Origin of the sequence: Cardinium endosymbiont of Sogatella furcifera, assembly GCF_003351905.1 — a bacterium.
Taxonomy (GTDB): Bacteria; Bacteroidota; Bacteroidia; order Cytophagales; family Amoebophilaceae; genus Cardinium.
The window spans coordinates 1-57,671 of record NZ_CP022339.1; the positions used below are offsets into that span (position 1 = coordinate 1).

General features: G+C 38.7%; 49 protein-coding genes, 1 tRNA gene and 2 pseudogenes (1 of these 52 running past the window's edge). 25 read left to right on the forward strand and 27 right to left on the reverse strand.

What is annotated here, in order from left to right:
• Nucleotides 1-102: 102 nt before the first annotated feature.
• The 7 genes from ychF to CE557_RS00035 form a co-directional block, all read right to left on the reverse strand.
• Complete coding sequence (gene ychF, locus CE557_RS00010) at nucleotides 103-1,194, reverse strand: redox-regulated ATPase YchF (RefSeq protein WP_114909606.1); 1,092 nt, start codon at nucleotides 1,192-1,194, stop codon at nucleotides 103-105.
• Nucleotides 1,195-1,279: 85 nt separating this feature from the next.
• Entirely contained in the window at nucleotides 1,280-1,585 is a 306-nt protein-coding gene (locus CE557_RS00015) for a DUF3276 family protein (protein WP_114909607.1), read from the reverse strand.
• A 39-nt stretch (nucleotides 1,586-1,624) separates the two neighbouring features.
• Nucleotides 1,625-1,969, reverse strand: a complete 345-nt coding sequence (locus CE557_RS00020) for a 4Fe-4S binding protein (protein WP_114909608.1) — start codon at nucleotides 1,967-1,969, stop codon at nucleotides 1,625-1,627.
• 81 nt (nucleotides 1,970-2,050) lie between these two features.
• On the reverse strand, nucleotides 2,051-2,521 hold the full coding sequence (greA, locus tag CE557_RS00025) for a transcription elongation factor GreA (protein ID WP_114909609.1): 471 nt from the start codon (nucleotides 2,519-2,521) through the stop codon (nucleotides 2,051-2,053).
• A gap of 118 nt (nucleotides 2,522-2,639) precedes the next feature.
• Nucleotides 2,640-2,804: a hypothetical protein gene (locus CE557_RS04965; protein ID WP_162789880.1), complete on the reverse strand. Its 165-nt coding sequence runs from the start codon at nucleotides 2,802-2,804 to the stop codon at nucleotides 2,640-2,642.
• A gap of 267 nt (nucleotides 2,805-3,071) precedes the next feature.
• Complete coding sequence (locus CE557_RS00030; protein ID WP_162789881.1) at nucleotides 3,072-5,096, reverse strand: ComEC/Rec2 family competence protein; 2,025 nt, start codon at nucleotides 5,094-5,096, stop codon at nucleotides 3,072-3,074.
• Between the two features lie 123 nt (nucleotides 5,097-5,219).
• On the reverse strand, nucleotides 5,220-5,819 hold the full coding sequence (locus CE557_RS00035; protein ID WP_114909611.1) for a ribonuclease HII: 600 nt from the start codon (nucleotides 5,817-5,819) through the stop codon (nucleotides 5,220-5,222).
• Between the two features lie 337 nt (nucleotides 5,820-6,156).
• Here CE557_RS00035 and yidC point away from each other — a divergent pair, with 337 nt between their 5' ends.
• The 5 genes from yidC to CE557_RS00055 all read left to right on the forward strand — a co-directional run bounded on the left by yidC (nucleotide 6,157) and on the right by CE557_RS00055 (nucleotide 12,153).
• Nucleotides 6,157-7,929, forward strand: coding sequence for a membrane protein insertase YidC (yidC, locus tag CE557_RS00040; RefSeq protein ID WP_114909612.1), 1,773 nt, complete (start codon nucleotides 6,157-6,159; stop codon nucleotides 7,927-7,929).
• 89 nt (nucleotides 7,930-8,018) lie between these two features.
• The gene (gene ruvA / locus CE557_RS00045) at nucleotides 8,019-8,612 is read left to right on the forward strand and encodes a Holliday junction branch migration protein RuvA (protein WP_114909613.1); all 594 of its coding nucleotides are present in this window, start codon (nucleotides 8,019-8,021) and stop codon (nucleotides 8,610-8,612) included.
• Between the two features lie 12 nt (nucleotides 8,613-8,624).
• Nucleotides 8,625-8,771: a hypothetical protein gene (locus CE557_RS04970; RefSeq protein ID WP_162789882.1), complete on the forward strand. Its 147-nt coding sequence runs from the start codon at nucleotides 8,625-8,627 to the stop codon at nucleotides 8,769-8,771.
• Between the two features lie 577 nt (nucleotides 8,772-9,348).
• Nucleotides 9,349-10,383, forward strand: a complete 1,035-nt coding sequence (locus CE557_RS00050) for an ankyrin repeat domain-containing protein (RefSeq protein WP_114909614.1) — start codon at nucleotides 9,349-9,351, stop codon at nucleotides 10,381-10,383.
• Nucleotides 10,384-10,983: 600 nt separating this feature from the next.
• On the forward strand, nucleotides 10,984-12,153 hold the full coding sequence (locus CE557_RS00055) for an ankyrin repeat domain-containing protein (RefSeq protein WP_114909615.1): 1,170 nt from the start codon (nucleotides 10,984-10,986) through the stop codon (nucleotides 12,151-12,153).
• Nucleotides 12,154-12,530: 377 nt separating this feature from the next.
• Here the strand turns inward: CE557_RS00055 and CE557_RS00060 are convergent, their stop codons facing one another.
• Nucleotides 12,531-13,403, reverse strand: coding sequence for a deoxyribonuclease IV (locus CE557_RS00060; RefSeq protein WP_114909616.1), 873 nt, complete (start codon nucleotides 13,401-13,403; stop codon nucleotides 12,531-12,533).
• Between the two features lie 343 nt (nucleotides 13,404-13,746).
• On the opposite strand from CE557_RS00060, the gene ppa reads away from it, so the two are divergent.
• The 7 genes from ppa (at nucleotide 13,747) to rfbC (ending at nucleotide 20,818) form a co-directional block, all read left to right on the forward strand.
• Nucleotides 13,747-14,268, forward strand: coding sequence for an inorganic diphosphatase (gene ppa, locus CE557_RS00065; protein WP_114909617.1), 522 nt, complete (start codon nucleotides 13,747-13,749; stop codon nucleotides 14,266-14,268).
• A 34-nt stretch (nucleotides 14,269-14,302) separates the two neighbouring features.
• On the forward strand, nucleotides 14,303-16,804 hold the full coding sequence (locus CE557_RS00070) for a DNA gyrase/topoisomerase IV subunit A (protein ID WP_114909618.1): 2,502 nt from the start codon (nucleotides 14,303-14,305) through the stop codon (nucleotides 16,802-16,804).
• Between the two features lie 157 nt (nucleotides 16,805-16,961).
• Nucleotides 16,962-17,828, forward strand: coding sequence for a hypothetical protein (locus CE557_RS00075; RefSeq protein WP_114909619.1), 867 nt, complete (start codon nucleotides 16,962-16,964; stop codon nucleotides 17,826-17,828).
• Nucleotides 17,829-18,144: 316 nt separating this feature from the next.
• Nucleotides 18,145-18,294: a helix-turn-helix domain-containing protein gene (locus CE557_RS05130; RefSeq protein WP_114910450.1), complete on the forward strand. Its 150-nt coding sequence runs from the start codon at nucleotides 18,145-18,147 to the stop codon at nucleotides 18,292-18,294.
• Between the two features lie 210 nt (nucleotides 18,295-18,504).
• Nucleotides 18,505-18,666 carry a hypothetical protein gene (locus CE557_RS04975; RefSeq protein ID WP_162789883.1) on the forward strand — a complete coding sequence of 54 codons (162 nt, stop codon included), beginning with the start codon at nucleotides 18,505-18,507 and terminating at the stop codon, nucleotides 18,664-18,666.
• Between the two features lie 70 nt (nucleotides 18,667-18,736).
• On the forward strand, nucleotides 18,737-19,720 hold the full coding sequence (locus CE557_RS00090; protein ID WP_114909621.1) for an Rpn family recombination-promoting nuclease/putative transposase: 984 nt from the start codon (nucleotides 18,737-18,739) through the stop codon (nucleotides 19,718-19,720).
• A gap of 549 nt (nucleotides 19,721-20,269) precedes the next feature.
• Nucleotides 20,270-20,818 carry a dTDP-4-dehydrorhamnose 3,5-epimerase gene (rfbC, locus tag CE557_RS00095; RefSeq protein WP_114909622.1) on the forward strand — a complete coding sequence of 183 codons (549 nt, stop codon included), beginning with the start codon at nucleotides 20,270-20,272 and terminating at the stop codon, nucleotides 20,816-20,818.
• Between the two features lie 29 nt (nucleotides 20,819-20,847).
• Here rfbC and CE557_RS00100 read toward each other — a convergent pair whose 3' ends face one another.
• The 11 genes and pseudogenes from CE557_RS00100 to dapF form a co-directional block, all read right to left on the reverse strand.
• On the reverse strand, nucleotides 20,848-21,702 hold the full coding sequence (locus CE557_RS00100; protein WP_114909623.1) for a hypothetical protein: 855 nt from the start codon (nucleotides 21,700-21,702) through the stop codon (nucleotides 20,848-20,850).
• A gap of 206 nt (nucleotides 21,703-21,908) precedes the next feature.
• The gene (locus CE557_RS00105; RefSeq protein WP_114909624.1) at nucleotides 21,909-23,288 is read right to left on the reverse strand and encodes an AAA family ATPase; all 1,380 of its coding nucleotides are present in this window, start codon (nucleotides 23,286-23,288) and stop codon (nucleotides 21,909-21,911) included.
• A 214-nt stretch (nucleotides 23,289-23,502) separates the two neighbouring features.
• Complete coding sequence (locus tag CE557_RS04980; RefSeq protein WP_162789884.1) at nucleotides 23,503-23,709, reverse strand: hypothetical protein; 207 nt, start codon at nucleotides 23,707-23,709, stop codon at nucleotides 23,503-23,505.
• A gap of 148 nt (nucleotides 23,710-23,857) precedes the next feature.
• The gene (locus CE557_RS00110; RefSeq protein WP_114909625.1) at nucleotides 23,858-24,697 is read right to left on the reverse strand and encodes a DMT family transporter; all 840 of its coding nucleotides are present in this window, start codon (nucleotides 24,695-24,697) and stop codon (nucleotides 23,858-23,860) included.
• Nucleotides 24,698-24,703: 6 nt separating this feature from the next.
• Nucleotides 24,704-25,651 (reverse strand): thioredoxin-disulfide reductase, encoded by a 948-nt coding sequence (gene trxB / locus CE557_RS00115; protein ID WP_114910451.1) that lies wholly within the window; start codon nucleotides 25,649-25,651, stop codon nucleotides 24,704-24,706.
• A gap of 11 nt (nucleotides 25,652-25,662) precedes the next feature.
• Entirely contained in the window at nucleotides 25,663-26,526 is an 864-nt protein-coding gene (locus CE557_RS00120; protein ID WP_114909626.1) for a sigma-70 family RNA polymerase sigma factor, read from the reverse strand.
• 40 nt (nucleotides 26,527-26,566) lie between these two features.
• Nucleotides 26,567-28,702 (reverse strand): polyribonucleotide nucleotidyltransferase, encoded by a 2,136-nt coding sequence (locus CE557_RS00125; protein ID WP_114909627.1) that lies wholly within the window; start codon nucleotides 28,700-28,702, stop codon nucleotides 26,567-26,569.
• 161 nt (nucleotides 28,703-28,863) lie between these two features.
• Nucleotides 28,864-29,138: pseudogene (rpsO, locus tag CE557_RS00130) on the reverse strand (30S ribosomal protein S15).
• Nucleotides 29,139-29,328: 190 nt separating this feature from the next.
• Nucleotides 29,329-30,663: a signal recognition particle protein gene (ffh, locus tag CE557_RS00135; protein WP_114909628.1), complete on the reverse strand. Its 1,335-nt coding sequence runs from the start codon at nucleotides 30,661-30,663 to the stop codon at nucleotides 29,329-29,331.
• Nucleotides 30,664-30,692: 29 nt separating this feature from the next.
• Nucleotides 30,693-31,925, reverse strand: a complete 1,233-nt coding sequence (locus CE557_RS00140) for a M16 family metallopeptidase (RefSeq protein ID WP_114909629.1) — start codon at nucleotides 31,923-31,925, stop codon at nucleotides 30,693-30,695.
• A gap of 31 nt (nucleotides 31,926-31,956) precedes the next feature.
• The gene (gene dapF, locus CE557_RS00145; RefSeq protein WP_114909630.1) at nucleotides 31,957-32,778 is read right to left on the reverse strand and encodes a diaminopimelate epimerase; all 822 of its coding nucleotides are present in this window, start codon (nucleotides 32,776-32,778) and stop codon (nucleotides 31,957-31,959) included.
• Nucleotides 32,779-33,262: 484 nt separating this feature from the next.
• Between dapF and CE557_RS00150 the strand changes: the two genes are divergently transcribed.
• The gene (locus CE557_RS00150; protein ID WP_114909631.1) at nucleotides 33,263-35,320 is read left to right on the forward strand and encodes an HD domain-containing protein; all 2,058 of its coding nucleotides are present in this window, start codon (nucleotides 33,263-33,265) and stop codon (nucleotides 35,318-35,320) included.
• Between the two features lie 220 nt (nucleotides 35,321-35,540).
• On the opposite strand, the gene ybeY is transcribed toward CE557_RS00150, so the two are convergent.
• Complete coding sequence (gene ybeY, locus CE557_RS00155) at nucleotides 35,541-35,975, reverse strand: rRNA maturation RNase YbeY (protein ID WP_114909632.1); 435 nt, start codon at nucleotides 35,973-35,975, stop codon at nucleotides 35,541-35,543.
• A 102-nt stretch (nucleotides 35,976-36,077) separates the two neighbouring features.
• On the opposite strand from ybeY, the gene CE557_RS00160 reads away from it, so the two are divergent.
• The 4 genes from CE557_RS00160 to CE557_RS00175 all read left to right on the forward strand — a co-directional run bounded on the left by CE557_RS00160 (nucleotide 36,078) and on the right by CE557_RS00175 (nucleotide 40,259).
• The gene (locus CE557_RS00160; RefSeq protein ID WP_114909633.1) at nucleotides 36,078-37,700 is read left to right on the forward strand and encodes a 1-acyl-sn-glycerol-3-phosphate acyltransferase; all 1,623 of its coding nucleotides are present in this window, start codon (nucleotides 36,078-36,080) and stop codon (nucleotides 37,698-37,700) included.
• The gene (locus CE557_RS00165; protein WP_114909634.1) at nucleotides 37,678-38,682 is read left to right on the forward strand and encodes an NAD(P)H-dependent glycerol-3-phosphate dehydrogenase; all 1,005 of its coding nucleotides are present in this window, start codon (nucleotides 37,678-37,680) and stop codon (nucleotides 38,680-38,682) included. The genes CE557_RS00160 and CE557_RS00165 overlap by 23 nt, the downstream gene beginning before the upstream one ends.
• A gap of 105 nt (nucleotides 38,683-38,787) precedes the next feature.
• Nucleotides 38,788-38,869 (forward strand) — tRNA-Leu (locus CE557_RS00170).
• Nucleotides 38,870-38,921: 52 nt separating this feature from the next.
• A complete protein-coding gene (locus CE557_RS00175) occupies nucleotides 38,922-40,259 on the forward strand; it encodes a trigger factor (RefSeq protein ID WP_162789886.1) in 1,338 nt (445 codons plus the stop codon).
• Between the two features lie 688 nt (nucleotides 40,260-40,947).
• Here CE557_RS00175 and CE557_RS00180 read toward each other — a convergent pair.
• Entirely contained in the window at nucleotides 40,948-41,157 is a 210-nt protein-coding gene (locus CE557_RS00180) for a hypothetical protein (protein WP_162789887.1), read from the reverse strand.
• Nucleotides 41,158-41,345: 188 nt separating this feature from the next.
• Nucleotides 41,346-43,742 (reverse strand): alpha-ketoacid dehydrogenase subunit alpha/beta, encoded by a 2,397-nt coding sequence (locus CE557_RS00185; RefSeq protein WP_114909637.1) that lies wholly within the window; start codon nucleotides 43,740-43,742, stop codon nucleotides 41,346-41,348.
• Nucleotides 43,743-44,111: 369 nt separating this feature from the next.
• On the opposite strand from CE557_RS00185, the gene CE557_RS00190 reads away from it, so the two are divergent.
• Both CE557_RS00190 and groL read left to right on the forward strand, forming a co-directional pair.
• Nucleotides 44,112-44,390, forward strand: a complete 279-nt coding sequence (locus tag CE557_RS00190) for a co-chaperone GroES (RefSeq protein ID WP_114909638.1) — start codon at nucleotides 44,112-44,114, stop codon at nucleotides 44,388-44,390.
• Between the two features lie 48 nt (nucleotides 44,391-44,438).
• Nucleotides 44,439-46,076: a chaperonin GroEL gene (gene groL, locus CE557_RS00195; protein WP_114909639.1), complete on the forward strand. Its 1,638-nt coding sequence runs from the start codon at nucleotides 44,439-44,441 to the stop codon at nucleotides 46,074-46,076.
• Nucleotides 46,077-46,124: 48 nt separating this feature from the next.
• Here the strand turns inward: groL and CE557_RS00200 are convergent, their stop codons facing one another.
• Together CE557_RS00200 and CE557_RS00205 are read right to left on the reverse strand one after the other, a co-directional pair.
• On the reverse strand, nucleotides 46,125-47,243 hold the full coding sequence (locus CE557_RS00200) for a Ulp1 family isopeptidase (RefSeq protein WP_114909640.1): 1,119 nt from the start codon (nucleotides 47,241-47,243) through the stop codon (nucleotides 46,125-46,127).
• Nucleotides 47,244-47,250: 7 nt separating this feature from the next.
• Nucleotides 47,251-48,534, reverse strand: coding sequence for a hypothetical protein (locus CE557_RS00205; protein ID WP_114909641.1), 1,284 nt, complete (start codon nucleotides 48,532-48,534; stop codon nucleotides 47,251-47,253).
• A 219-nt stretch (nucleotides 48,535-48,753) separates the two neighbouring features.
• Here CE557_RS00205 and tyrS point away from each other — a divergent pair, with 219 nt between their 5' ends.
• From tyrS to CE557_RS00225, 4 genes and pseudogenes are all read left to right on the forward strand, one after another.
• Entirely contained in the window at nucleotides 48,754-50,043 is a 1,290-nt protein-coding gene (gene tyrS / locus CE557_RS00210) for a tyrosine--tRNA ligase (RefSeq protein ID WP_114909642.1), read from the forward strand.
• 11 nt (nucleotides 50,044-50,054) lie between these two features.
• A pseudogene (locus tag CE557_RS00215) lies at nucleotides 50,055-51,275 on the forward strand (YifB family Mg chelatase-like AAA ATPase); the annotation flags it as partial.
• 83 nt (nucleotides 51,276-51,358) lie between these two features.
• Nucleotides 51,359-52,585: an IS256 family transposase gene (locus CE557_RS00220; protein WP_162790027.1), complete on the forward strand. Its 1,227-nt coding sequence runs from the start codon at nucleotides 51,359-51,361 to the stop codon at nucleotides 52,583-52,585.
• A gap of 110 nt (nucleotides 52,586-52,695) precedes the next feature.
• The gene (locus tag CE557_RS00225; RefSeq protein ID WP_114909644.1) at nucleotides 52,696-53,334 is read left to right on the forward strand and encodes an HD domain-containing protein; all 639 of its coding nucleotides are present in this window, start codon (nucleotides 52,696-52,698) and stop codon (nucleotides 53,332-53,334) included.
• Nucleotides 53,335-53,482: 148 nt separating this feature from the next.
• Here CE557_RS00225 and CE557_RS00230 read toward each other — a convergent pair whose 3' ends face one another.
• The 3 genes from CE557_RS00230 to CE557_RS00240 all read right to left on the reverse strand — a co-directional run bounded on the left by CE557_RS00230 (nucleotide 53,483) and on the right by CE557_RS00240 (nucleotide 55,975).
• A complete protein-coding gene (locus tag CE557_RS00230) occupies nucleotides 53,483-54,010 on the reverse strand; it encodes an HAD family hydrolase (RefSeq protein ID WP_114909645.1) in 528 nt (175 codons plus the stop codon).
• A 379-nt stretch (nucleotides 54,011-54,389) separates the two neighbouring features.
• Nucleotides 54,390-55,142, reverse strand: coding sequence for an SMI1/KNR4 family protein (locus tag CE557_RS00235; RefSeq protein WP_114909646.1), 753 nt, complete (start codon nucleotides 55,140-55,142; stop codon nucleotides 54,390-54,392).
• A 65-nt stretch (nucleotides 55,143-55,207) separates the two neighbouring features.
• Nucleotides 55,208-55,975 carry a hypothetical protein gene (locus tag CE557_RS00240; protein WP_162789888.1) on the reverse strand — a complete coding sequence of 256 codons (768 nt, stop codon included), beginning with the start codon at nucleotides 55,973-55,975 and terminating at the stop codon, nucleotides 55,208-55,210.
• A 1,030-nt stretch (nucleotides 55,976-57,005) separates the two neighbouring features.
• Between CE557_RS00240 and CE557_RS00255 the strand changes: the two genes are divergently transcribed.
• On the forward strand, nucleotides 57,006-57,584 hold the full coding sequence (locus CE557_RS00255) for a recombinase family protein (protein WP_114909648.1): 579 nt from the start codon (nucleotides 57,006-57,008) through the stop codon (nucleotides 57,582-57,584).
• Between the two features lie 56 nt (nucleotides 57,585-57,640).
• Nucleotides 57,641-57,671, forward strand: partial view of a Tn3 family transposase gene (locus CE557_RS00260; protein ID WP_114909649.1) — the 5' portion only. The gene runs 776 nt beyond the window's last position; only the first 31 of its 807 coding nucleotides appear in the window; the start codon lies at nucleotides 57,641-57,643; the stop codon falls past the right edge of the window.

Consider the following 57,671-nt stretch of genomic DNA (forward strand, 5'->3'; position numbering starts at 1 on the left):
GGGATAAAATGCATTATTAACCAATGGCAAGAATAGATACTTTTATTTGAAAATCAATAAAAAATCCTTAAGTTGACACCATTGGGTGAACAGGTTAATAACCTACACATTAAAACGAAACAGCATGACATCTCCATCCTGGACGATGTAATCTTTACCTTCTATACGTAGCTTTCCTGCTTCACGGCAGCCATGCTCACTTTTATACGTTTTATAGTCCTCGAAAGCAATTACTTCTGCTTTAATAAACCCACGTTGAAAGTCTGTATGAATCACCCCTGCTGCTTGGGGGGCTTTTGTGCCTTTTGGAATTGTCCATGCGCGCACTTCTTGTGGTCCTACTGTAAAATAGGTAATGAGATTTAGTAAGGTGTAGGCGGATTGAATCAGCTTATCTAATGCAGACTCCATCAGGTTGTATTCTTTTAAGAAGAAATCCTTGTCATCACCATTTAATGCATTCAGCTGTGTTTCTAACGCAGTAGAACCCATAATCATTTGGCTGTTTTCTTGCGCAATAGCTTCCTGAAAAGCAGCTAAGTGCCGATTGGCCCTGCCCAGTATGGTGGCTTCATCTACATTAGCAAAGTAAATAATTGGTTTTGAGGTTAATAGCTGCCAGTCATCTACCATGGATTGGTCTGCTGCGCTTACTTCAATGGTGCGTGCATCACGGCCTTGCTTTAGTTCTGTTAAAAATAAGTGCAACAATTCGTGTTGTTGTGTTTTAGGTCCATGCTTGGCAAGCTTCTCTATTTTATCCAATCGTTTGGTTAAGGTATCGATATCCTTACACCGTAGCTCATGGTCAATCACTTGTTTGTCAAAAATAGGGTCTACACTGCCTGCTACGTGTAATACATCCTCATCTTCAAAACATCGAACGACATGTACAATGGCATCCACTTCCCGAATATGGCTAAGGAATTTATTACCCAACCCCTCTCCTTGATGGGCATCCTTGACCAACCCAGCTATATCTACAAACTCGATAACAGTAGGGATGATATTTTTAGCGTGCGCTAATGCAGCCAGTAGTTCCATACGCGGATCTGGTACAGCTACTACACCTATATTAGGCTCTATAGTACAAAAAGGCAAATTGGCAGAAGCCGCATTTCCATTTGATAAGCCATTAAATAACATAGATTTGCCCACATTAGGCAAACCAATAAGGCCACACTTTAAAGCCATGCATCGAATGTATAAAATGAAAAACTGCCATGTGGCGCTTTACTACCCCCCCTCTTACCTATACCCGGGTTAAGCATGGGTAGTTTTATTGACTTGGATGGCCCTCTGCATTGCGATCAAATTGATCAAACGCATAGTCAGCCATTAGCGTAGTTTTAAGATGGTCAACCACTTCATTAAGGGCACGAATGAATTTATTCACATCTTCTTTGTATAAGAAAATTTTATGTTTTTCGTACGCCATTCCGTCCGTTTCTGTTCTTTTCTTACTTTCTGTAATGGTTAGGTAGTAGTCTTTCCCTTTGGTTGACTTTATATCAAAGAAATAAACTCTTTTGCCTGCATTTACTCTTTTGGAATAAACTTCATCTAATCCTCTATGTAATTCCACTGTATATTTGATTTTATATTATATATATTGGTAACGCCTTTAACACCCATGTAAAAATTGCTTTTTTTCTAGCAAGGCTTCTTTCGTTTCTGGGTGATCTAGGTCTAACACACAACAATCTACCGGACAAACTGCTGCGCATTGTGGTTCCTCATGAAAACCTACACATTCTGTACATTTATCTGTAACAATATAAAACGTATCATCTGTGTAGGGAGCTTGTGGTTGGGTTGCTTCTACTATTTCCCCTTGCACTTCTACTGTTTTGAGTTGTGTACCTTCAGCCCACTGCCACTCTGTTCCGCCCTCATATATTGCGGTGTTCGGGCATTCAACTGCGCATGCACCACAATTAATACATGCTTCTGTTATTCGTAAAGCCATAATGCTACAATTATTTTATCTGCTAACTAAATTAATAGAAATAAAAGATTACAGCAAATCCTTGGTTTGGGTAGCGTATGGTTAAAGATCTAACCCGATGGCTAAAATTTCCAATTCAATGATACCAGATGGAGTATCAACCTGCGCGATGTCTCCTACCTTTTTACCTAATAATCCTTTGCCCATAGGGGATTCAACCGATATTTTACCCTGCTTTAGGTCAGCCTCACCCTGCGAAACCAGCATAAAAACTGATTCCACTCCTGTTTTTTTATTGCTCACACGTGCTTTAGAGAGAATAGAGACCCGAGATAAATCAATTTCACTTTCTTTTAATACTCTAGCATTGGCCACTAAGGTTTCTAAGGCAGCAATCTTTGCCTCTAGTAAGCCTTGTGCATCTCTAGCTGCATCATATTCCGCATTTTCACTTAAATCTCCCTTTTTATGCGCTTCTGCCAGATCATTGGCTACGCGCATGCGACCCTCGCTTTTTAACCAACTGAGTTCTTGCTTCATGCGCTCCAGGCCTGCTTCTGTGTAATAAGTCATTGACATTTTATGTTTTATGGTTCTAATTATTTTTTACAATGTGTGCCGTTTTATTGCTTCAAAGGTTGTACATGCTTACCTAGCTATTGAATAAACAGATGTTAGGTTTGCTTAGTTATTAAAGCAGTATGGATACAAATAGGAGTAAGAAGGCAATAAATAGCATGCTAAACTTATACCCGGCCAGTATGGGTATGACTACAACGCCTCCATGCATACCTATAGAGAGCAGGGCAAGCAGCACTGCTAAAAATTTTGCCATTGCTTTCATATTACCTTTCATATTGATTGTATTTACAAAAACTATGCTTTTAGGCTTTATCTAAGCTTTTGAGTTTTGCTGTATGCAAACTTAACAAAAAAATAAGGATGTTTTTGGTTGTTTTAGTGAGACCAGCTGCATTAACTTGGCTTTTAAACTGAAGTAAACAAACAAAATGCACTGTATTAGAACGACCAAAGTTCTAATATAAATAAAATAACGCTAATCTTTCCATAGACGCTGGCATAAATAGAAGTAGCTAAAAATAATCTAAATCCAGGGAGTGGGTTATAGGTTTTTGGACCAGGTTAAGGTTTTTTTCGATCCTGGCTTCAGCCAGATGGGTAGGATGTTTAGCTGTTTAATGTTTGAATGGTAACGGAATGCGTGGTCCTGCTGCGTATAGATCACTAATGTTTTGATATGCAATACTTTGCAAATAACTGCTATATTCTTCAGCAGGTGTGCATCGATCAGCAGGTAGTCGGCATCTAGTTTGGGCCCGCTCCACCCATACCAATCAACTGGAATTTGATGTAGGGTAAGGATAACTTTTTTATGCCAGGTGGCTATTATGCCTCCAGCATAATGGCTACTACGTTTGCATGGTGGGTCATTAGCATGTTTTTGTAACGCGATGGTTAATGGCCATTTTATTCTCTCAGTTTGTCTATACGTTTCAAATGGAGCTGAATATGCTGTCGATTGCATGGATCCTAAACGTTGCGCATCACAAATAGGTTCCGAGAGTGCTCTATCACAGTGTAGGGTCTCTATCCCATCTTTTAAAGTAAAAGATAGTTGATCGCTATTATAACAGATGAGCTTGCATTTTTTTTGTTTGGCTATCCTAATTTGTATCTGCTCTACACTATACAATAGGGTGCATAAACTGATGATAACTGGATAAATCAGATGCTTGTGGTGCAAGAAAAGGCAAATCGAAAAGAGTATAACATAGAGTAGACAGGCCGCATACCCATTTACAGCACCAGTTTCCAGGGTATGCATGGGCCATTTTGCTAGCCAACAGACCCATGCATTGGTAGCAGCAATCAGTTTTTCAAGCGTAAAATTTAGTATGGTGTGGACGATAGGCAAGTGGCTCCCTACTAGTAATGCTAAGCTGAGTATTAAAATCGCAAAAATAGCGGGCACGACCAACCAATTGGCGAGGATAAAATAGAGTGGGAACTGTTTAAAGTAATATAAAATAAGTGGTAAGGTACCTACCTGTGCAGCAATGGATAGGGTAGTAGCCGTCCATATTTTCTGTAGCCCATAATTTTTTGGCGTAAGAAGGCGATGGATATAGGGTTGTAGATAGAGTATGCCTAGGGTTGCCATATAGGAAAGTTGAAAACCGCAGTTCCATAATAATAATGGGTTCCATAGCAATAACGCAAAAGCAGAGGCGATCCATCCATTGTAACGGTTGGATCCTCTACCCATTAGAAAGCCTATTCTGGCTATAGTGATCATCATCGTTGCACGCAGTATGGGTGGTGCAAAGTGGCAGAGCCAAGCGTATATCCAAAGCCAAAGCAGCGTAAAAAGGTCTGATAAGATCAGCCCTCCTATATGGCTAAATAGAAACCTAAAAATAGCCTGCATAAGTAAGTAAAACATGCCTACGTGCAATCCAGAAATGGCTAATACATGGATGGTGCCTGTATGGGCATAAGCTTTTTGTAGTGCCGGGTTTAAGTGTTCTTTTTCCCCCCATAGGAGGGTGGTGACCAATGCTATGGCTTGCCTGTCTTTTAGCTGTTGGTGGAGTATGTGGCTACACCATTGCGTAATCATAGTAGCCCATTGCCTATTTTGATCAAATGATTGGAGGACCATGAAATCTTGATTGATGTGTTTTAAAATACGACGATGCATCGAGGGATGAGTTAGGGAGGTCAGAGACACTGCTTGTTGCATGGGTTGAGCTGGTAAGGCGCCAATGGGTGTGCCACGCACCAACAGGATATCTCCTTTTTTAGGCTTGTAAGCCGATGGCTTAGAAAAGTATAGTTGTATGGGTGTATTACACTTGTGCCAACCTGAGTCGTTTTTTATATGGGTGATTGCTGCTTGGCAGCTATGTGTGTGATAGACTTTTTGAATGCAAGTCGTATAACCCTTTAGATGTTGATGGCCCCATGTAGATCGTTCCCCTTGTTGTGCGACTTGCAACAATAGGTTACTGTACCCTACTAAAAAAATGAGTAGCAAGCCTATTGGGTTAAGCCATGTAAAAGAAATGGTACGAGCGGCTATACACAAGTATAGCGCACTCAGCGCAACCAAAAGGATTAAGGTCATGAAAAGGTCTGTCGGGTAGCAGATGGCTAGGAGCATGCCGCTTATATAAAACCATATTAAGCGAAATAGAGGTAGAGCAGTAACGCGTGACATATGTTATAATTGGCTAAAAACCATATGTATTTACTTTTCCCTATCATCAAAGTTTTTGCGATGGTATAAAGTACCTCCAAACTGTTTAATCACTCGCTTGTGTGCTGGTGTTGCGTATCCTTTATTTTTTTTCCAGCCATATGCAGGAAAGTCTTTGTCTAATGTTTCCATATAACGGTCTCTATAGACCTTAGCGAGTATATTCGCTGCACTAATGGCGGTATAGATCTTGTCTCCTTGTGGAATGCATTGGTGTGGAATGGTTTTGTAGCCATCGAACGATCGTCCGGATACCAATAATAGGTTTGGTAATGTTTTTAATTGGTCCAATGCATTATGTATAGCAAGCTGGGCGGCATTTGGAATGCCCATGCTGTGAATGGCTACATGGTCTACCATGGCGATGCTCCACGCAACTGCGTGTTGTTGAATGATGCCATACAAATGAATGGGTGTGATTAGCGTCTGGGTATTACATAATACTTCATTATAAAACGCATGTGGCAAGATTACAGCTGCGCCAACGATAGGACCTGCTATTGCGCCTGCCCCTGCGTGATCGCAGCCAGCTATATGGGATACATGATAGTATTGGTATTCAGATAGTAGTGGTTTATGTAGCCGCACCATATTCAAAATACTTTAATTGGGTTACCCATTATCGACTAAATAGTATTTTTGATTTCCAAGATCTATTCAATCTTGAAAATCGGGAAAAAAGGATCATATAAAATAAAAAATTTTATTTTAAAATAATAGCCCTGCTAAACTTGTTTTTTTCTATGATGGATGGTCATCTGTTAAGCACGCTTCAGCCACGCCCATCTATGTAATGATAAATGGGTAACTACCATATTCTTGTAAAGAATACCTATATTTGTTCATCTATATCTTTTAAGTAGCGTTATAGTGTCAACTATAGCTATAATGGTTACATTTTTTAGCTTAAAATTTTCTTTTGTTTTATATGGCTTTAGATAAAAATAAACTTGTGCGGTTATGCTTAATATCAGCAGGTTTTATGGTTTATTTCTATGTTTTTAAACCTAAATTAGTTCCTCAACCTGCACTACCTTCTGTTGCGGCTACTGGCCAGGCCGCAGTGGGTGGCATGCATGCACCTAGTCCAGTAGTGGCTACCCCTTTTGCGCCTGTGTTGCAGGGAGAGGAAAAATATATAACAGTTGAGAATGAGTTACTTAAAGTAGTTCTTGGTACAAAGGGTGGTACTATAAAAAAGGTTGTACTGAAAAAGTTCAAAGATAAGCATGGTGCAGCATTGGTCTTATTGGATGAGCAGAGTAGTCATATGGGGCTTGTTTTTCCTTATCAAAATAGCCTTATAGAGACCAAGGCTTTATATTTCCAAACCGAAGCTAGTTCGGTTTATCAACTCAAAGGAGCTGAAGAGATTAAAATAGTTTTTCGACTGGAGCTAACCCCATCGCAATATTTGGAGCAGGTCTTTACTTTTTCTGGCAATAGTTATCAAATCAACTATGATTGGGATGCGGTTGGGATGCTTAGCACCACTGCGCATCCTTCTTTTTGCTGGAATATAGATATGAAAAGTTTAGAGGCTGATGATAGAGCAGATGCTTCCAGAAGCACGGTGCATTATTATTTATTAGACCAGACTTTTGATAAGCTCAAGGAATCTTCAACTGAGTGTGAAAAAAAGAAAATCGAAGTGCCTATCAAATGGGTTAGTGTCAAGCAACGTTTTTTCTCTTCTGCGATTATTGCTGGCGATGCTTTTGCTACAGGGGAACTTTGTATGGAACCAGTAACCGCACCTGATGTCACCAAGTCGGTTCATCTATCTCTTCCACTATCTTCAGGTAGTAATGGAAACGCAAAATGTAGGGGTGCATTCATTTTTTTCTTTGGACCTAATGATTATACAATTCTTAAGCAGGTTACAAAGGGGTTTGAGCAAAACCTACCTTTGGGGTGGCCAGTTGTAAAGTGGGTGAATCAGGGTGTGATTATTCCCCTTTTTAGTTTTTTGGAAAAGCATATTGCTAATGTTGGGTTGGTCATCTTTTTATTGGTTATTATCATCAAGTTGCTTTTAGTACCCCTTTCCTATAAGTCTTTTATTGCTATGGCTAAGATGCAGTTCCTAAAGCCAGAATTGGATAAGATTAAGGAGAAATATAAAAATGATATACAAAAGGCTCAGATTGAGCAGGTAGCTTTTTATAGAGAATTCGGTATTAATCCTTTGAGTGGTTGTATGCCTATTCTGCTCCAAATGCCTATTTTAATGGCTATGTTTCATTTCTTTCCTCATGCCATTGCACTACGGCAAGCCTCTTTTTTATGGGCAAAGGATTTATCAACCTATGATAGCGTGATGCGGCTACCTTTTACTATACCGATCTATGGCAATCATATCAGTTTGTTTACCTTATTAATGGTGTTATCAACCATTTTGTATACCCGGTCTAGTAATCAAAGTGGTCCAAAAGATGGCCCTATGAAGGGGTTATCTTATATTATGCCCTTTGCTTTTATGTTTGTTCTAAATACATTTCCTGCTGGGTTGAGTTTTTACTATTGTGTCTCTAATGTGATGACTTTCGTTCAACAGAAGCTTATCAATTATTGGGTGAATGTAGATAGCATTAAGGAAAAGTTGATGGCTAGGCAACAAAAGGTAAAGCAGCATAGTAAGCTTTCTTTTCAATCTAGGGTTGCTGCTGCTATTGAATCCAACAATAAGAAAAAAGAATAGATCCTACGGTGGTATGACCATCATGGGATCAAATGGGTCTACGGTCTGTTTGTAGTGATCAGGCAACAAGGAGGTGATTTACTCAATCTATGATTGCGCAACTTATAGGAAAATTACTGTATAAAGAACCCACTTACGTTATTTTAGATGTAGGTGGGGTGGGTTATGGCTTACATATTTCTTTATATACTTTTGATCAAATAAAGGACTTAGCGCATTGTACCTTGTTAACGGTTATGCAGGTAAAAAGCGAGGCATCTACCCTATATGGTTTTTATACGTTAGAGGAAAAGGCTTGGTGGTTGCACCTTGTTTCGGTTAGCAGCATTGGTCCCAAAACTGCTTTGACGGTTTTATCCTCTTTGACGCCAGCAGCCTTACATAAGGCTATCCTAGGTAAGGATACACGGTTGCTTACTTCCATTAAAGGTGTTGGGGCAAAAGCGGCACAACGATTGATACTGGAGTTGTCTGATAAGGCCCAAAAGTTGGCGTATATCCAAGATACGGTTTGTCCACAACCTACCGATAACAAGGTAGATCAAGATGCCATAATGGCTTTAACCAAGTTGGGACTTACCCAAAAAGTTGCAGAAAAGGCCATTGCAACGGTACGAGAACAGGTGAGTACCCCCCTTACGTTGGAAGTGCTGATTAAAAAGGCATTGCAGCCCCATCCGTAATACACCAATAGCATGAAAATTAGTCATATAGCAAATTTTTTATCCATTGTATCTATAGCTATGTTGCTGACAGGGTTTAGGGAGTCTGCTCCCAGTACAACTCTTCCGCAAGCATTACATAAAGGTATATGGTCTATACCGATTCTTGCTATTGGTTAGTAATGAATTTTATTCCACTTTTTTCTTGATAAAAAAGTGGACAAAAAATCAAGCCCTCGGTAAAAAGCCGCTGAAAGTGTCATCTTACAGATGGAAAAACAGAAAGCGCCCCCTTTGGGGGCTTCAAAGGAAACTGTTTTTCCTAATCATCTGTAAAATGCCACTTTCTACACCGCGCCTTTTTACAGGGGCGTTCTTCTTTTCACATAAAAACCAGTGCGTTGAATAGATATATTTACTGTGTGCCAAGTTTTTATTGGCGGACATGAGCAGCGCCGTATACGCATGAGCCATTTCTATCTCTGTGTTAGAATAGATATTCCTTAAGTTGATGCCATTGTGTGAACAAATACGATATTTGTATATCTATTGATTATTAAGTAAATTCTTATAAGCCATTCCTACTGATAATTTGTACTGCATTGTATACATTATGGGGTGGTTATAGACTTATACAGCGGCATCCTGCATCTTTCACATGTTGTATGTAAACAATAGGTCATTGCTTATATCTATATACTGATAGGTAGCTATACATATACGTCTATTGTGTTTTACATCACCTAAACCTTTTTATATGAAAATTATATATAATATACAATATGCTATTTTGCGATCTATCTTTTATTTTAGTATCGTCTTTTCCGGGTGTACGTCCTTTAGACATCATATGGAACCAGGTCATGAAGCCAGATCAGTTAGCCCATGTCGTGATTTGTGCGGCAGAAAAATCGTTGAGCTAGTTCTGGATAGAATCTCTGAAAATTCCATCTATCTACGCTTTTGCAAATCGTTTAAGCATCTTATTCAAAAATCTGAAAGTAGGCAGATGAAATATCCTCTACATATGCTTGTGAAATATTTTAAACAGGTGCAAAAATATTTTGATAGTTTGGCACTGCCTCCGTACTTCAAGGACAAATGTATCTCCTCTTTTATTGCTGCGTATGCTGCAGACATTAACGTATTAAAGCCTCCTGGTAATTTGTTTAGTTCTGATATGTATTTGTTTCCTTGTTCGCCTTTGTGTCTGGAAATAAAAAAAGAGGAGCCTAGTCCACGACTAGTTCACTTGTTGCTTCAACATGGCGCTGATCCTAATCTACGTGATGATATTCAATTTACTCCTTTTCATAACGTAGTCGAAAATGGTAGGATAGGTCTAATACAGTTGTTGCTTGATGCTGGCGCTGATCCTAATCTACGTGATGGTTATGACTGGCTACCTTTGTTTGTAGCAATAGAGAAGAAAAATCTAAAATCAATGCAGTTGTTGCTTGATGCTGGCGCTGATCCTAACCTACCTGATAGTAAAGGCAATACTCCTTTGCATCTAGCAACAAAAAATCATTACCTAGCAGGGATACAGTTATTAATTTCACATGGGGCTAACGTTAATCAACCCAATTATAAGGGCTCTACTTCTTTACATATAGCAGCATTGTCTTGCAGGAAGGGTATATGGGATTTTTTATGCACGCAAGGTTCTGACATGTATAGGGTAAACCATGCGGGGCATACACCTCTTTACCTACAAGCTACGAGACAAGTTGATATAGGTTTACGTATAGTAATGATTGGTTTGTTCCCCTTGACACTCTTCGTCTTATGATTTAAATTTTATAATGAGGTTAACTTAAGAATTATATTTTATTGATTATCAAATAAAAGTGTATATTCGCGCCATTGGTTAGTAATGAATTTTATCCCACTTTCTTCTTGATAAAAAAGTGGACAAAAAATCAAGCCCTCGGTAAAAAGCCGCTGAAAGTGCCATCTGACAGATGGGAAAACAGTTCCCTTTGGGGGCTTCAAAGGGAACTGTTTTCCCACATCATCTGTAAAATGCTACTTTCTACACCGCTACTTTTTACAGGGGCGTTTTTTTTAACGCAAAAAACCGATGACTTGAACAGATACGATTTCCTTTAAGCCCCCCGCCATTGGCTCTACTTCTTTGCGTCAAACTATACCTACGAAATGATAAGATATTTGTATATCTATTGATTATTAAATAAGTTTTTATAGGCCATTCCTAATGATAATTTGTGCTGCATTGTATACATTATGGGGTGGTTATAGACTTATACAGCGGCATTCTTCATCTTTCACATATTGTATGTAAACAATAGGTCATTGCTTATATCTATATACTGATAGGTAGCTATACATATACGTCTATTGTGTTTTACATCACCTAAACATTTTTATTATGAAAATTATATATAATATACAATATGCTATTTTGCGATCTATCTTTTATTTTAGTATCGTCTTTTCCGGGTGTACATCCTTTAGACATCATGTGGAGACACGTCATCCAGCCGGATCGGTTAGCCGATGCTTTGATTTGTGCAGCAAAACAATCATTGAGATAGGTCTGGATAAAATCTCTGAAAATTCCACCTATCGACTTTTTGGCAAATGGTTTAAGCCTCTTATTCAAAAATCTGAAAGTAGGCAGATGAAGTATCCTCTACATACGTTTGTGAAATATTTTAAACAGGTGCAAAAATATTTTGACAGTTTGCCACTGATTCCGTCCTTGAAGGACAAATGTATTGCCTCTTTTATTGATTCGTATGTTGCAGATATTAACGTATTAAAGCCTACTGGTAATTTTTTTTCCAATCTTGATGCGTTTTTAGATCCTGATGAGACTTTGCCTACTGCTTCTCCGTTGCATCTGGCAGTAAAACCGGAGAATCTTAACATACCCCTAGTTCGCTGTTTGCTTCAACCTGGCGTTGATGTTAATTTGCGTAATAGTAAGGGAGATACTTCTTTTCATCAAGTAATCAAAAATGGTAGTATGGATGATCTAGGAAAGTTGTTGCTTGATGCTGGCGCTAATCCTAATCTACGTGATGGTTATGGCTGTCTACCTTTGTCTATAGTAATAGAGAGTAAGTGCAGAGAAAAAGGGATAAAATTAATGCAGTTGTTGCTTGATGCTGGCGCTGATCCTAATCTACGTGATGGTTATGACTGGCTACCTTTGTCTGTAGCAATAGAGAAGAAAAATCTAAAATCAATGCAGTTGTTGCTTGATGCTGGCGCTGATCCTAACCTACCTGATAGTAAAGGCAATACTCCTTTGCATCTAGCAACAAAAAATCATTATCTAGCAGGGATACAGTTATTAATTTCACATGGGGCTAACGTTAATCAACCCAATTATAAGGGCTCTATTCCTTTACATATAGCAGCATTGTCTTGCAGGAAGGGTATATGGGATTTTTTATGCACGCAAGGTTCTGACATGTATAGGGTAAACCATGCGGGGCATACACCTCTTTACCTACAAGCTACGAGACAAGGCCGCATGTGTTCCTGTATACTAACGGGTGCTTCGTTACCCTTTCTATGCTTGATCTTATGATGTAAATTTTATAATGATATTAACTTAATTAGTATATTTTATTGATTTTCAAATAAAAGTGTCTATTAATGCCATTGTTTAGTAAGGTATTTGATTAGTAAGGCAATTTTGTTTTTACTTTTTTCTTGATAAAAAAGTGGGCAAAAAATCAAGCCCTCGGCAAAAAGTGGCTAAAAGTGGCATTTTACAGGGGCGTTGTTGTTTTCACATAAAAACCAGTAAATTGAATAGATATATTTGCTGCTACTTCGTCAAGTTAAGGCGTTCATGTCCGCCGATAAAAAAGTTGACGGACATGGGCAACGATATACGCATGAGCCATCTCTAGCTCTGTGCTAGAATAGATTGCCTTTAAGTGGGCGTTATGCATTGTTCAGCTAATGGTCCCCATATAAACTTTTCAATAGTTGTATTTCTTTTGTCCACATGATTTCCCCATTGGGTGTTTCTAGATATTTAGGCATCATCCGAAGGGCTGGGTGTTGCATCATAGCTTGAAAACCATCCATGCCTATGGTCCCATCACCTAGATTTGCATGTCGGTCCTTTCTTGAGCCAAGTGGGGTCATGGAGTCATTTACATGTAGGGCATAGAGATGGTGGAGGCCAATGATTGCGTCAAATTGGTTCAATGTATCCTCCCATCCAGCCAATGTACGAATATCGTATCCTGCCGCAAAGATATGACACGTATCTATACAAATCCCAATGGGTACTTGCTCTTTGACCCGATTGATGATATAGGCCAACTGTTCAAAGGAATGGCCGACCGTGGAACCTTGGCCTGCAGTAGTTTCTATCAGCAAGCGTAAAGTAGTTTCTTGTTGGAAAAGTGGCTCAAGGGACCATAAACTTTGCACAATGCGGTCTAAACAAGCGCCCATATTATCACCCGTTGCAGCGCCTGGATGAAAGTTTAAATAACTGATTTTTAAAGCTAAACAACGTGTTATTTCTTCTACAAAAGCCGCACGACTTTTGGCTAATAACGCTTCTTGGTTAGAGCCCAGGTTGATGAGATAACTCGCATGACTCATCACTGCGCGCATAGCGGTCTTCTCTAATGTATCGTGCCATCTATCTAGTGCTAATTTGTGCATGGGTCTGCCTGTCCATTGGCGTTGGTTGCTGGTAAAAAGTTGGATAGTAGTAGCACCTATTGTTGTACCATGTAGTAACGCGTTGTGGAGCCCCCCCTGCGTAGAGGTGTGGGCACCAATCAGTGGTATATCCATTTTTTGCTCTGCCATATAGGTTGTGGGTTTTATGCTATCTAGCACAAACTTCTTTTTCTACGCGTTTATTCCTGAAAAATAACGCATAAAACCGAAACGAACTAGATGTGCGTTAGGAATGGAAGCATGGGATCGATGTACAAATAACCAGTAATGTTCCGCAAGAAGTCTAATAAGCAATAAAGATACACTATATTATACAACCTATCTAATCTGTAGGGGCAGTAAAAATCTAAGTATAGGCTGCAATATGTTACTGAATTGATAACAAATTTGTAATTTGTAGGGATATGCCACGCATGAGACCATTCGTTTGCATCATGCTTGTAACGCGTTATTTATTTAAATCTAAAAGGGAATGAATATAGAAAAAATATCCTTAGGAGATGATTTTCCCAATGAGCTACCTGTCATCATTGAAATTCCGATGCATCATGATCCTGTAAAGTATGAAATGGATAAGTACTCTGGTACTTTATTTGTAGATAGATTCATGCCAACAGCTATGTACTATCCTTGTAACTATGGCTTTGTACCGCATACATCTTCTGCAGATGGAGATCCTACGGATGTGTTGGTGGTAACCACCTATCCTATTATACCTGGTGCGGTTATTAAAGCTAGGCCTATTGGCGTATTATTGATGGAGGATGAAGCTGGTTTTGATGAAAAAATTATTGCATTGCCTATACAAAAAGTAGCACCTGAGTTTGCACATATTGACCATATTGAGCAATTAAGTACCCTCTTAAAGGGGCGTATCCTACATTTTTTTAGTCACTATAAAGATTTAGATACGGCAAAATGGGTTAAAGTGAAGGGCTTTGAAGGGAAAGAGAAAGCTATGGAGCTTTTAACCGAAGCTGCGCAAAGGCACTAGTCAATCGATTCCTAGGTTTACTTTCTTGAACGCTATGAACCAAACATACGACGCAACAAATGGCTCTAATGGTCCAAGTCATGACGCTTCTGCTGGGGCTCCTATGGAGGAAATGTATGAGCAGTGGTTTTTAGAATATGCCTCTTATGTCATCTTGGAGCGTGCCATACCGGCTATAGAAGATGGTCTGAAGCCTGTACAGCGTCGGATTCTTCATGCGATGCACCTAATTGATGATGGCCGTTACAATAAAGTCGCCAATATTGTAGGGCAAACCATGCAATACCATCCGCATGGGGATGCCTCTATTACAGAGGCTATTGTAGCTATAGGCCAAAAAGAATTATTGATAGATACCCAGGGGAATTGGGGCGATTTGCGCACAGGGGATAGTGCGGCTGCTGCGCGCTATATAGAAGCGCGTCTTGCGCCATTCGGAAAGGACATTTTATATAGTCCATCGATTACCAGTTGGCAACTCTCTTATGATGGCAGAAAAAAAGAGCCCCGTACCTTACCGGTTAAATTTCCTTTATTGCTTGCCCAAGGTGTAGAAGGCATTGCCGTAGGATTGGCCACTAAAATTTTACCCCATAATTTTATAGAATTGGTAGAAGCCTCTATAGACCTGCTTCAGGGGAAATCTGTTCGTTTATTCCCAGATTTTGCCACAGGTGGGTTGGCAGATTGTACCCAGTACAATGCGGGCAAAAGAGGAGGAAAGGTACGGGTACGTGCCCGTATCGTCGTACGGGATCAACAAACATTGGTTATCACCGAAATACCTTATGGTACTACCACTACTAGCTTAATTGACTCTATTCTAAAAGCATATGAAAAGGGTAAGATAAAAATTAAAAATGTAGTTGACAACACTGCAGAAAATATTGAAATCCTCATGCATTTACTGCCTGGTCAATTGGCAGAGACCGTTATAGATGCACTTTATCTGTTCACAGATTGTGAAGTAAGCTATGCACCCAATGCTTGTGTGATTCAAGATGAAAAACCTGTTTTTATAACGGTTCCTGAGCTCTTGGCCTATACCGTAGCCCGTACGACTGATTTATTGGAGCGAGAGTTGCTTTTAGAGCAGCAGGCATTAAAAGAGAAGGTGTTTTTTGCCAGTTTGGAGAAAATATTTATTGAAAACCGTATCTATAGGGAAATAGAGGGGTGTAAGACTTGGGAGGATCTATTGACGACTATAGCAGATCACCTTAAGCCCTATGATTTTTATCGTCCCATTGTAGAAGCAGATTTGGTCCGTTTAACAGAGATTAAGATCAAACGTATCTCACAATATGATAGCCTTCGTGCAGAGGAAACATTAGCCCAGCTGCAAGCCCATTTAGCGCGTACCCTACACCATTTAAAGAACCTAAAGGATTACACCATAGCTTGGTATAGTGGTTTACTTCAAAAGTATCGCAAAGGTCGGGAAAGAAAAACGATGTTAACCAGTTTTGATCCTATTGAGCGCCATGATGTGGTGATGAAGCATTGTAAGCTTTATGTAAATCGTAAGCAAGGTTTTATAGGTTATGGGCTGAAAGGAGAAGAATTTGTCGAGGCTTGTTCAGATATAGATGATGTGATTGTAATAGGTAAAGATGGGAAATATGTGGTCACTAAAATAGCAGATAAGCTTTTTATAGGCAAAGATATTATACATGTTGCTGTTTATGAGAAAAAAGACAGTAGGCGCTGTTATCATCTTATTTATGTAGATGGTGCCACTGGTATTGCCTTTGCCAAACGTTTTCAAGTATTGGGTGTGACCCGTGATAAAACCTATGATTTAACTTTAGGCACACCGGGTTCTAGAGTGGTTTATTTCAGTGTGCATCCCAATGGGGCGTCAGAAACCGTTACTATTTTACTTTCTCCTATCAGTAGAACAGCCAAAAAAAAATTTGCATTTAATTTTGCTGATTTGTCTATAAAAGGACGTAGTGCCAAAGGCAATATCTTAACCAAACATGCCATTTATAAGGTGCAACGGAAAGGGCAGGGGCCTTCTACGTTGGCTGAAGTGAAGCTCTGGTATGATGCGGCTACAGGTCGCATAGGACCTAACGAGAAAGGCCAATTATTGGGCGTTTTTGGTCCAACGGATCCCATATTTTTGGTCTTTAAGGAGGGGTATTATCTAGTCACTATCTATCCTGTTCCTTTTCAGCTCATGCCTGATCGCATTGCCCTTATAGAGCAATTAAGCGCTACCCATTTGTTGTCAGTGGTTTATTATAATCGTGTACAGCAAAACTTTTTTGTAAAACGTTTTGTGGTTGATAAGCGGGTTTTAGATAAGCGGTATAACCTATTCCTTTCAGAGTTCGATGATTGTGTGTTAACATTGGTTACTTCTTCTGCAACACCCAAGTTGCAATTGCACTATTTAGTAGATTCTACTGGTAAGGACAAACGGTCCATTATATATGATTTGGAAAAAGTTGCCGTTAAGACGATTAAAGCAAAGGGAACTTTATTGTCTAAGTATAGGATTACAGATGTAGCGTTATGGAATGAATAGGGGATATTTAAGTCAGAAGGGTGTGTTAAAACGGTAATGATAAGGATAACGGTAGCCGTCCTACCACCTTCCTGTATTTAACTTTTGCATATATGGTAAAGCAGGCTATAAAGAATTATTTGGTGCATGGTGTGCTCAATATTACATTTCGATAGACGTGGTAAAGAAAAGAGAAGCGGTTGCCTTGTTGTTTGGGTTATGGATAGGGGTAGTCAGTCATCATCCAGCTGTTGCGTTAGAGCCTTGCACGGATCTCGTGCAACCAGACGGTTTTTTTGATAAAAAAACGGAATCAATTTTACATATTGGTATAAAAAGCTGGGTTAAAGGGACTAAAAAGATTATTGAAAAGCATTGGGCTATTGGTGGTGAAGTAGCCATTGGGCCCGTTGTAGAATGGCATCCTTTACATGGCGTAGGGTTGCAAACTGGGTTGTGTTATAGCTATAGCTGTTTTTTTACGATAGCGTTTTCTGTTGACCGTAGAAAGTTGCTGGATACAAGTTTATTTTCTTTTGGGCCTCGTGTGATCAATGAAATTAATGCTTTATCTACTAAAGATGAGGGGTATATAGCACATGCTGGTTTGGACCATATACAATTTCATGCCATTAGTTTGCCGCTTTTTTTGCGGCTGTATCCGGAAAAAAGTCGCAAGTTAGTATGCTATGTAGGCCCTCGTTTCCTATTGATACTCCCTGGTTTAGCAAAAAGACAATGTTGTCCTGTCCATGTTGATACGGCTATCCTCAAAGGTATATTATACGATACTGTAAAGCAAGGTAAATATATTAGTGACCAACGTAGTGTAACGATTCAGGATATACAAAATATAGCTGAGCAAGGGTTATTGGAGATGTATCACTCTATTTTTGGTATTAGACCTGATAGGAGTCCCAACCCACCCATGACTTGTTATTGGGATTGGTCTTGGGATTTTGGTTTTGAGTTTAGGGGAAGTTCTGGGTTTGTAATAGGTATCAATGGGTTAGGTTTTGTATTGGGTTATGATTTTGTCAAGTAACAGCCATCTGCTCCATCATTTTGTGCTGCAGGTCGTTATACGGATCTGTTCACATTATTGGTTAATCATGAACTTTATTCCACTTTTTTCTTGATAAAAAAGTGGGCAAAAAATCAAGCCCTCGGCAAAAAGCTATGATCTTACCATGCAAGTTCTACCTTCTTTTTTTGGTTGTTAATAAATATACTGGCCTAAAACAATAGGCCAAAAAGTTTTTAGTTTATTTTTCGTATGGTTTAGTTTTACAATCATAAAATAAATTAATCAGATGGGAAGGAAAAAGATTAGGCAATTTAGTTCCGCATAGAAGACTAAAATAGTATTAGCTTTACTAAAAGAAGATTTAACCTTAGCCCAGCTGTCGTCCAAATATGGCGTCACGAGCCAAACGCTTCAAAATTGGAAACGTCAGTTTTTAGAGCATGCCTCCACAGCCTTTGATCCATCCAAGGTTGTTATGGAGTAAAAAACTAGTGTATATAAGGAGGAAATTAGCGTACTTAAGCATCAAAGTGATGAACTTGCTAAGGCCTTAGGCAAGTCTACCGTTGAGCGAGATTAGGCAGTGGGAAAGCTAAAGAGCTTGGATTTACTAAGTAAGAAAAGTCTTGTCAGATCCAAGCTTTCCCACTTATCCAAGGCAAGACAATGTGCGTTATTATGGATAAATCGCTCTTTGATATATTACAAATCTAAGGACAAGAAAAGGGGTATTCAAATAGGGAAGCTAGAAGAGAAACAAGAAATCGAGAAGGCAATGATCCAAGCATGTGCGCCTATAGACAAGATTATCCGTTTTATCGGTTTATCTGAATCTGACATAAAACAACTTTCTTAGCTTAAATATATTATTTATTAAAAAGATTTATAGCTTTAATACCACTAATTTATTGTAGTGTATTGATCAGATGTCTAAGCAAAAAACCAAGGGAAAGCATAAGAAAAATGCGGTGCATCAGCCGCATGACATGGCTTTTAAAAACACCTTTTGTAATAAAGAAGCGATGCTAGATTTTTTAGCTGCGAATTTACCATCAGAGCTATTTGTCAAAATAGATCAAGAAAATTTAGAATTAACCAATAAAAGCTTTGTGGATCCAGTTGGTAGAAGAGGAGAGTCTGATTTAGTATTCAGAACCAATATAAATGGACAAAAAGGATACTTGTATTGTTTATGCGAACACCAATCTACTGAGGATCCTTATATGGCTTTGAGGTTTCTAGAGTATAACATTAGATTAATACGCCAGCATTTAAAAGAAAATGGCAATGTCCCTTTACCGATCATATTAAATATTTGCATTTATAATGGTAGTAAACCCTATAAAGGTTCCAATAGTTTATTGTCGATGTTTTCAGACCCTGAACTAGCTAAGTCTTATATGTTTGACAGCTTTCATTTGGTTGATTTATATAGTGCGTCTGAAGATGAGCTGATTAGGTATAAGAAGGCTGCTTTTGCAGCGATGGTACTTAAACAAGGGATTTATCGTTCATTTAATCAATGGTTTATTGATCATATAGGTTTAATTGTGGATTTTTTAGAAAAAGATTATATTAGCTATGCTGATGCAGCTTTTTTGTATATGTTAAAGGTCGATGATGACCCACATTTACTAGAAACCATCAAACAATCTAATCCAAAATTAAAACAGATCGTCATGTCAGTAGCTGAAAAATTAAAACAAGAGGGGAGACTAGAGGGAGAAGAGAAGGGAAAAATGATGGGCATCCAAATAGGAGAGGAGAAGGGAAAAATGATGGGTATCCAAATAGGAGAGGAAAAAGGCAAGCTAGAGGTTGCCAAATCTATGCTTCTCAAGGGTTACCCATTAGAGGATATTATCCTCCTTACTGGTTTATCTGAGTCTCATATCCAGGATCTTGTATAGACCTTTGTGCCTGTCTATAGGTTCTAAGTTTAAGTAGGACTATCTTCTACCATACATACCATATATTTCGGTTGAAACACTCCGTTATTAAACAGGTCTTTATTGATCCAAAGTCCATCTGCCTCTTTCGTTTTTTTGCTAATAAAGTTTTAGCGCAAAGTTCCGCTAGCCCACCAGACGGATCAGGCATATTGATATATCTCATAAATCTATTAAATTCATATACACTACAGGAGAATTTTTCTTCTGTATCCACACAAGGTTAACAAGTGTCAGATTAAATCTTAACTACTACACTCTTATCATCACTATGATCAATATAGTCAACTTACGATAATAGTAAATTTACTTATCATCATTTATGCGCATAAGGATTAGCAGTTGGATAAACACTTTTCTCTTTTACTTTTATGGCGTCACTATTTCTTTTTGTACTACTAGTACAATAATTTACCGCGTAAGCTACTAGCTTACTTACCAAGAAACAAGTGCAATATAGATGCTTTTTTTACCACTGTTCTCGAACAGATATATATTGACCCATATGTTATGCAATTAGAGCAACCACCTCTTTTAGGCCTTGTACTCTTTAGACCGACGATACATTACGACAGCAGAGGTTATTTTTTTGAAACGTACCATCAAGAAAAATATCAAGCCATGGGTTTGGATGTTTCTTTTATACAAGAGAATCAATCTTTGTCTAAAAAGGGCACGGTTCGTGGGCTGCATTATCAATTGGCGCCCTATGCACAAGCCAAATTGGTTCGTGTGGTACAAGGTGTTATATGGGATGTAGCAGTAGACTTGCGTAAAGAAATGGGTAGCTTTGGACAGTGGCGGGGATTTGTACTTTCTTCAGAAAATAGCCATCAGCTTTTTGTGCCTAGGGGCTTTGCGCATGGCTTTATAGCGTTAAGTAGCGAGGCAATCGTAGCGTATAAGTGTGACACTTATCATTGCCCAGATGCAGAACAAGGCATTCATTTTCAAGACCCCACTTTACATATTCCTTGGGAAGACTATGCAAAACCCCAGATTATTTCGGCCAAAGATGCAGCGCTGCCTTTATTGCAAGAGGCAGTCTATAATTTTTAGTCTTATGGAATCACTTTATTTATAGGATCTCAAGAATAGCCGTCTAGAGATGGGTATAATTTTTTTATATTTTCATGTTCATATTTATGTTCATATGGAGGGGGTATAGGATTTGTTGTACCATTTGAGCTATAAACGGGTACTGGCACATATTGTTGCTTTGGATATGACCTATTTTTTAGTGCCTGCTGTACATCTTGGAATTTATACCTAGCGAATTGCTTCTTTCTATTGATAGACCTTATCCACCTTTTTTTATGGCGGTTACATAACGATGGAAGCTCAGCTATTTCCTTTTTTTGTTGCTGTAGCTTGTCTACTTCTTTTTCATATTGTGCTGCCTGCGTTTCAAGTTGACTTTTATCAAGCTTTTCGCTGAAAAGTTTTTTTTGCTTGTATGTCATAATCGCCTTATTCAGTAGAAATGTATGCTTTTTTGATGGCTTGGCTAGTAGCTTATTAATAGTTAGTGTACCCCATGCATCGTTATGGTCCTGGCTACAATGGATACAATTTTTTATAGCAGAGCGTAGAGATTTGGGTACATTTAGTTGGTGCTTAGTGATCGGGTGATAAGGGTTATTTTCCTCCTCCTCATCATCATCATCATTTTCTTCTTCATTATTATTATCGTTTTTTTCTAGGTGCACTATGCCTTTTTGATCATCTTTATCTTTATACGCAGCATGTACGGGTGCAAGATTTTGATCATTTGTTCCTTGTGGCTCTTTTTTTTGTGTTAATTTATACGTTTCTGTATAATGTTTTATGTTTTTTAGTTTATGTTTCGCTTGTTTGCAACCCCAACAACCATTTAGCATATACCCTATAGCCAGATGTACAATGGTGTATATAATAGCTCTTTGGAGTGAACTATTTTGCATGATGTTTATTTGTATAATGTTAAATTGCTATATCGGTAGCCCCCATTTGCACCAGGTTTGATTTTTGGTCCATTTTTTAATTAAGCCAAAAAAGGTATATATAATAAATTTTATAATCAGCCATATATATTATTTATACGGCACTATTGGCTGAATAGATAGCCTGTATAAGGCAATCATGGATCATGGACTGGCTCTGTTTTCGCTTACAGTTTGTTTAGTTTGTTGCGTGTTGTCTCCATCTTTTCGTCTAATTCTTTGATCTTTGACTCGATTTTTGCATCAGGTTCGGATTTGTAATCTTCAAATAGTTTTTTCCATTTTTCAATATTTTCTTCAAGATACTCCTCAGTTATGTGTTCGCAACTGGCAATGATCTTGCGTTCCCTTGAATGAAATAAAGCACTTGAATAGGACCCATACATCTTTCTGACGTTTTGTAGATCTTGGTAAGTTTTTCTTTTCTTTTCTAATGCCTCTAATGTTTCTTTATACTTAGATACTTTCTTTTCCTTTTTTTTATTTCTTTGCTGCTTTTTTTTAATCACTGTTTTCACAATTCCTATATGCAATCTTAGCTTTTGGACCTTTAGATTACAGTGTGCATCACTTGTGTGTTGGTACAACGCAAGTAACTCTTGTTCTTGTTCATTAAGTAGCTCTGGATGATCTTTCTGTTTCTTGCGTACTTCTAGTAATTGCTGGTACTTATCCCTTTTATCTTCTAATTTCTTACAGTTTTTTGTAAGTTCATCTATAGGTTTTGTAAAGGATTTTATGTTAACCTTGAACTTCTGGATCTTATCGCGTAGAATAGGTCTATCTTTTGCTACTATTTCTTTGCACCATTTAATCAATGACTTCCATGTACTGCTATCTTTTTTATCTGGAGCAGATGGAATAGGGTTAGGAGCGTTGTTTAGAGACGTATAGTCTGGATCATATCTATCGTTTTCTGGATTTAGCGTATATGGAGGAGGAGGGGTACGATGATAGTCGTCTTGAGCCCAAGCTTCGTCATATGGAGGCGCAGAAGGTAAATGCGTACCATTGAATGTCTCTTGTGGTAAACTATTTTTATTTGGCCCTATGTCTTCTTGTAGCACACTTTCTAGGTGGTTAAGCATTGCTTCTAGATCTTTTTCTTCGTCCTCTTCTTCATCGTCTTCCTCCTCTTCATCGTTATTATCGTTATTATCTTTTTCTTGTGCTTCACTATCTTTTTCTTTCCTCTTTTTATTTTCGTCAGTTTGGTTTTTGGATGCAACTACATCAGAATCAGTATCTTTTATATCTATTGTTGTGTTGTTTTGTGGTGTTTTTGTAGACTCTGGTGCTATGGTTATGTTCGTCGATTTATCGACTGTTCCTTTACACCGATCACAACCAGTCACTATAGCATAGCATAATGTAAAATTTAAAATGAGGTATAGAAGCGATCTTTTAAATAAAATGTGTTGCATGGTGATCATTTTTATAAGATAATGATACGAAAAATAAATAATATTTCTTGGCTTTTTCCTATTTCCTATATTTTTAAATAGTGTGATGTGACCATTGACTAAAATGATACATTTTGTATACATATTATAATTAATATACTAGTAATATGCGCATGTAAACTATCATTTTAATGGGTATTTGTTGTATCTGTTAATAATGAACTTTATTCCACTTTTTTCTTGATAAAAAAGTGGACAAAAAATCAAGCCCTTGGCAAAAAGTCGCTGAAAGTGCCATCTTACAGGGACGTTGTTCTTTTTAAATGAAAACCAGTGAATTGAATAGATATATGTGCTGCTATTTCGTCAAGTTAAGGCGCATATGTCCGCCGATAAAAAAACTTGGCGCTTCAGTAAACTTGTAATCTTTAGACGAACGGTTGTGCAGCGGATTAGAAAAACAGTTTCCTTTAAAGCCCACGCAGTGCGCGCTTTCTGTTTTTCCCGTTGCACAACCGTTCGTTTCATTACTTTTACTATGTGCCAACTTTTTATTGGCGGACATATGCAGCGCTGTACGAATTAGCCATTTCTATCTCTGTGTTAGAATAGATATTCCTTAAGTTGACGCCATTGCTTGAACAGATACGATTTTCCTTAAATTGATACCATTGGTTGAATGGATATGATTTTTGTAGGTTCCAACCTTCTGATTATCGATTCTGGTAATAAACAATAAAACAGGTGCTAGAAATAATAATAGCAGCTCCCAAACAAGTACTAAGAGTTGGCCATTCTTGAAAGAAAAGATAACCCAATAGGATAGAAAGTAGCCATTCGGTATATTTCATAGGTGCTAAAGAGGCTACAGTTGATTGCTGCAAAGCTTTTAATAGAAAGTAAAGAATAAGGTTGCTCCCAATGCCCAATAGGGTTGCAAAACATAACTCAAATAGGGTAGGGGTTTGCCAATAGTAGTAGGCTACTGGTAACGTGCAACAGGAGGCGACTAAGTTGGAAAAGAAAAGCATGGAAAGCATCGGCTCACATGTAACATACTTTTTATTAATAACGTCTAGTGAGGCAAAAACAAGGGTTGCGAATATACAGGATAAGGATGAACTATTGTACATAGTAGGACGCAATATTAAAGCCATACCTATACAAGTCAATAGTGTGGCCATCCATATCGGGAAGGCTACTTTTTCTTTAAGAAAAATTCTTGCTAGGATCAGTACAAAAATAGGATTGGTAAATCCGATTACCGTTGCGCTACTCATGGTCATTTGGGTGAGGCTATAGGCATACAAACCCATGGCAACGGATAAAAATAGCCCCCGCCATAGATGGAGCAGTGGACGTTGTGTTTTAAAAGACCCCCTATGGTAGATAAAGGGTACTAAAACCAAACTGCCAAATGCAAAACGCAAGAAACAGATTTGACAAGCGCTTAGTTCCGTGATTAAGTATTTGGTTACCAAATCATTCAAGCAACTTGAAAGTATACTGAGCAATAACCAAAACAATGATTGCAAGTAGGTGTGTGGGTGCATTGCTGGTTAATGATTGTGCGCACTTTGCAAATGGCTATAGGGTTGTTGCAAAAAGCGTTCTGCATCTAGTGCAGCCATACAACCTGTGCCAGCAGCGGTTACGGCTTGTCTATAGTGGGGATCTTGAATATCTCCAGCCGCAAAGACCCCAGGAATGTTGGTTTCTGTAGTGCCTGGCTTGGTTTGAATGTACCCTTGGTGGTCTACGGTTATATAGGGTAGAAAGGGCAAGGTATTGGGTTGATGGCCTATTGCAACAAATAAACCAGCTGCTTCTATATGGGTAATGGCCGTTGCATGGATGACCTCTATGGCTTCTACAGCCTCCTGGCCTATAATATCTTTCACTTCTGTTTGAAACCAGACTTGAATGTTTGCTTTTTTAAATACCCGTTCTTGCATAATTTTACTGGCACGCATCTGGCCCTTACGTACTAATAGATGGACTTTGTGGCAAAGTTTGGCTAAATACAACGCTTCCTCTGCAGCAGTATCTCCTCCCCCTACTACGACAACGTTTTTGTCTTTAAAAAAGAAGCCATCACAAATGGCACAAGCAGAAACCCCTTTCCCATATAGCTTTTTTTCTGCTGGTAAACCTAGCCATTTCGCAGAAGCGCCAGCTGCAATGATAACGGCTTGAGCCAGTATACTGACGCCGTTGTCTAGCGTTAACCGTCGTGGATAGGCGTCAAAATCTACCTTGGTGATGGTGCCCGCTTTGATTATAGCGCCAAACCGTTCTGCTTGCGCTTGAAAATCTTCCATCATAGCAGGGCCTGTTATGCCATTTTTATAGCCAGGATAATTCTCCACCTCCCCTGTAATGGTTAATTGACCACCTGGGTTGGGACCTTGGTACAAAACGGGATGCAGGCCTGCTCGGGCAGCGTAAATCGCAGCAGTATAACCAGCTGGACCGCCTCCAATGATAATGAGTGGTATAGAAGACATAGGTTGATCCATTACCCTAAGTAGCATTTGAGGGTCTCGCTGCTGACGGCTGCTTTTAGTTTTTTAATGCCTTTTTCTTTTACTTGGCGCACGCGTTCCCGCGTCAGACCAAATCGGGCAGCTATCTCTTCTAGCGTCAGTATTTCTGTATTGTTCAGGCCAAAGTAATAGCAGAGTACATCACGCTCTCTAGGGGTCAGTACAGCCAATGCACGTTGGATTTCTTTACATAAAGAATCATTCATTAACTCACTATCTGGCTTTTTTTCTACATCACTTTCCAATACATCCAATAGGCTGTTTTCTTCACCTTGCAAAAAGGGTGCATCTACAGAGATATGACGTCCTGCCACTTTTAACGCACCACGTACCTCTTCCGGATCAACCTCTAAAAACTGTGCCAACTCTTCTACAGTGGGTTCTCTTTCATATTTTTGCTCTAAACGAGAAAACGTTCTGGAAATTTTACTGAGTGAGCTAATGCGATTCAAGGGCAAGCGTACAATTCTAGCCTGCTCGGCTAGGGCTTGCAATATGGATTGTCTAATCCACCAAACAGCATAAGAGATAAACTTAAACCCTCTCTTTTCATCAAACCGTTGCGCAGATTTGATTAGGCCAAGGTTGCCTTCATTAATCAAGTCACTCAAGGAGAGCCCTTGGTTTTGATATTGCTTGGCAACGGATACCACAAATCGAAGATTGGCCTTGGTAAGTCTTTCAAAGGCAGCTCTGTCACCCATTCTAATTTTTTTGGAAAGCTCAACTTCTTCATCCGCACTAAGCAATGGCACTCTACCGATTTCCTGAAGATATTTATCTAAGGACTGACTTTCACGATTGGTGATCTGTTTGCTTATCTTTAGCTGTCTCATAGTTTGCTACGTTAAATATAAATATGAAAAATACGATCCTTTATCCTCCAGCTGCTCCCACATCCAGTAGTACCTTACGTGATAACCTATATTTACCTGTTTTAGGATCTACTCCAATCAGCTTTACTTGTAATTCTTCTCCAATTTCTAATACCTTTTCTAAATTTTCAATGCGCTCTAAGCGCACTTCTGAAACATGTAAAAACCCATCTTTACCAGGCATAAACTCTACAAATGCGCCATAGTTTAGCACAGACTTAACCTTTCCCATATATATTTCACCAATGGTTGGCTTAGCGGTAATCGTCTTTATGCTGTTAACTGCTTTTTGCAACATTTCTTGATTCCCAGCAAATATGGTCACAATACCTTTATAGCCCTGTTCAACAATATCGATAGTGGTATAGGTCTCTTTTTGAATTTCTTGTATGACCTTCCCGCCTGGTCCAATAATGGCACCAATCATCTCTTTTTCAACCTCTATAGTGATGATTTTAGGCGCATGTGGCTTGCTGTTTGGACGAGGAGCAGTTATGGTTTCTTCCATTTTTTGAAGAATATGTAGTCTACCTGCTTTGGCTTGGTGCAGGGCGGTTTCTAACATTTCATAGGAAATACCAGCTACTTTCATATCCATTTGGCATGCGGTAATACCTTGATAGGTACCTGTTACCTTAAAATCCATATCACCAATCTGGTCTTCATCGCCTAGAATATCAGACAAAACAGCAAAGCGTCCTGTAGTTGGATCTGTAATCATGCCCATAGCAATACCTGAAACCGCTGCTTTAATAGGAATGCCTGCATCCATTAGGGCTAAAGAGCCGGCACAAACGGTAGCCATAGAAGAAGAACCATTTGATTCAAGAATATCAGATACCACACGTATGGTATAGAGGTTTTCTTTATCAGGTGGTAAGACAGCTTTTAAGGCCCGCATCGCTAAGTTGCCATGCCCTATTTCTCGACGAGAAGGGCCTCTATTGGGTTTCACCTCTCCAGTAGAAAAGCCAGGAAAATTATAATGGAGCATAAAACGATTATAGCCATCTTCCATAGCCCGATCAATGATTTGCTCATCGAATTTGCTCCCAAGTGTAACGGTAGTGAGTGATTGCGTTTCGCCTCTTGTAAAAAGTGCAGAACCATGTGCAGAGGGTAGGAAGTCTATTTCAGATTCGATCGGTCTAACTTGATCTAATCGGCGACCGTCTAAACGAATGTTTTCATTTAACACCAGTGCGCGAATGGCTTGATTTTGGAGTTCAAGTAAAAATTCTTTTTGCTGCGCAGCAGTTACTTCCTCGCCATTTTGATCTTTGGCAAGCTGCTCAGTGTAGCGGTGCGCTACCGCCATAAAAGCCTCTTTACGCACAGTTTTAGAAGGTATATGTTGTTTGGCAACTGCATATAGATTGGCATAAATGGCCTCACGTAGAGCAGTTGGGTAACCTAATGTAGTTTGGCTAAATATATCTATTGTTTTTTCAATGCCCACTGCCTCCATCAGCGCTCGTTGCACTGCACAGTGTAGCTTAATCGCATCATGGGCATGACGAATCGCTGTTATCATATCCGCTTCTTGCACTTCATGCATGGCGCCCTCTACCATAAGTATATGATCATCACTAGCCGCTACCATCAGGTTGATATCCGCTTTTTCAAGCAGGTGAGCAGATGGATTGATTAGAAAAACACCATCTACACGTGCTACGCGCACCTCAGAAATGGGCCCATGGAATGGAATAGAAGAAATAGATAAGGCCGCAGAAGCTGCTAAGGCAGCCAATGCATCTGGTAAAATCGTCTCGTCAGCAGATATTAACGATATATTTACCTGAATCTCAATATTCAATCCCTTTGGGAAAAGAGGACGAATGGCGCGGTCAACCAATCTAGCAATGAGAATTTCATGGTCTCCTAGCCTACCTTCTCGTTTTAGAAACCCTCCAGGTATTTTACCGGACGCAGCAAATTTTTCTTGATAATCTACAGAAAGGGGTAAAAAAGTACTTTCTTCTGCAGTGGGTTTAGCTACTACAGCGGCCAACAGTATGGTATTACCCATTCGGACTAGAACAGAACCATCAGCTTGTGTGGCTAATTTACCTGTTTCTATAGTAATGACCCGATTATCTGGTAATGGTATCGTTTTTGAAATTAGTTTTCTGAGCATATACGTATGATGGAATGATGATATACAACGGCATCAAATTCATTTAAAGAGCAGGAAAAAATATATAATAAGATGCTGTCCATAGCACTTTGTGCCTCATAAGATGATATAGGAAAAGTATTGAAAATAAACAAATGCGATGCAAGGGAAACAACGCACTACTACTTCCTTAAACCAAGGTTGGTAATAATATTTCTATAACGGCTTAAGTCTTCTTTTTTAAGGTAGGCTAATAACCTTTTGCGCTTACCGACTAACTTTAAAAGACCTAGTTTTGCAGCATGATCTTTTTTTTTAATACTGAGGTGTTCTGTTAAATGTTTAATTCTGTATGTAAATAGTGCAATCTGTGATTCAGAAGAACCACTGTCTTGTTCAGATTTTTGAAACCCAAAAGTCTTAAAAAGATTGCCTTTTTCCGAGTGGTTAAATACAAATGCCTGTTCTGCTTTATTTTCTTTATTTTGATTGGTCAACTTCATAGTGTTTTACAGTAAATTTAAACTTAGCCTAGACAAATGTAACCATAAAATCATCCACTTGCAAATTTAAATTGGAGTTATATACATTACTTTATTTGTATGGCCTCTACCTATAGTGGAGGCTAGAAAAAAGCGGATCTATGGTTACCTTGGTTTTTTAAGGAACCCAGGCAAGCTGCCGAATAAGTTGAATCCTTCTTTAGGTATTTTTTTCATCATTTTATGCATCATGTCAAACTGTTTAAGTAATTGATGCACCTCTTGGATCGTTTTCCCGCTGCCACGTGCAATACGTTCCCGACGACTTTGGTCAATAATAGGTGGATTCCTTCTTTCTTTAGGCGTCATAGAGGCTATGATTACTTCACAACTGTTAAACATATTGTCGTCTAGCGGTAGGTCTTGCACTGCTTTTCCTAGCCCAGGTAGCATGCTCACCATTTCTTTTAGGCTCCCTATTTTTTTAATTTGTTTGATTTGGTTCACCAAGTCTTCCAAGTTAAATTGATTGGTTTTGATTTTTTGTTGTAAACTACGTTGTTGTTCTTCGTTATAAACGGCTTCTGCACGTTCTACAAAGGAAATCACATCCCCCATGCCCAGGATACGGCTGGCCATACGATCAGGATGAAAAAGATCTAGATCCTCCATCTTTTCACCTGTGCTGATGAACTTAATAGGCTTATCTACTACACTACGAATAGAAAGGGCTGCACCTCCACGGGCATCTCCATCTAGTTTGGTAAGTACTACTCCATCAAAATTAAGCTGCTTATTAAAAGCTTGTGCGGTGGTAACCGCGTCTTGGCCTGCCATGGCATCCACTACAAAAAGCGTTGCAGAGGGTTTTAAGTTTTCTTTTAGTATGCGAATCTCTTGCATCATCACCTCATCAATAGCCAAACGACCTGCAGTATCTACAATCACAAGGTCCATGGCTTTGTTTTTAGCTTCTTGAATGGCATTTTGCGCAATCGTATAGGGATTGGTTTCTGCTGGCTCTGTATAAACACTTATATTAAGCCCTGCACCTAGTTTTTTAAGTTGTTCAGCTGCTGCAGGTCTGTAGACGTCACAAGCCACTAAGAGGGGTCTTTTATTTTTCTTTTGGTAGTAATGTGCCAGTTTGCCTGTTAAGGTGGTTTTCCCGGCTCCTTGTAGACCGGCTACTAGTATAACAGCTGGATGACCCGTAAGACGTACTTCACTATGTGTGCCACCCATTAAATCGGTTAAGGCGTCTTGAACCAGTTTTGTAAAGAGCTGACCCGGTGAAACAGATGTAAGCACATTGGTGCCAATGGCTTTTTGTTTAATCGCATCTGTAACTTGCTTGGCTATCTTGTAATGTACGTCTGCCTGAACCAGACTTCTACGGATTTCTTTTATGGTAGCAGCAATGTTTATTTCTGTAATGCGACCTTGCCCTTTTAAGGACTTTATTGCTTTTTCTAGGTTTTTGCTAAGGCTCTGAAACATAAGTATATCTAATTTGTCTGCCTGTTGGTTTACGAAATGGTTTGGTAGTGGAGCGTACTACAATTTTGCTCTTGTAAAATCATTTCAGCACTTGCTTGAATCGCGTCTAAGTCAACTTGCCTAATATACTCAATTTTCTTATTTACCAAGTTGGTGTCGCCCTGTAGGGTAGCTATTGCTAATTCTTGTGCACGATGTATCAGGCTTACTTGACCAAAGATTAGTTGTGCTTCCATCTGATTTTTTACCTTTTCTAATGCAACAGGGGTGGTATGCTGAATGGTTTTTAATACTTTTATTAAAGCGTTTTCTGCTAATTCGAATGGAATGTTTTGGGGTAAACTACCACTAAGTACCAATAGACCAGGGTCGAATGACTCTGTGGTATAGCCATCTATTTTGGTGTAAAGGGCTTGTTTTTCTACCAGGTTGGCATGTAGCAAAGCGGACTTTCCTTCGCTGAGTAAGTGGCATACTACTTCTGCTGCATAGTAGCCAGGCATGCCTTTTCCTGGCATATGGTAGGCTTTATACAAAATAGGAAAGGGGACATCCCCCTGAACTACTTTTCGTCTAGGGAATACTTGCTCAGGTTCTTGCGGTAAAGCTCTATGGTAAGCAGGGCCAGCTGGAATGGGTTCAAACCATTTTTTACACAATGCAGCTACTTGTGTGCTGGTTACCTTACCCGCAACTACTAAAATCGCATGGTTGGGTCTATAGAATTTGTAAAAAAAGGCTTTGACCTCATCCATAGTAGCATTTTCTATGTGGCTTACTGATTGACCAATGGTGGGCCATTTGTAAGGATGGGTCGTATAGGCTAGATCGGTCAAATGGTGCCATGCATCACCATAGGGTTGGTTGAGGTAATGTTCTTTAAACTCTTCCACTACTACCTTGCGTTGTACTTCAAGTGATTTTTCGTTAAATGCAAGCCCAAGCATGCGATCGGATTCAAGCCAAAAAGCTGTTTCTAGGTTAACAGCAGGTAGGGAACAATAATAATTGGTTAAGTCTGTAGTCGTATAGGCATTGTTGTCACCGCCTACTTGTTGTAAAGGGGTATCGTAAACAGGAATATGACAGGAGCCGCCAAACATTAAATGTTCAAATAGGTGGGCAAAACCTGTTTTTAAAGGGTGTTCATCTCGGGCACCTACATCATACATTAGGTTCATTACCGCAATGTGGCTGGTTGGATCTTCGTGCACAATAACTTGTAGGCCATTAGATAAAGTAAATTTTTCAAAATGAATCATTGTAGGTATAGGGTCAAATAAAAACAAATTGTTATAGCGTATTCCATTCGGTAAGGGGGGTGGTTACATGCACCATGCCATGAAAAGACTGATAGACACGCCCAACCAATTGAATATGGCTAAAACAGCCATCAGATAATCGCCTAAAGGTTACTTGCAGTTTGCCACCTTTAGTGCGTACGGTTATGGGGCTGTTTAATCCATGATAAGCACTGGTAACCAGTGCACTAGCAACAACCCCTGTGCCACAAGATAAGGGTTCTGTTTCCAATCCACACTCACATGTGCGGACTACAATCGTATCTTTTTCAACTAGTTGTACAAAATTAAGATTAATGCCTTCTTTTTCAAATGGGTGCATATTTCTCCTTGGAAAACCAACTACTTGCATATTGACCTCCTGAATCGCATCTACCATCTCTACATAATGGCGTGTACCATTGTCTAGGAAATAGCCGTTCTCTAGTGGTTGGATGACAGCTATATCCTGTAAGGTTAAGTGAACCAGGTCATTAGCTATATAACCTGTGTGTAAGCCATCTATAGCCATAAAGTGGGCTTTTTGATCTATGATGCCTAGTTGCTGTGCATAGTGAATCGCTGATCGGCTGCCATTTCCACACAGTCCACCCCCTTGGCTGCCGTCTGCATTGTAGTGCAATAGGGAAAAATCGCAACCTGCTTTTTGTTCAATGGTAATGATGCCATCTGCACCAATACCAAATTGTCGATGGCATAGCTGTTGGGTTACAATAGGGTCATATGTATAATGCTGATCTTCTAAATTATTTATGATAATAAAATCATTTCCAGCAGCTTGGTATTTGGCAAATTTAAGTTGTATGGAGACCATTTACATGGGTTAAAACAGGTATACAAAAGCCTTTCCAGATCAATATTCTAATCTGTACTAATATAATACATTTACCCCTAAGAATGAATATCAATCATTTATAGCTAGCCCCTGGTTGTGCAGGAATATCCAACTTATGGAGTAAAAAACTATGAAATGTAGATATTTTTTTTAAAATATAAGGCGCTTATAGTCTTTCTTTTTGCTTGATAAAAAGTAATCCTTGTGAAAAAATTATTATTATGTTTAATAATCAATACAATTAACTCCTTAAGTGTCATGCACTTTAACGTACAGGATGCGCAGGGGTAATCTGTCTATTATTTTGAGGCTATTTAGATAAGCATAGTAGCGTGGTGATGCATCTTTGGTCAGATGGATAGATGATGCACTTGTGCATCATAATCTTTGACTGTGTTGTAAAAAATGCTTATCATGGTCTGCATTTTCAGATTTGCTTTATAGTTTTTATATTATATTGTTTATGTTATCATTCCAAGCTTTATTTCTTACCCTTATAGTCGTCTCTTTTTTCTTATTGCGCGCTTCTTATGCACGTGAAAAGCTCATCAAGCTTAAGCCGAGTAATGCTGTAATTGGCTATACCGGTTGTTATGTGATCATCACTACTGCGGTATTAAGCTATATAGGTAAGGGTTTGATCTATTGGTATACCCTCCAATTCGCTGCAGGTGTTTGGCTGATAGGTTATGCCATTGTTTCTAAGAAAGAAGTGCCAGCTTGGGAAGTGACGCGATTTTGGCTAATAGGTGCTCTATTTTGCCTACCCATTAATTTACTTTGGCATTGGTGGCGTCTAACCGATTATCCATTTTTATTAAAATTATCTCTAGCGCATTGCTCTGTAATCCTATCTGCCTTTCCCTGGCCTTTAGGGATGGCTATTTTAGCAGTTATGTTGTGGGCCATTATATATGTCTTTTATTCTGTGGATCATGTGATCGAATTGACGGATGATATGATTGCTCTACTTGGGTTTAGCATATTGATTTTTACCATGATTATTTACGTTAAAGTCCAAATAGCTGATTACCGAGCCCACAATCGTCACTTAAAGCATAAAGCTAAGTTGAAACGAGCGCAAGATTATACATTCAAGCTAAAGCAAATTAGGCGTCATCTACATCTTAATGCTACGGAGGATTATTCAGAAAGGGATATGACTTTTTTGCAGAAAGTAGTGGAAGAAGTGATGGAATCCCCTTTGTTTTTAGAAGATGAGCCCCTGTATAAGGAGAATTTGGGTACTATTGTGCATAAGTTTTCTGCATGGTCTATCTTTTTAAGACATTATACTCAATCTAAAATACATTTACCATTGCTACCCACTGAAATAGTTCTAGGTGCATTATTCCAGGAAGTAGAAGTGGCTTTAAGCGGCTCAAGCGACGCTGCGCCAAAGCTGATCATAGCACCAAAAAATCTTGATTTGACTACTAAGGTCATATGTGATGTGCGCCAGGTTACCCATTTATTGGTAGCTGTTATTTTGCGTACTGCTCACGTAAGTCAAGGTGCATCTATACGCATTCAACTCCATACCACGCAGTTAAAATATCATAAATATGCCCCTATTAAGAAACAACGTTTCCCCGACATTACCTTTCCAGCCATAGCTTTAGTAGTGAGCAGTGCGGAGGTACCATTGGCCACACTACCTTCAGTGCATACGCATTATGAGGATATTACAGAGGGAAGAGAACTCATAGGCACACTTAATGAGGTTATTTCAGAAAGTGTAAATGTGCAAAAGCAGCCCATAGAAAGGATGGTGCGGGCCCATTATGGTTATCTCCAATTTCCTGCTTCTAAACAAAAGGCTATCTTATTGGTTTTGCCTTGCCAGGTAACCGCCGTTCGCGATGAGATGCTCGCCAATATAACGGTTGCAAATAGGCTTATCAACAGAAGTGAAATAGATGCTTCCATGGTAGTATTAAGAAAATTTAATGATTATGTATGCAAAATGTGTAATATCCATATAGGTGTGCTGGATGAAATATTTCTATTGCTCAGGCGTTGCTATGCCTTTAAGCGTCATCTGTCGGGCGAATTGTTCTATGTTCGTGCGGTAGGTATTGCACGTTTGGTAACAGATTGGGTAGCTTATGTACCTGAACCCATCTATGCTGCTTTGTTGTATGATTTAGTAGTCTATGCCGACTTGCCGCTTTCATATATTAAGGCGAATTATAGCCTAGATATTTTTTCTTTTGTACAATCTATTGTATCTATAGGTGACCGTCGAGACATAGAGCCATCTGGCCTCTATGTCGATAATCAGCGGAATAAGGTGGTGAACAGAGATCAGCTTTTTGTGCTTTGTATTAAATTGGCTGAGCGGCTGTATGACTTACGACATGCTTATGGTTATGCCCATAAGTTACAGGTGTCCGATATGGCCAAAGAGACGCTTACAGTAGATATTTGCTTGGCAAAGAAATATTTGGATGGCGACATAGTAGAGCTCTTGGAAACGGCCGCCCAAGAGGCATTGCAGATGTGCTTTGAAAAAGGATGAAGAGGCGGTAACCAAGTGAAAAGTAAGACCAAAAATACCTATTTTCGTCTCTCTATTCACGACATTGGTTTTGGTAAGGCAATTTTATTTTTACTTTCTTTCTTATAAAAAAATAAGCAAAAAATCAATCCATCGGCAAAAAGTCGCTGAGGTTATCATCTGACAGATGGAAAAAGAGTGACTTGAACGTACGACGACAGATACGTTTCCGTGCCTACCATTAAATGTTTATAATTTCTTTTAACTGGTTTAGATAAAAACATTCTTTTTCTCTCATAATCAATCGTTCTTCTGGTTTATGATCATTATAGGCCAAGAGGTGTAATAGACCATGTACGATTACTGTATAGAGTTCTTCTATCATTTTTCGGTTATATATCTTTGCATTCTCACGGACCCGTTCAATGCTTATATAGATATCCCCCCAGATGGTTGTGGGCTTCGTGGCGTATGGAAAGGTAATCACATCTGTTAACGTATCATGACCTAAATAGGTTAAGTTTTTAGCATGCAAATAGTGATCCGTACAAAAAATAAAGTTAAGCTGTTCTAGTGTATATCCTTCTTGCTGGATAACCTTTTGTAGCCAAGTAGAAATTTTTCTTTTTTGTTTTAATCTAAAGTTAATTTTTTCTGAGAAATAATAAATATTCATTTTGATCTTATTATCTTGTCATACCAAGCGGTTCGGTAAATCTTTTGCATCTCACCTATTTGGCCGTAAATTACGGCTTATTCTGTTAAATATAGATACCATATGTCTACCCAAGATCTGTTGATACCTATTGTCTCTCAATCCAGTCATTGGCCCATTACTCTACTTCATAAACAGCATAAAGCTTTTTTGCGGGAAGTAGTGGATAAAAGCTTTAAATCTTTGTGTGCACGCCATTCTACAGATGCAGCGCTTTACCGGGTATTGGAACAGACTACTTCTAGGGAATTGGCAAGAATAGCATCAGATCCATGGGCCTGTGATCCTAAAGATGACCGACGCTTTTGGGAGGCCATGTCCGATTCTATTGCCAGTAAAGTGGCAGCCACTAAGTTATTACAACAGGTTATAGAACGTTACGTAAAGGAGATTTGTAGTTACTTTAGTGTGCGCCACTATAGGTTTATAGCTACAATGACCCACCATACCTTTATTAATCTACTCAAGCCTGCTTGTTTTGGCTCCGGAGTAGAACGTTGGACTTTTCGCTACCAAAGGTTACAAGAAAAGTTTCATTTGATGGGTCAAACAGATATGCTTCGTGCATTGGCCCAAATCGGCACGCTTGTTCTAGTTCCTACACATACCAGTAATTGGGATTCTGTGGTAGTAGGATTGGCTATGAAACAATTAGGCTTGCCTCCTTTGACCTGGGGTGCCGGCTTGAATTTGTTTAATCATAAAGGGTTTCGTTATATTTTTAATAAGCTAGGCACCTATAAGGTAGATCGTCGTAAAAAGATGATACCCTACTTACAAGTACAGAAAGATTATGCCTGCCTGATACTGGAATGGGGCTGCCATATGCTATTTTATCCAGGTGGGACCCGTAGCCGCTCAGGTGCCTTAGAGTCCGATTTGAAATTAGGCTTCTTGGGTACCCCGTTTGATGCACAGGCAAATAACTTTCACAACCACGGGCCTGGTGCGAAGAAACTTTTTATTGTACCCATAGTACTCAACTACCATTGTGTTTTAGAGGCCTATCAATTGATACGTGAATCAGTTCAAGTAGAAGGTTCCGGGGCTGTTCTGGCGCAGCAAGGTTGTTGTTATACGAACCTTTTATTCAGCAAAAATATATTGTTTAAAGGCTCAGAAATATTTATTAGTATAGGTAGCCCTTTAGATGTTATGGGGAATAGGGTAGACAAGGAGGGCCGTAGTTATGATGCACAAGGTCAAGTCATAGATTTATATCAACAGTTTCTTGATCTTCCTATACAAACAGTTACTAGGAAACGTTCAGATGACTATGTACGAGCCCTTAGTCATAAAATTGTAGCAGCCTATCATCGTATAAATCCCGTATTAAGCAGCCATCTAGTAGCCTTTGTAGCCTATGAGTTGGCACAAAAAAGAGCGAGTTTTTCAATGGGTTTGAGGGATATCATCATTCCCCATGCTGATTTTATGGTAGCGTTTGCGCATACCTATAAAGCGTTACAACAGCTTTATATAGCGAAAAAAATAGATTTTAGCCCGATTGTACGGGATGGCTCGTTGGATGCGATTGCCCAAGATGGATGGACTAAATTAGGGAGCTATCATGCCCAGGCTCCATTAGTGGTAATGGAAGGTGGCGATTTGCTGATTCAAGATCTTTTGACATTATATTATTACCATAATAGACTAACTGGCTATGGCTTCGAAGCAATTGAATAAAATGGTAGCGGTTTTAGGAGCTGGCAAGTTTGGCACTGCCATTGCCAATATAGTGGCACCTAATGCGCATCGTGTATTTTTATATACGCATAAATCGGAACAGGCTTTTGCTGCGCAAAGCAGTCGCAGTGTTGCGGATCAGCTACTCGCAGCTAATGTGGTCGTTACGAATGATTGGGTAATGGTCTTGCGCACCTGTTCTGTTATTTTTCCAGTAGTACCTGCTGCTAAATTTCGTGGATTGATGCGACAGATCGCTGCAGCGCTTAGACCAGACCATATCCTGATACATGGCACCAAAGGATTGGATTTTTCTCAAGATGGTCGATTGCCTAACCATCATGGGGTTACTATGAGTGGCGTAATGCTGGAAGAGACGGTGGTAAAACAGGTTGGTTGTTTAGCTGGTCCTAATTTGTCCGCGGAGTTGGCGCAAAAGTATCCTGCTGTTACCGTCATTGCCAGTGCTAGTCAAAAGGTGTTAACGGTAGGTGCACAACTTTTAACCAATGATTGGTTTTATGTCTACCTGGCTCCTGATTTGCTCAGTGTGGAAGTATGTAGTGTGTTAAAAAATATTTTTGCCATTGGTGCTGGTATCATAGGAGGCATGGGTTATCCATCTAATACCTATGCTTTTTTCATAACCATGGCCATCTCAGAAATGCGTTACATCATGACCACAATGCGCATCAGCAAAAGTGCCTTATTAGGGCCAGCAGGTCTAGGAGATTTAATCGCCACTTGTGGCAGCACGGCTAGTAGAAATTATACCATTGGTTATCGGTTGGCTAAAGGTGAAACATTAGCCGATATCTTACGTACAACCAATGAGGTTGCCGAAGGGGTGCAGACGGTTAAAGCCATGCACCAACTGATGCAGTCTTATGGGAAACAGGCACCTATAACAGCAGCCATTTATCGCATGCTTTTTGAGGAACTGCCCGTGCAGCAAGGGTTTAATGATTGGTTGGGTGGCTGAAGAGAGAAGCGTAAGGTATGCGCACACCTTTTTCCTTGTTATTTGCTTGAGAAACTTGTTTTTTCTATTTTTGTAGGGGAGGTAATATTTTTCTCTTGCTATCCTACGGATGTGGCGGAATAGGTAGACGCGCTAGACTTAGGATCTAGTACCGCAAGGTGTGGGGGTTCGAGTCCCTTCATCCGTACTGTATATATATGTTAAAACATTCGTTTTTTAGCTTTTAAATCTCTTGTACCTTGGATATCCAGTTTAATAAAATTAATCCTAATTATGGGGTTATTGTCATTACGTTATATGAACCTGATTATAAGTCATTTGTAGATAAGCAGCTGAAGCATTATGCGCAGCATGTTCGTTTGAAAGGTTTCAGATTGGGGGCTGTTCCTGCAGATCTTATTAAAAAGATGTATGGTCTTTCTATTCTTGCTGAGGAGCTAGATAAAGTGGCTGGAGCTGCTTTAAAGGATTACATTACCCAATCGTCTATTCCCATTTTTATAGAGCCACTTTGCACGACCCCTGCTAAAACGATGGATCTTCAAAATCAACATACGTTTACCTTCTCTTATGAAGTTGGGTTAATGGAAGAGCGTTCTATTGTATTAGGTCCTGATATTTTTGTTACTGAGTTTGAAATAGATCGTGTTGAGTCTAAGTTGGTGGATGAGTTTTTAATAGGGTTGCAACTTGTGCATGGTCAATCTGTTCAGCTTGAAGCGAGTGCACTAGACGCTATATTACAGGGTACACTTATAGATAGTACCGAGGCAGTTGGTCTGGATATTCGTATTGCTATCATGCATATTCCTGAGCATTTACGTGCACCATTTATAGGGCTTCGTGTGGGTGATAAGGTGATGGTCACAGAGGAAATGTTGGAGGGGCATTTTTCTGCCCTTTTAGGTATAAGTTTTGGTCAGCTTGCTACCTTTAAAAGATGTCCGTCTGCTTGGCCAGCTATTTTTACGGTTGGTAGCATCCTTCGTGTTGCCCCAGCGCCTATTGAGCCTGAGCTTTTTGATCGTGTATTAGGCAAAGGAGTTGCTGGTTCTGAAAGTGAGTTTAGAGAGGCTATTGGTAAAATTATCTTATTCGACAAACGTACAGAAGCGCGTCATGCCTTCTATGCGCAGCTACGAGAGGCGTTTTGTAAGCATAACGTAGTTAACCTGCCAGAGGATTATCTTAAAAGATGGCTTTTCTTCAATAATCCAGAGGCTACGCTTAAAGAGGTAGAAGACTACTATCATGCCCATGAAGAAAGCTTAAAATGGGAAATCCTCTTAGGCAGTATAGTGCGTCAGAATGGCTTAGCTGTTACGTCATCGGATGTAGTAGATGAGACCAAACGCGCATATCTTGATTATGCCCATAACAATGGTTTACAAATCGACACCAGTGATGCTGCTATTCATGCAGGTGCTCTTTCTTTTCTACAGGGTAATGAAGGGAGTAAATATTATTCCAAATTGCATAATCAGTTGAGTAGAGATAAGGCTATAAATTTTATAAAAGAACAAATAACTGTAGTAACTGAAACGGTTACGGCTGAAGCATTTGATGCAAGAAGATAGTTTATGGATCTTGTGCTTTTTATCCATGCTCCATTGAATGGATAATTCGTATCTGTTCATATTACTGGTTAATGATGAACTTTATCCCACTGTTTTATCAAACAAAAAGTAAAAAAATGCCTTACTAACCATGGCGTGAATAGACCCTTTTTAATAGCCTTTAATGCGCAATCATTTGGGCATCTCTTTAACGGTTCTTTGCACACCTCACTTAGGCTTCCCTTCAATCCATACGAGTCCTAAAGCAAACGAAACCACCATAGAACAGTTTGTGAAAATATACAGGCTTATTGACCTTATAAAAAACTTCAAAACCTGAATTAAATAATTAAATTATTTAAACTTAATATCAGTCGAAACTTAATGCTACATTTTTATTGTAACAACTCTTACGAATCACACAACTGATAATAATTCTTTATTCTTTTATGGAATGCCCTAAGTTTAGATTGCAAAGTATAGTGGTTTGTTCGAGCAACACAGCTGTCAATAGAAGCTAAGGGATCCCAAGCAGACCTAGGTGTAGCTATAAATCATGCAGCATCACTCTGAGGTAATGCCCAATTTATAAACTTTTCAACGTATTGAAGGATAACTTCAATGCGTTGGTTTAGATCAAATAGATGCAATATACCCAGCCAATTTTCTATAGGATGGGATATAAATGTCTCATGATTAAGCTTATAAATTAATGATGTGATGCATCATTGGCATCGAATAATCCTTTTTCCTTTAATAGTTCCCACCAAGGTGCAATGGATAAGGGGAAAATGCTGCTTCCGTATGGATCTCTATCCATATAAGAGGTGGTTGTTTGCCCATCTAGATGTACATTGGACTTAAGGTTAGGCAGCTTGTTACAAGAGGTATAGAGTAACTGTATGAATAGCCAGACCATACTATAAAGCATAGGATTATTCCTTGGCTAGATGAATCTTTGACCTAAAAAAACTACCATACAAAAAGTTACATTGACAGCTATGCAGGTCAAAATAAATAGACAGCTGCTTAGTTTATTTAAAACTGTTTAAAAATCCTAATAGTAGGGGTGCTAAGCTGGGATATCAGGCTGTTTATCATCATCCTTTAAGCAATAGCTGGGTAGCGTAGTGGGTCCACTTGATGCATCATCATATATATTTTACCCATTACTTCTTCTATATTAGGTTTAGAAAAATAGTTGCCATCATCTCCATAGGCGGGGCGATGGGGTTGGCTACTAATGGTTATGGGTGGCGCATCCAACATGGCATAGCCATGTTGTGTTTCCAAGACTTGTTGCATCATATAGGCGGTCGTACCACCTGGCACATCTTCATCTGCAAAAACAATGCGATTGGTTTTAGCTAGTGATTGTACAATAGTATGATGCACATCAAAAGGTAATAAGGTTTGTACATCAATGACTTCACATGCAATACCTAAAGCAGAAAGCCTGTCTGCTGCAGCACAAACAATACGACACATTGCACCATAGGTTACAATGGTCACATCGTTGCCTACACGTAGTAGCTCGGGCACACCTATAGGTATGGTCATGGTTGCCACATTACTAGGCATAGGCTCCTTTAAGCGGTAACCATTTAAACACTCAATGATTAAGGCAATATCATCGGATTGCATCATCGTATTATAGAAACCGGCTGCTTGGGTCATATTACGCGGTAAAAGTAGATAGATACCCCTGATGGCATGCATAATGCTCGATATATAGGAACCGGCGTGCCAAATGCCTTCTAAGCGATGACCTCTTGTCCGAATGATCATAGGTGCTTTTTGACCTCCTTTGGTTCTATAATGTAGGGTGGCTAAATCATCTTCTATAATTTGAAGGGCATAAGGCAGATAGTCCAAATACTGTATTTCAACGATGGGCCTTAGTCCACGCATAGCAGCACCAATACCTTGACCAATCATGGTGCATTCTCGAATGCTGGTATCTGTCACACGTAATGGCCCATATAACGCTTGCAGATCTGCAAAACCTTGGTTTACATCACCTATTTTGCCTAAATCTTGTCCAATAGCGAATACGCGTCCATCACGTTCTAATAATGATTTGAAACAACTGCATAGGATTTCTCTCCCATCTACTTGCTCAGGGTTTTCTATATAAGTAGGTGGATGCCCTTTTATACCTAAAGCAGCATACCTAGAGCTGCTATAAAGATGGCTGCTAAATCTTTTTTCATTGTCCCTTCTATTTTTATGCCACCAAGCCAGTATACCCTTTTTATGCATATAAGGTACTTCCCGTAAGGTATAGAGGGCTTGCGTGGCTGCTTGGGTGGTATCTAAGTGACGGGGGTGTGGTAGGGTAGCTAGTGCATCCATAATGGTTGGAAGCGCATTATGGCCTGCTGCCTCTTTGGGCCATACGATATCATTTAACAAATTCAACAACGCTTGTCTTTCTTGATGGTTTTCATCTATTAATGCCTGCCAGGCTTTTTGTTGCGCTGATTTTACTTTTTCATCTGCTGCTAAAGCAATTTGTTTGAGTTTGTCTTGCGTGGCTATGCCACTTGTTACCATCCATGCTGCCATCTTGGGTAGGCAATCATATGCCTTTTCCCATCTTAATCGTTCTACTGACTTATAACGTTCGTGAGACCCGGAGGTAGAATGACCTTGTGGCTGCGTGAGTTCTTTCACGTGAATCAGTACAGGAACATGTTCCGTTCTACAGATGGCGACTGCTTGCTGATAGGTGCTACATAAGTCTAAATAGTCCCATCCCTTCGTAACAAATATGGCATAACCAGGTTGTCGCTTGGTCCGTTTAAAGCCTGCTAGAACGGCAGAAATATCTCCCTTGGTGGTATGATACGATTGGGGTACAGAGATACCATATCCATCATCCCAAATGGAAATACACATGGGTACTTGCAAAACCCCTCCTGCATTAATGGTTTCAAAAAACATACCCTCCGAGGTACTAGCGTCGCCAATTGTTCCAAAAGCAACTTCATTCCCTTGATTAGAGAAATTTTTTTGCATGCCTTGAAAGGCAGTAGCACGATAGAGTTTAGAAGCATAGGCTAGTCCCAATAGTCTGGGCATTTGTGCACCCGTACAGGATAGGTCTGCTGAGACATTTTTACTGGTTAGTTGATTGAGCCAATTGCCCGCTGGGTCTATAAATCTGGTTGCAAAGTGGCTGTTCATCATTCTCCCCCCAGAAGCTGGGTCTGCCTCTATAGAGGCGTGTGCATATAATTGGGCAAAGTATTGTTGCCAGGTTAACGCACCAATGGCAACCATAAAGGTTTGGTCTCTGTAGTAACCAGCGCGCCAATCTCCAGCTTGGAAATATTTAGCCATAGCGAGTTGCGCAACCTCTTTACCATCTCCAAAAATCCCAAATTTGGCCTTGCCTGCAAAAACCTCTTTGCGTGCCAATAGACTTGCTGCTCTGCTTTCGCAGGCTATGCGGTAGTCAGTCAATGCTTCAGTAGGCGTAATGGATAAGGGTTTAAACATATGCTTGTTACAATCGCTACGCTAGATGATCAATGCTCTATTTCATGGGTAAATTTAAATGCTTTTTAATTCATTACCTATAACGATTAGATCTTTTTTGCGCGCTCATCACAAGGTGTTATTGGGTAGCCAGATAGGGCTGTAACCTATATAAGAGGGCTTCCATAGGGTAAAGCATTCACCTAGGATAGATGAGCACTGACTATTTGTCAGTATTTGGCTAGCTATACTTGATAGATTCCATGCATCAAGCTGTTTGGCATGAAATATGCTGTAATGCAGATCAGATTAAAGTCCGTGCAGTCAGATTATATGGTGTACGTTTTAATTGAGATGTATACGATCAACTATTATTATAAAATATACGTTATGAGCAAAGTTCATATAAAACCATTGGCTGATCGGGTGCTAGTAGAACCTGCAGCAGCGGAAGAGAAAACAGTAGGCGGGATTATTATTCCTGATAGTGCTAAAGAAAAACCTCAAAAAGGTGAAATTATTGCAGTAGGCCCAGGAAAGAAGGATGAACCTATGACCGTTAAAGTAGGGGATAAGGTGCTTTATGGGCAATATAGTGGTACGGAGTTACAAATAGATGGTAAGCTCTATCTTATTATGAAAGAATCTGATATTTATGCCATTGCTTAGTAGCATGGCAATAGTGAGTCAGTTCTTATAACCTTAAAATAATGTACTATGGCAAAGAATATAATTTTTGATGCAGAAGCAAGAGAAAAATTGAAGAGAGGGATTGATACCATGGCCAATGCTGTGAAGATTACGTTAGGTCCAAAAGGTAGAAATGTCATTGTAGATAAAAAGTTTGGTGCTCCTAGTGTTACTAAAGATGGTGTATCGGTGGCAAAAGAAATTAGCCTTAAAGACCCTGTAGAAAACATGGGTGCACAGCTCGTCAAGGAAGTAGCATCTAAAACAGCAGATAGTGCTGGAGATGGTACGACTACTGCTACCCTCTTGGCACAGTCTATTTTTACACATGGCATTAAAAATGTCGCAGCAGGTGCCAAGCCTATGGGTATCAAACGTGGCATAGACAAAGGGGTAGAAGCAGTGGTTAAAAAGTTGCAAGAGATTTCTAAGAAGATTCACAACTCCAAAGAAATAGAACAGGTAGCCACTATTTCCGCTAATAGCGATAGCAAAATCGGTAAAATGATGGCAGATGCTATGGATAAAGTGGGTAAAGATGGTGTGATTACCGTAGAAGAGGCGAAGGGTACGGAAACAGAAGTTAAAGTAGTGGAGGGAATGGAGTTTGATCGAGGCTATCTATCTCCTTATTTTGCCACTAATACAGAAAAAATGGAAGTAGAGCTTTCCAATCCTTATATCCTCATTTGTGATAAGAAGATTTCTGTAATGAAAGATCTGTTACCTATTCTAGAGGCGGTTTCTCAAAGTGGACGACCGTTGGTGATGATTGCTGAAGATGTAGATGGGGAAGCATTGGCTACACTGGTTGTAAATAAAATCCGAGGTGTATTGCGTGTGGCTGCTGTAAAGGCACCTGGATTTGGCGATAGAAGAAAAGCGATGTTGGAGGATATTGCTGTGCTTACAGGGGGTACCGTAATTTCTGAAGAAAAGGGTTGTAAGCTTGAAGCCGCTACTTTACAGTGCTTAGGTACAGCAGAAAAAGTTAATATCGATAAAGACCATACCGTTATTGTGCATGGTGGGGGCCAGAAGAAGGATATCGAAGCTAGAGTGGCTCAGATTAAGGCGCAAGTAGCCCATGCTACTTCTGAATACGATAAAGAAAAACTGCAAGAACGATTGGCAAAGTTAGCTGGTGGTGTGGCGATTCTATATATTGGCGCAGCTACAGAGGTAGAAATGAAGGAGAAAAAAGACCGTGTAGAGGATGCATTGCATGCTACAAGAGCAGCGGTACAAGAGGGTATTGTTCCAGGTGGGGGCGTTGCCTTGTTACGTGTAGCTACATCTGGGGTATTAGATGCTATAGCGGTAGAGAATGAAGACGAGCGGACTGGTATCAATATTTTAAAGCTTGCATTAGAGTCTCCTTTAAGGACTATTGTGGAAAATGCAGGTGGTGAGGCATCTGTAGTGGTACAACGTGTCAAAGAAGGTAAAGAATCGTTTGGATATAATGCTCGTACAGATACATTTGAAGATCTCTATGCAGCTGGCATCATTGATCCAACTAAAGTAACTAGACTTGCATTAGAGCATGCGGCTTCTATCGCTTCTCTTTTACTCACTACAGCTTGTGTAGTAGCAGATGATCCTGAGGATGAAAAAGCTGCTCCTATGCCTCAAATGGGTGGTGGAATGGGTGGTATGATGTAACATGTTGAGTAGCCTATTGTTGCAATTAGGTGGTTGGCAACCAGTCAATCACCTAATTGTTTTACCAATTGTAATAAGTTTTCCATTAAGGATTTCAATAGCCATACGCTTACGAAAGTAGGGCATATCATGCTCCGTAAAATTGATTGGAAGATCTCGTGACACGTAGTCAGCAAATTGACATATAAAGACACCGCAATCACTTCCGTTGCTTTGTGCTGGTTCCTTCAAGTAACTACATCTCCATGCTTTTGTATCCTTTTTTGTTGCTTGCTTATTGGCCACTGCATCCGTAAAGAATTGTAGGAGTTTCTTGAGACCACCATCGTTTGCGTTTCCTAGCGAATCATAATACCGAATAGTCTTTTTACGCAAATCAATCACTACTAAACACCAATGGTTGCCTAGATGGATAGGCACAAGCACTATATCATAAGAAAATAGATCTATTTTTTTGATCCAATTCTTCATGGTTTGATAACTTTGGTCTTTTTGGGAAAGTTTTGTGAAAAAATAAGTATTGAATGCATAAACTTTTGGCAGTACGACATTCTCCTGATCTTCTGAGCGTTTATGAATCATACCCATATATGCGTTGATGATATGATCATTAAGCCAACGGGACGCTTTTAAACGGATCAGATCTTCTTGTCTAATCTCTATACCTTCTACATGGGTCAACAGTGTTCCAGGTGGGGCGCTAAAAGCTTGCTCCACTTGGTCAAGCATTTCCTTGCTTAAGGTCATATTTTGTAGAGACAGCGATGATTCGTCTAGTATACAACTATTTCCTGTTTGGTTTTCCCTATTTTCGAGCAGCGGTATGGACTGTATAGCTACTTTTCGTGTTGGTTTACCCGTTAAATCTTTATACGCATTATTTTTATGCGTTGTTGTTGCATTACCTGCGCGATATTTTTTATTGTTTTTAGCTGCATTTGTACATGATTCAGTATATTGAAGCGTTGGTTGTATAGCTGCTTTGCTTGTGGGTGGTGTACTATCCTTGCAAGCTTTGTATCTATTATTTTCATGAGGTCTGCCTGATCTACTTAATAGTTTATTGTTTTTATTTGAATTTGTACATGATGCAGCATGGAGCATGGTAGAGACAACAAAGATCCGCGCAAAGAGAAAATGGAACTTTATACAGTGATGGGTAATCATGAGACAATTATTCGTTAAAAACCTTACCGATCAAAAGTCTATTTGGTTTGTGCTTTTTCATCATCAATAAAATGAAGGGTAGATTGTAGCCATTGTTCTGTTTTTTGCTACCCTTTCCTATTTGGCCTATGTTAATTTTTAATGCATAATTCCCAGGTTTTAAAGTTGGATTAGTGGTTAAAATAGCTTTCCAGTCAGAAAGCTGTATTGGCTTTTTGTTAGCTAGGGCTATACCGAATTCGCTTGTATAAGAGTGATTATTCAATGTGACTGAAATAGATTTAATGAAATATTTGTCTGTTATCCCTGTTGCTTTTAGCATAATAGGATGCGTACTTCCTGCTTGTATGGTCATGTCTTTTAAGGTAAACCTTGGTTCAGCCGGTATAGTATAGCTTTGCGTCAAATGCTCCTTTAAAGTATCTGTTTCGTCTTGGTTTAGGCAATCGTGTTCGTTGTCGGTTGCATAATCGTTTTGCGGTATTTCATTATTGGATACATTTTTCTTGTCGTCTTTGGCTTCATCTTTGATAACATCAATAATGCATTGTACCGATTGTTCTGTTTTTCGGCTACCTTTGCCTTTTTTGCCTATTCTAATATTGAGTAGGTAACGTCTAGCTTGTAGTGCTGGATCAGCCGTTACGGTAATGCACAAACCAGAAGATGGTATGGACGTGCCTTCAAGTTGTTTTACTTGAAATTCCTTTGTGTAGTAGTCTCTATTTTGTTTGGTTGCATTTTTTTTGGGTTTGGCTGCTTTGACTGAAATAGACTTAATAACATATCCTTCTGTCTGGCCAGTTACCTCTAGCATGGTAGATTGCTGCGTACCTGCTTTTATAGAGATATCTTTTAAGCTAAAACTAGGTGGCACATCTACTGGATGCGTTGGTTCCGCATCTGCTTTCAAGCTTTCATCCGGATGAGGGTCTGTCATTTGGTTGGCTGTGGAAGTTGTGGCCTGGTCTGCTTGATCTAGTGGATCTATTTCTGTTGAATGAGTGGTACGATAAGTGTTTTGTGCTTGATTTTTAAGTATATATTTTACCTGATTTTTAGCCGTATTGTTTTTACACGAGCTAGCATTTGCCAAAAGCAGTAGTATCAAAAAACGGCCATACCATGTGATAAGCTTATTAGGGCGTTTGCGAAACTCGATTGTAAATGGCCATGCTGCAGTTTGCCTCTGCCCTTTCAATAGATTTAAGCATCCTGCGGTACCCGACCGCGTTGCTACTAAAAATTGCACCCCCCAAATGGGCTGCGCAAGCGATCTATTAAAGAACATCAACCTATCTATATTTTATAGTGCTTATAAACTGGCTTTTACTATTGAATTTTAATATAAATAAAATAATTTGTTTTGTCAACAGGGCAACAAAAGGGGCGTTTATAATTTTTTAGCTATCTATCACGTAGTTTATAATAATTTTTGATCATAGCAACCTATCAGCATTGCCATTTTATATAAGATTACCTATCTTGAAATTGTTTATTGTTTGATTCTATGAAAAATTTTATTACCAGCTTACAATGGCGCGGTATGGTCCATGATATGGTTCCAGGTACAGCGGAACATCTAGGAAGGGGTATGGCTACAGGATATGTGGGTTTTGATCCTTCTGCGCCTTCTTTACACCTTGGCAATTTGGTGGCCATTATGTTGTTAAAGCACTTTCAAGAGGCGGGTCATAAGCCGATTGCGCTAGTAGGTGGTGCTACAGGTATGATTGGAGATCCCTCTGGGCGTAGTCAAGAACGTCTGTTTTTAACAGAAGAAATATTGCGCTACAATGAAGCGGCTATTGCCAAACAGTTGGAAAAGTTTTTAGATTTCTCTCCTGGACCCAACAAGGCAGTTGTATTAAATAATTTTGATTGGTTTAAAGACATTTCTTTTCTGGGTTTTTTGCGTGAGGTAGGCAAGCACATACCTATTGGGTATATGATGGCCAAGGATAGTGTGAAACAACGTATAGAAACGGGTATTTCTTATACTGAATTTGCCTATCAGCTGTTACAGGGGTATGATTTCTATTACCTCTATCTACATAAAGGTGTAACCCTACAGATGGGTGGCTCTGATCAATGGGGCAATTTAACTACAGGTGTAGAGCTGATTCGTAAAAAAGCGCAATGTCAAGCTTTTGCTATAACTGCTCCCTTGCTGACCCGCTCAGATGGAACAAAGTTTGGGAAGACAGCCTCTGGTAGCAATATATGGCTAGATCCAGCGCAAACCTCCCCTTATGCAATGTATCAGTTTTTATTGAATGCGGGCGATCATGAAGTAGAAAAATTGATTAAAATATTTTCTTGTTGCAAACAAGAGGAGATAGACGCGCTTATTGTGGCTCATCAAGCCAAACCTGAAACGCGACTGTTGCAGCAAACATTAGCTAAACTTGTAACCACTATGGTCCATTCAGAGGAGGCTTGTAGGCAGGCTATGGTCTGCAGCAATATTCTTTTTGACTATACCGATTCAGTAGATGCCCTCTATGTACTCACTGAAGATGATTTACTGCATGTCTGTGCCACTATACCTAAGGTCTACATCACAAGCATTGCCTTAAGCGCAGTGGACAATATAGTCTCTTTATTATCGGTAGCTACAGAAAACCTTATTATGCCTTCTAAGTCAGAAGCCAGACGCATGATCGCTGCACGTGGTATAAAGCTCAATAAGGTATTAATCACCGACCCTTACCAAAAACCCGATTTTACTTTGTTACATAATCGATATCTATTGGTGCAAAAAGGTAAAAAAAATTATTACCTTATTGTTGTTCAATAATTTTTTAAAAAATGATCACTAGGTCTTTCAGCAGTGCGGTATATGGTGTAAATGCTTTTATTATATCCATAGAGGTAAGCATTGTGAGTGGGACCAGCCTATTTATGGTAGGGCTGCCAGATAGTGCCATTAAAGAGAGTCAGCACCGAATAGAGTCGGTATTAAAACAGATTAAATGCACGATGCCTCGGCAGCGTGTAATTGTAAACCTTGCGCCAGCCGATATACGCAAGGAGGGCGCTTCTTATGACTTGCCGATTGCTTTATCTATTTTACATGCCTCAGAACAATATAATTTGTCCCAGCTGTCTGCTTATGTTATTATGGGCGAATTGGCTTTGGATGGCGCCCTAAGACCCGTAAAAGGTGTATTGCCGATTGCTATTGAGGCCCATAAGCATGCATTTAAGGGAATGATTGTGCCAGAAAAGAATGGGCCAGAGGCGGGTATTGTGCGTAAAATAGAGGTCATCACGGTCAATCATATTACAGAAGCGATTGAATTCTTGTCAGGCGAACGTACCATTCATCCAATAGAAGTAGATACCCGTACACTATTTGAAGCGCAATCAGATACATATGCAGTAGATTTTGCAGATGTACAGGGGCAAGCCAATATCAAAAGGGCCTTGGAAATTGCAGCAGCTGGTGGTCATAATGTTATTATGATTGGGCCGCCTGGTGCAGGAAAAACCATGTTGGCCAAACGGTTGCCCTCTATTTTACCCCCTTTTACTTTAGCTGAGACCCTAGAAACCACGAAAATCTATTCTATCATTGGTCGTATGGATAGTCAATATGGCTTATTATCCACAAGACCTTTTCGAGCGCCTCACCATACGATTAGTGATGTAGCGTTGGTAGGAGGAGGGGCTTTTCCCCAGCCGGGTGAGATTTCTTTGGCCCATCATGGTGTTCTTTTCTTAGATGAATTACCAGAATTTAAACGGAGTGTATTGGAAGTCATGCGTCAACCGTTAGAAGATGGTAAAGTAGTGATTTCAAGGGCTAAATTTTCGATTGAATTTCCTGCTAACTTTATGCTTATTGCAAGCATGAACCCTTGTCCTTGTGGGTATTACAACCATCCTGAAAAAGAATGTGTGTGTAGTACGGTGCATGTGCAGCGTTATCTCAATAAGATCAGTGGGCCATTGTTAGATAGGATTGATCTACATGTAGAGGTCGTACCTATCTTATTTGAAGAGTTGACAGCTGCGAAAAAAATGGAAGTGTTCGATGAACTGTGTCAATTCCTAAAAGAGTTATAAATTAAATAATTAACGACTAAAGGTTTTTAGACATGGAAGAGCATATGAACAATGATTACGTTGGTTTAGTAGATTATAAAGATTTGGAGGAAAACATTTTGTCCTCTATCCGTTTAGGTAAGCCATTGACAGGCAAAGGTGGGGCATTAACCCCTCTGATAAAAAAGCTTCTAGAGGCGAGTCTAGAAGGTGAGATGGCCCATCATTTGTCTAGTGAGAGGATAGTAAATAATCGAAGGAATGGTAAAAGTTGTAAAACTTTTCGTACAAGCTCTGGTTCCTTTGACTTGGTAACCCCTAGAGATAGAACAGGTAGTTTCGATCCACAAATAGTTAAAAAGCGTCAAACAAATCTTCATCCTGAACTGGAAACCAAGATTTTAAGCATGTTTTCTAGTGGTATGAGCTATAAGTCTATAGCCGCTCATATTGAAGAAATCTATGATCATAAAGTATCAGCTGCTGAAATATCGGCTATTACAGATAGCTTATTGCCAGTAATAAATGAATGGCGTAACCGTCCTCTTCAATCGGTCTACCCCATAGTTTTTATGGATGGTATGTTTTTTAAGGTTAAAGAAGATGGGAAATGTGTAAGTAAATGTCTGTATACCTTATTAGGCATAGATCAAGAGGGTAAAAAAGAAGTGTTAGGCTTCTATTTATCTGAAAGTGAGGGAGCTAATTTCTGGTTAGGTGTACTCAACGAGCTTAAGGCAAGGGGTGTAGAAGATATCCTTATTGCCTGTGTTGATGGACTAAAAAGCTTCCCTGCAGCCATTAATAACGCTTTTCCCAATGCACAGGTGCAGGTCTGTGTAGTACACCAGATACGCAATTCCATCAAGTATGTAGCTAGCAAAGATGTAAAACGTTTTTTAACTGATTTAAAGCAAGTATATCAAGCTTCAAATAAGGAAGTTGCAGAACATTATCTATTGGAATTAGAAGAAAAATGGGGAGAAAAGTATCCAATGGTTATCAAATCTTGGCAAAACAACTGGGAGCATTTGTCTGGTTACTTTAAATATTCAGATCCTGTCAGAAGGCTAATTTATACGACCAATCCAATAGAAAGCCTCCATAGACAAATTAGACAGTTTACCAAAACAAAAGGGGCATTTACCAGTGTCAATGCTTTGTATAAATCAGTATATTGCGCTATCAAGAAGATGGAGGATAAATGGACTATGCCGCTCAGAAACTGGGCACTGACCATATCTCAGATAGACATCTTTTTTCCTGGAAGAGTCAAATCTGAGTTGACGTGAAGCCCGAAACTGACACAGTTAATTGAACACTTCCAGGATATATAGAAACCATAGAAACAGAAACTGGTTTAACCTGTCTCTACATATTACCTATTGATGGTAAAAAAGTTATGCAATTTAAACGATACCATACCGATGACTTATCTAATAAGGTAGCAGAAACGGATAAAAGTTTAGCTCAAGAACAAGAGCTCATTGGTTTACTGGTAAGCAGCACAACTTTAACTGAACAAAAGGTAAAAGAAACCATTCAGTTTATTAAGAAAGCGCATGGAAGTGTTATACGTAAGTCAGGTGATCCTTATTATACCCATCCTATGGGGGTAGCTAAGATTGTATTAGAGGCTACAAAAGACGATGACACCATTTTGGCTGCTCTATTACATGATGTAGTAGAGGATACAACCGTTACATTAGAGCAAATAGAATTACTATATGGAATGGAAGTGGCTTATATAGTAGACATGGTTACGCATTATAATACTTATGGGTTTCGATGGAAATTAGATAAGTCTGATAATCAAAATATATTGAATCATTGTAAGGACATCCGTGTCGTTCATATTAAACTAGCTGATAGACTGCATAATCTAAGAACTATAGCTGCAAGAAAACTAGAAGACCAAAAAAGAATAGCAAAAGATACTATGGAGTTTTACATTCCATGGTCTAAAAAAAATAATGTTTTAACCTGGGTATCAGAAATGGAAAATATATGTAATCAGATTTTAAATGCTGATCCTTTATGATATTAAACGATTGGTGGTCTTTTGAAAATATTGTGTTCTCTTCAAAAGACCAAACTGATGGTTATAAATCAAAAATATAGTATATATAAGATTAAATATTGACTACCCTTTTTTTAAAGAGAAAGAGCCAACTTGTTCGACTAAATGACTATTTTTGATTTAGCTTATCTACTGCTTTTTGCACTTTAGACCAAGAGAATCCTTCGTACCCTGCTTGGACTCCCGTAGCACCAATAAATTTTGCTCTTATGATTTGGTTTCCATCATCATCTACTAGTATAATACGCTTGACATCTTTTACATTAGTTGATTGCATAGCTTCTTGTATATGTCTTTTTTTATTACCACCACCTGTGGTTTTCGGATCAGAATACGCCATTATAGGTATACCTTTTATCTGATCTTCAGTTAGTCCTATTTGTTTTAGTAATAGTTCATCATATATGGTGCTAAGAGTAGTAATAGCAACTTTATGACCATGTTCTAATAAATTATCTATCAAATTTTTTAGCCCTTCACGATCAATAAAATTACCATTCTTATCAAGAATAGTACCATCAACATCAAAACATACTAAAACTGGATCTTCTTTTACATTTCGATCTTTATTTAAAGATTCTGATCTTATACTGCTAGCAACTGACTCTTCGTTACTTTGTCCTTTCTCAGGGCCCATATTAGACTTATTACTAAACTGACTTCAAGATATGATAATAGGTAAAGCAACTAAATACTTTTTCATGATAGGATAATTTTTAATTTTTTTATAAACACATAAACATCTTCGGATATTCTCACTAATGAATAAGATTATGCAATTTCCAAAAAATATTTATTAAAAAGCAAGTTAATTCACCATGTATTTCAAGTACAAGGCTTAAGATTACGGGATGAATGCATTATTCGTACTGGGGCTTTTGTTTTAGATGTCGTGTAAATATTTTTTAGATTTTATATTTATTTACCCTCAAACTCTTAAAACAAAAGCCCCCCATGAAGGTTATTTTTTAAGTATAACCCATATTTATGGATGGGGTTTGATCAGAAAAACTATCTCATTTTTCATACATACTATGGAACTCTTTCGATTCTACATCTTCTTCTTTTTCATAAAGATCTTCTTCGTAGGATTTTTCCTCAGATTTTCTTTCATAAGCTTCAAAGAATTTATCTAAAAACTCTAAAAAATCTTTAGCAAAAATTTTAGATTTTCCATCAGGGCTGATAGAATATACATAATGTTTATTTGTCTTAGACAAATTGATGTAATATTCGTCACCTTGATCTATTCCTGCTATCAGCCAACATGATTTTATTTGTGATGCCTTCATTTGATGCATTTTACAACGATTTTCAAATCCGCGTTGGATTGATAACATACGCTTAACTTTATCACTAGTATATATATCAGGTCCACGTACATCGAACCCTCCACCATCTATAGATCCGTATTTATTTAAAAATGATATATACTCTTTATCTATACTATCAATTGGGAACATATCTACACTCCTACCTAATTCTGTAATTACAGAAGCTATTTCTATATTAGTTATAGGTAACCCTACTTCAAAATCTTCTTTTTCCAAGAATTTTTTTACTTTTTTATCCAACTGTATACTATCACCTTCAGATACACTAGAGATACCTTCCATTCTAGAAGTAGATTGAACACCTAACTCATCGCCTTTTCCTTCATCCATTTGATTGCGATAGTGTGACATACACCCTAAATGTGTTAAACACATGGATAATAAAACACATACATTATTTATATTAAACATAGAGTAAATTTTTATAGAATTCATGATATAAAAGTTATAATATTATTATTAATTCATCTATAAACTCATTTCCTATTAATTTTATGAGTCTATAATCTAGGAGGACGCCCAACTGGTCTAGGTACATATCCGCTAGCTCTCGCTCTGGCCATCCAGTAAGGCTGAGGGTCCCTATCCACAGTTCTCTTAGGTATATTTGTAAGACTGTCTATAAATCTAGTTTTATAGTTATGAAAGCTTTGCGGTAATTCAATTGTCACATGATTGTTTCTAACCAAGTGGTCTATGTCTATCCTTTCCTCTCCTGTTCCAAAATCGAAATAAGGAGCACCACCTGTTCTTCCTGATCTATTTAAATTGGCTCTCCATATTTCATCAATACCTTGTATATAAAGACCTGTGATCTGAAATTCTGCCGTATCATTTTCCCTGTTGTATCTAAGATTCCAAAATAAACGTGGATGTATCAAACCTTCTCCATCTCTAAGCTGATGAAAATATGCTATTTTTTGCTCAACGGACATATCCCTACTTTGTTTACATCTGAGCCAATTAGAAAACACAAACATGAAATGTTCTTTCATATCAGTAAAATCAATGTGATGATCTAAAAAACCGTCATTACGTAATCTTCCAAGTTTCCCTCTTACCTCATGGATCATTGGCTGATTCTCTTCTCTTACTGTAATAGGATCGCCTTCTTGAATGTTTCTTTCTCTTCTTTCTAATAGATTTTCTCTTAATAGATCTTCTCTTTCAAGGTGAATATTTAACTTCTTCGCTCCAAAAGAGCTACAAGATTGTAAAAATAAACCGGTATATAGTAATATTAATTTACTTCGTGACGTCATAGACATTTTATTTACATTTTTCACTAAAATATACAAACTAACTGAGACCGTTGCAATAGACCTTTAAGATTTATTAAAAAACCGACCATTTAGTGGTCATTTGACTAAAAGCCCGGTTTGTCTGATTTTTCTTATAAATATATTGTTAATCAACCAATTTAGGATATAAATGGTTTTTATTTTCCCTTACCAATTTTCCTATAATCATTTGACTATCAATGATTTTATATTTCTATATAATTCATAATTTCTTCTCAATTAATTTTCTTTTTTTAATGTATGTGTTTAGGGAAATATGATTTTTATAATTGAAGAATTTAGCGATTTTTCTAACGGAAAGGCCTAAACTAAGTAATTACGTGAGTTTTGGACTTATCTAATTGATTTACAGGAATTTTAATATGGTATGTTATTGATATTTTTACTAAAAAATCAGCTATTTTACTTGATTTTATTAAGTAATCTACAACATAAAAATATGATAACCAGAATAATTTATATATCAGTATCTTTTATTAGACTATATACAAAATAAATTTTATTAAATATTTTACAATTGATTTTCAAATTAAAAAAACAATCTAATCCAAAACTCACGTTAATTCTATAATTTTCTCTCGATCCACATCAAACTGACTTTTTTGGAGTGTTCCTTTGGGGTTTACTAAGTTTAATTCCATTTGCTTCTTTTGTTCTTAATCTGATAAAATCTCGTTCAAGTTCCCCAAAAAATGAGAATAGTGTAACCATTACTTTTGCATTAAGGTCATGTCGATTAAAATCTAGATGCTGTTTGATAGGACCAGCGGGAGCGAATAGACAGAAAGTTACGGTTTCGATTTAAACCCTACATTTATTCTCCACCCGTGAACAAGATTCTAAACCCTGAAACTAGATACGTCTAGTTGTCTCATTAAACGGTCGTTTTATGAGATACCTGCAATAGCCTCTTAAAATAATTCATTAACTATATCATATTGGCATCTTAAAAAACAAAATGCTAAAAATTCATTATTTTTAGGATATTTGAGAAAGTATGGCAAAGTTAGTCGGATATGTAAGGGTTAGCACCCAAGATCAGGAGGTTCTTCTGCAAGTTGATGCGCTGGAAAAAGCAGGTTGTGCAACAAATATGATTTTTATAGACAAAATCTCAGGGGCTAAATCAGAACGTCCAGGTTTAAAAAAATGCTTAGAAAGTTTAACTGCTGGTGATACCCTATTAGTTTGGCGCTTAGATAGGCTGGGAAGATCTATGCCTCATTTGGTTGGTCTTATCGAAGACTTATGTCAAAAAGGAATTGGATTTAGATCTTTGTGTGACGGAGCTATTGATACCATAACTGCTTCAGGTGAATTAATCTTTAACATCTTTTCTTCTCTAGCGCAGTTTGAACGTCGTCTTATACAGGAGCGAACACGCGCAGGATTAGCAGCAGCAAGAGCGCGTGGTAAAAAAGGTGGCCGAAAAAAAGTATCTTTTACAGATCCTAAGGTATTAATGGCCAAAAACATGCACAAGGATCATGGCATGTCCATTAACGACATCTGTAAAACATTAAAAATTTCCAGAGCAAGCTTTTATCGATATGTTAATATGTCTGATAATAAATAAAATTATTTGCTAAAGATTTAGTTTTAGGTTTTAAATTTTAATCTGTACCACATTTAGTGAGGGTTAAGGCCGATAAGAACATTACCA

What these genes read in the sequence shown, in the direction of transcription:
- yidC (WP_114909612.1), top strand. Translation starts at nt 6,157, where the DNA reads ATGGCTTTAGATAAAAATAAACTTGTGCGGTTATGCTTAATATCAGCA.
- ybeY (WP_114909632.1), bottom strand. Translation starts at nt 35,975, where the DNA reads ATGAATATTTATTATTTCTCAGAAAAAATTAACTTTAGATTAAAACAA.
- CE557_RS00105 (WP_114909624.1), bottom strand. Translation starts at nt 23,288, where the DNA reads ATGTATACAAAATGTATCATTTTAGTCAATGGTCACATCACACTATTT.
- CE557_RS00020 (WP_114909608.1), bottom strand. Translation starts at nt 1,969, where the DNA reads ATGGCTTTACGAATAACAGAAGCATGTATTAATTGTGGTGCATGCGCA.
- CE557_RS00030 (WP_162789881.1), bottom strand. Translation starts at nt 5,096, where the DNA reads ATGACCTTAATCCTTTTGGTTGCGCTGAGTGCGCTATACTTGTGTATA.
- rfbC (WP_114909622.1), top strand. Translation starts at nt 20,270, where the DNA reads ATGCAATTAGAGCAACCACCTCTTTTAGGCCTTGTACTCTTTAGACCG.
- dapF (WP_114909630.1), bottom strand. Translation starts at nt 32,778, where the DNA reads ATGGTCTCCATACAACTTAAATTTGCCAAATACCAAGCTGCTGGAAAT.
- CE557_RS00070 (WP_114909618.1), top strand. Translation starts at nt 14,303, where the DNA reads ATGAACCAAACATACGACGCAACAAATGGCTCTAATGGTCCAAGTCAT.
- CE557_RS00190 (WP_114909638.1), top strand. Translation starts at nt 44,112, where the DNA reads ATGAGCAAAGTTCATATAAAACCATTGGCTGATCGGGTGCTAGTAGAA.
- CE557_RS04980 (WP_162789884.1), bottom strand. Translation starts at nt 23,709, where the DNA reads ATGTCCGCCAATAAAAAGTTGGCACATAGTAAAAGTAATGAAACGAAC.
- CE557_RS00240 (WP_162789888.1), bottom strand. Translation starts at nt 55,975, where the DNA reads ATGTCTATGACGTCACGAAGTAAATTAATATTACTATATACCGGTTTA.
- CE557_RS00035 (WP_114909611.1), bottom strand. Translation starts at nt 5,819, where the DNA reads ATGGTGCGGCTACATAAACCACTACTATCTGAATACCAATACTATCAT.
- CE557_RS00120 (WP_114909626.1), bottom strand. Translation starts at nt 26,526, where the DNA reads ATGAGACAGCTAAAGATAAGCAAACAGATCACCAATCGTGAAAGTCAG.
- CE557_RS00100 (WP_114909623.1), bottom strand. Translation starts at nt 21,702, where the DNA reads ATGCAAAATAGTTCACTCCAAAGAGCTATTATATACACCATTGTACAT.
- CE557_RS00060 (WP_114909616.1), bottom strand. Translation starts at nt 13,403, where the DNA reads ATGGCAGAGCAAAAAATGGATATACCACTGATTGGTGCCCACACCTCT.
- ychF (WP_114909606.1), bottom strand. Translation starts at nt 1,194, where the DNA reads ATGGCTTTAAAGTGTGGCCTTATTGGTTTGCCTAATGTGGGCAAATCT.
- ppa (WP_114909617.1), top strand. Translation starts at nt 13,747, where the DNA reads ATGAATATAGAAAAAATATCCTTAGGAGATGATTTTCCCAATGAGCTA.
- CE557_RS00225 (WP_114909644.1), top strand. Translation starts at nt 52,696, where the DNA reads ATGCAATTTAAACGATACCATACCGATGACTTATCTAATAAGGTAGCA.
- CE557_RS00185 (WP_114909637.1), bottom strand. Translation starts at nt 43,742, where the DNA reads ATGTTTAAACCCTTATCCATTACGCCTACTGAAGCATTGACTGACTAC.
- CE557_RS00235 (WP_114909646.1), bottom strand. Translation starts at nt 55,142, where the DNA reads ATGAATTCTATAAAAATTTACTCTATGTTTAATATAAATAATGTATGT.
- CE557_RS00180 (WP_162789887.1), bottom strand. Translation starts at nt 41,157, where the DNA reads ATGGTCTGGCTATTCATACAGTTACTCTATACCTCTTGTAACAAGCTG.
- ruvA (WP_114909613.1), top strand. Translation starts at nt 8,019, where the DNA reads ATGATTGCGCAACTTATAGGAAAATTACTGTATAAAGAACCCACTTAC.
- CE557_RS04965 (WP_162789880.1), bottom strand. Translation starts at nt 2,804, where the DNA reads ATGAAAGGTAATATGAAAGCAATGGCAAAATTTTTAGCAGTGCTGCTT.
- CE557_RS00110 (WP_114909625.1), bottom strand. Translation starts at nt 24,697, where the DNA reads ATGCACCCACACACCTACTTGCAATCATTGTTTTGGTTATTGCTCAGT.
- greA (WP_114909609.1), bottom strand. Translation starts at nt 2,521, where the DNA reads ATGACTTATTACACAGAAGCAGGCCTGGAGCGCATGAAGCAAGAACTC.
- CE557_RS00205 (WP_114909641.1), bottom strand. Translation starts at nt 48,534, where the DNA reads ATGTTCTTTAATAGATCGCTTGCGCAGCCCATTTGGGGGGTGCAATTT.
- CE557_RS00160 (WP_114909633.1), top strand. Translation starts at nt 36,078, where the DNA reads ATGTCTACCCAAGATCTGTTGATACCTATTGTCTCTCAATCCAGTCAT.
- CE557_RS00255 (WP_114909648.1), top strand. Translation starts at nt 57,006, where the DNA reads ATGGCAAAGTTAGTCGGATATGTAAGGGTTAGCACCCAAGATCAGGAG.
- trxB (WP_114910451.1), bottom strand. Translation starts at nt 25,651, where the DNA reads ATGTCTTCTATACCACTCATTATCATTGGAGGCGGTCCAGCTGGTTAT.
- CE557_RS00230 (WP_114909645.1), bottom strand. Translation starts at nt 54,010, where the DNA reads ATGGGCCCTGAGAAAGGACAAAGTAACGAAGAGTCAGTTGCTAGCAGT.
- CE557_RS00165 (WP_114909634.1), top strand. Translation starts at nt 37,678, where the DNA reads ATGGCTTCGAAGCAATTGAATAAAATGGTAGCGGTTTTAGGAGCTGGC.
- groL (WP_114909639.1), top strand. Translation starts at nt 44,439, where the DNA reads ATGGCAAAGAATATAATTTTTGATGCAGAAGCAAGAGAAAAATTGAAG.
- CE557_RS00220 (WP_162790027.1), top strand. Translation starts at nt 51,359, where the DNA reads ATGAACAATGATTACGTTGGTTTAGTAGATTATAAAGATTTGGAGGAA.
- CE557_RS00200 (WP_114909640.1), bottom strand. Translation starts at nt 47,243, where the DNA reads ATGATTACCCATCACTGTATAAAGTTCCATTTTCTCTTTGCGCGGATC.
- CE557_RS00150 (WP_114909631.1), top strand. Translation starts at nt 33,263, where the DNA reads ATGTTATCATTCCAAGCTTTATTTCTTACCCTTATAGTCGTCTCTTTT.
- CE557_RS00055 (WP_114909615.1), top strand. Translation starts at nt 10,984, where the DNA reads ATGAAAATTATATATAATATACAATATGCTATTTTGCGATCTATCTTT.
- CE557_RS04970 (WP_162789882.1), top strand. Translation starts at nt 8,625, where the DNA reads ATGAAAATTAGTCATATAGCAAATTTTTTATCCATTGTATCTATAGCT.
- CE557_RS00125 (WP_114909627.1), bottom strand. Translation starts at nt 28,702, where the DNA reads ATGCTCAGAAAACTAATTTCAAAAACGATACCATTACCAGATAATCGG.
- tyrS (WP_114909642.1), top strand. Translation starts at nt 48,754, where the DNA reads ATGAAAAATTTTATTACCAGCTTACAATGGCGCGGTATGGTCCATGAT.
- CE557_RS00140 (WP_114909629.1), bottom strand. Translation starts at nt 31,925, where the DNA reads ATGATTCATTTTGAAAAATTTACTTTATCTAATGGCCTACAAGTTATT.
- CE557_RS00090 (WP_114909621.1), top strand. Translation starts at nt 18,737, where the DNA reads ATGTCTAAGCAAAAAACCAAGGGAAAGCATAAGAAAAATGCGGTGCAT.
- ffh (WP_114909628.1), bottom strand. Translation starts at nt 30,663, where the DNA reads ATGTTTCAGAGCCTTAGCAAAAACCTAGAAAAAGCAATAAAGTCCTTA.
- CE557_RS00050 (WP_114909614.1), top strand. Translation starts at nt 9,349, where the DNA reads ATGAAAATTATATATAATATACAATATGCTATTTTGCGATCTATCTTT.